We start from the raw sequence: 57,671 nt of genomic DNA on the forward strand, positions 1-57,671 counted from the left end.
CGGGAACGATCTTCGATGGGCGACTGCATAGGCCTTTGGGCCTGCGGGTATGCCCCGAGGCATCCGTTTCCCGCATCGCAACCACTGCCCGTAAGGGTGTAAGAGAGGATAGGTGGCTTTATATGAATATCAAGAAGACGTCGATGGCGGTGACGGCCATGCTTGCGGCGGCCGTGATGGCGCTCGCGGGCTGCGGCTCCAGCTCGAACGCCGGCACTGATTCCGGTGCCACGGAGACCAAGAAGACCGACACCTTCGTGCTCGGTGGTCTGTGGCCCGAAACCGGCTCGCTGGCATACTTGGCCCCGCCCGAGCTTGCGGCCGAGAAGCTGGCCGTCTCCGACATCAATGAGGCTGGCGGCGTGCTCGGCAAGGACATCACCACCGTGGATGCCGACACCTCGGACGCCGACCACGCCGACCAGAACTCCTCCGCCACCCAGTCCGTGATGAGCAAAAACCCGTCCTTCGTGATCGGCCCGGCTTCCAGCTCCGTGGTGAAGAACGTCTATAAGACCATCACTACCGCCAATGTGCCGATGCTGTCCATGGGCGCCACCAGCTCCGACTTCTCCGGCCTGAGCCCGTACTTCTTCCGCACCGTGCCGCCGGACTCCGTGCAGGGCGCGGTGCTGGGCCAGGTGATCGCGCAGGACGGCGTCAAGAACCTCGCCGTCGCAGTGTTCAACGACGAGTACGGCACCGGCCTGCGTGACACCATCGTCAAGACCGCGGAATCCGCCGGCGTGAACGTGGTCTACGGCAAGGACGACGCCTTCGACCCGACCGAGACCAACTTCTCGTCGATCGCCACCGCCATCAAGGCCTCCAACCCGGACGCCATCGCCATCGTGGCCTTCGACCAGACCAAGGCGTTGGTCAAGGAACTCGCCTCTCAGGGCGTGGACACCCACAAGCTCTACTTCGTGGACGGCAACACCGCCGACTACTCCAAGGATCTGGACGCCGGTCTGCTTGAAGGCGCGAAGGGCACCATCCCCGGCGTGATGGCCTCCGACGACTTCCAGTCCAAGCTCGTCAAGGCCTACGGCAAGGACATCTCCACCTTCACCTACGGCGCCGAAACCTACGACGGCATCATCCTCGCGGCCCTCGCGGCGCAGAAGGGCGGTTCTGCCGACGGTGCGACCATCCAGAAGAACATGGCCGCGGTCTCCGGCGCGAACGGCGGCGAGGAGTGCAGCACCTACAAGGATTGCGTGGCCGCGCTGAAGTCCGGCAAGGACATCAAGTACAAGGGCCTGACCGGTATCGGACCGTTCAACAAGAACAACGACCCGAGCTCCGCGAACATCGGCGTGTACGTGTTCGACGGCAAGAACGTGCCGCAGTTCGATCACACCCAGGAAGGCAAGGTCCCCACTGACTGATGCGGTTGACTGATTTGGCTGGCTGATTCGGTCGGTCCGCCCGACTCCCGCTTCTCAAGGCTCCCGTGGCTTCGGCCCGGGAGCCTTTTCATCGGCGGATGCCGGCTTCCGTCCGGTTTCTGTCAGGAGCATGGTTCTTCTGACAGAAACCGGACGCAAATTCGCGTTTTTTCGTCCGGTTTCTTACAGAAGCGAAGGTGTTCTGACAGAAACCGGACGCTACGAGGCGGTTTTGCGTCCGTTGAGTGTCAGGAGAGCCTCGCTTCTGACGGAAACCGGACGGAAACCGAGTGTTGGAGGGCGATTTGCGGCACCATGCCCTGGACCTGGCTGTATGGGCTGCGCGTCCGCCGTCGCGTTCGCCGCCGGAGCGGTGCGAAATTCGCATCGCAAGGCCGACTGCACCACGTATTCCGCAGCGGCCTTAGACCATCGCAAACCCCAGTATTTCCAACAGTTTTCGGAGTCAATCAGGTGGTTACACAGCCACAATCTCACCGACTTTCTGCTCGCCTACAGTGGCAGTCAAGATTCGAGAAGGTAACGCTCGCATCTCACACCATTGCCCGCAAGGGCTAGAGAGGAAGTGGTGGTTTATGACCAGCAACAAGACAATCATGATGACGTGCACCGCCGCCGTGGCGGCTGCCGTGATGGTGCTCGCAGGCTGCGGCAGTTCCGGCGGCTCGTCCACCGGCTCCACGGACAGCAAGTCCGAATCCCAGGCGTTCTATGCCGCCGCGATGTTCCCGCAGACCGGCTCGCTCGCCTACCTCGGCCCGCCGGAGGAGGCCGGCTTCAAGCTGGCCATCGCGGACATCAACGAGGCCGGCGGCGTCAATGGAGCGGACGCCCAGTCGTCCATCGCCGATACGTCCGACGGCGACCATGCCGACCAGAACAGCGCCGCGGCCCAGTCCGCCCTGTCCAAGAATCCGTCCGTGGTGATTGGCCCGCCGTCCAGCTCGGTGGTGAAGAACAGTTACAAGCAGGTGACGTCCGCGGGCGTGCCGATGATTTCCCAGGGCGCCACTTCGACCGCGTTCTCCGGTCTGGACAAGAACTTCTTCCGCGTGATTCCGCCGGACACCGTGCAGGGCGCGGTGCTGGGCCAGGTGATCGCGCAGGACGGCGTCAAGAACCTCGCCATCGCGGTGTTCAACGACGAGTACGGCACCTCGCTGCGTGACGTGGTGGTCAAGACCGTCGAGAGTGCGGGCGTGAACGTGGTGTACGGCGAGAAGGACACCTTCGACCCGGCCGAGACCAACTTCTCGTCCATCGTGACCGCCATCAAGGCCTCCAACCCCGACGCCGTGCTGGTCATCGCGTTCGACCAGTCCAAGTCCATCTTCAAGGAGCTCGCTTCGCAGGGCGTGGACACCCACAAGCTGTACATGACCGACGGCAACACCGCCGACTACTCCAAGGATCTGGACGCCGGCCTGCTTGAGGGCTCCAAGGGCACCATCCCGGGCGCCCACCCGGGCGAGGACTTCCAGGCCCGTCTGAAGACGCAGGTCAAGGACCTCAAGGACTACACCTATGCGGCCGAGACCTACGACGCCGTGATTCTGTCGGCGCTGGCGGCGACCAAGGGCGGCGACAACAAGCCGGCCACCGTCTCCGCCAACCTGATGGCCGTCTCCGGCGCGAACGGCGGCGAGGAGTGCAGCACCTACAAGGACTGCGTGGCCGCGCTGAAGGCCGGCAAGGACATCAAGTACAAGGCCCAGTCCGGCATCGGCTCGTTCAACGACGACCATGACCCGGCGACCGCATCCATCGGCGTCTACAAGTTCGACGGCAGCAACAAGCCGAACTTCGACCACGCCCAGGAGGGTGCCGTGCCGACGAAGTAACGCTGGATTGGCGATTGGTGACACCCCAACACAACAATCGTCCGGCGTCGGAGCCGCCGGATGTTTCCCTCTACGAAAACCCCGCCTTCCTATTCGGGCGGGGTTTTCTTCGGCCCTATATGCCAACGTTGTCATACGGGGAGTCGTGTGGGCTAGTGGTTTGTCTCGCAATTGTTTGAGTGGTGCTGGCCCCTTCTGACGAGGGGCGGGCAGCGACGCTGACTGGGGAAGAGAAAAAAGCTGAAGCCCTCGATTATTTAAGAAACGGACCACTCGGCTCCATTGCCCAAGCGATCAGCCCATTCTGTGTTCAGGTCGATTGGCGCATGTCAATTTCAATGCGTCTGGATCTTTCGCATGCCGCACATCGAACCGGTTCGACACGCCGGGCAATTGGACGGGCAAGGTCTGTCGGCGGTAATATCGAACCGGTTCGACACAGAGCGTCACAGTACAACACAGGAGTTGCCCATGAAGAACAAAGTCCAGCTCATCACCTATGCGGATCGCCTCGGCAACGGCACCATCGCCGGCATGACCGACATCCTGCGCACCCGTTTCCAGGGCGTCTACGAAGGCGTGCATGTACTGCCGTTCTTCACCCCGTTCGACGGTGCGGACGCCGGCTTCGACCCGATCGACCACACCAAGGTGGACTCCCGCCTCGGCTCCTGGGATGATGTCGCCGAGCTCTCCAAGACCCACGACATCATGGTGGACGCCATCGTCAACCATATGAGCTGGGAGTCCGCCCAGTTCCAGGACGTACTGCAGAACGGCGAGGAATCCGAGTACTATCCGATGTTCCTCACCATGAGCTCCGTGTTCCCGAACGGCGCCACCGAGGAGGATCTGGCCGGCATCTACCGCCCGCGTCCCGGCCTGCCGTTCACCCACTACAAGTTCGCGGGCAAGACCCGTCTGGTGTGGGTGAGCTTCACCCCGCAGCAGGTGGACATCGACACCGATTCCGACAAGGGCTGGGAATACCTGATGTCCATCTTCGACCAGATGGCCGCCAGCCATGTGAGCTACATCCGTCTCGACGCCGTCGGCTACGGCGCCAAGGAGGCCGGCACCAGCTGCTTCATGACCCCGAAGACCTTCAAGCTCATCTCCCGTCTGCGCGAGGAGGGCGTCAAGCGCGGTCTTGAGATTCTCATCGAGGTCCACAGCTACTACAAGAAGCAGGTCGAGATCGCCTCCAAGGTGGACCGCGTCTATGACTTCGCGCTGCCGCCGCTGCTCCTGCACTCCCTGTTCACCGGCCATGTGGAGCCGGTGGCCCACTGGACCGAAATCCGCCCGAACAACGCCGTCACCGTGCTCGACACGCACGATGGCATCGGCGTCATCGACATCGGCTCCGATCAGCTCGACCGCTCCCTGAAGGGCCTTGTGCCGGATGAGGACGTGGACAACATGGTCAAGACCATCCATGCCAACACCCACGGCGAGTCCCAGGCCGCCACCGGTGCCGCGGCGAGCAACCTCGACCTCTATCAGGTCAACTCCACGTATTACTCCGCCCTCGGCTGCAACGACCAGCATTACATCGCCGCCCGCGCCGTGCAGTTCTTCCTGCCCGGGGTGCCGCAGGTCTACTACGTCGGCGCGCTCGCCGGACGCAACGACATGGATCTGCTGCGCCGCACTAACAACGGCCGCGACATCAACCGCCACTACTACTCCGTGGCCGAAATCGACGAGGACCTGCAGCGTCCGGTCGTCAAGGCGCTGAACGCCCTGGCCCGGTTCCGCAACGAACTGCCGGCCTTCGACGGCGAGTTCGGCTATGAGGCCGACGGCGACAAGTCCATCACCTTCCACTGGACCGCCGCCGACGGCTCGACCAAGGCCTCCCTCACCTTCGAGCCCGGTCGTGGCCTCGGCGCCGACAACGCCACTCCGGTCGCCAGCCTCGCGTGGACCGACGCCACCGGCGACCACGAGACCCACGACCTGCTCAACAACCCGCCCGCCGTAACCCTTGACTGATCAGTAAGAAAGAAAGCCAGTACAACCACCATGTCAGCAGTACATAACGACGCTGAAATCGCCCCGGCCCAAGCCGACGCCACCATCGGCACTCCGGACCAGCCCCAAACCGACCCGTTGCTCGACAGCTACGGCCGCCGCCCGTCCATCAAGGATGTGGTCAGGCTCGGCGCAGGCTTCACCATCAGCCTGATCATCACCGGCATCGTCTGGGTGTCGCTGTCGTCCATCCTGGTGCCCCAGCTCGTCGACCAGATCGCCCCCGGACAGCGTGAGGCGTTCATCGGTTCGATCAACAGCATCGGTTCGGTGGTGGCGCTGTTCGCCAACATCATCTTCGGCACCTTCTCCGACCTCACCCGCTCGAAGTGGGGCAAGCGCACGCTGTGGATCATCAGCGGCGGTATCCTGTGCGGCGCGTGCGTGGCGGGCCTGCTGGTCACCCGTTCGCTGCCGCTCATCCTGCTGCTGTGGTGCGGCATGCAGCTGTTCTACAACTGGATGAACGCGCCGTTCGTGGCCACCCTGTCCGACCGCGTGCCGGACAAGTTCCGCGGTTCCGTCTCCTCCTTCATGGGTGCGGGTGGCGTGCTGGGCCAGACCGCCGGCTCGCTCGTCGGCTCCCTGCTCATCAGCAACATCGACCTTGGCTTCGCCCTCGGCGCGCTCGGCTTCGCGCTGGTCGGCATCATCGTGGTCGGCATCTGGCCGCGCGAGCCCTCCAACGTGGACGAGGAACGCGAGCCGGTGTCCGTCAAGATGGTGCTCAAGTCCTTCATCCCGCCGCACGGCAAGGGCGCTCGCAACTTCTACTACGCCCTGTTCGGCCGTCTGATGATGGTGGCCGGTTACCAGATGATTAACGGCTACCTGCTGTACGTGGTCAAGTACTACACCTTCTCCGACTCCGGGTACGACGCCGAGCAGCTCAAGACCGCCGCCGCCGGCGTGATCGCGACCATGTCCGTGATCACGATGGTCGTCTCCCTGATCGCCGCTCTGGTCTCCGGCCCGATCTCCGACCGTCTCGGCATGCGCAAGATTCCGGTGGCGCTCGCCAGCGTGCTGTTCGCCATCGGCGCCGCGATGCCGTGGATCTTCCACAACGCATGGGGCATGTACCTGTTCGCCGCCATCGCCGGCTTCGGCTACGGCGTGTACAACGCCATCGACCAGGCGCTGAACGTGTCCATCCTGCCGAACCCGAAGGAGGCCGGCAAGGATCTGGGTGTGCTCAACATGGCCAACACCCTGTCCACTGTGCTCGGCTCGCTGCTCACCTCCGGCGTGGTGATGGCGACCGGCGGCAACTACGGGCTTGTGTTCCCGGTGTGCATCGTCGTGGTGCTCATCGCCGCCTTCCTCATCATGCAGATTCGCGGCATCAAGTAATCAAGGAAACGGGCTCGCTGGGCCGTCGTACGGGGCCGTCGTCGGGCAATCGACGTCACGGCGCCGCCCGGCGCCAGTCCCGTGGTCTGGCGCCAGTTCCGCGGCCCGGCGTAAGCTAGGTTCATGGAAAGCAAACCGTCCGCAGTGCACTGAAGCCAGTGCGCTCGGGCGGTTTTTGCGTGAGAAGCCAAGGAAGAGGAGTGGAGCATCATGCTGCAACCGTATGTGCGTCCGGGCATTGACGATCGTCCTGATCTGGACAAGGCATTGAGCCCCGAAGACAAGGCCGCCGTGGCCCGACTGGCCATCAAGGACCGTCGTCTGCCACCCGAGCCGTCGGCGGACCAGCCCGAGGCGCAGGCCGTGCGACTCGCCTCCGCCGGAACGTCCGCCGCCGCCGCGGCCGCGGCCAGCGTGGATACGCCGGCCCCCGACATGGCCTCCGCGTACCTCGACATGCGCGATCCGATGATCGCATCCAACGGCGAGAAGCCCGACGCGCGCAAGGTCTCGCGCCTCAACTGGGGCTTCTTCATCGCTTCCATGCTTGTCGGTGCGCCGTGGGTGGCGCTCAACGGCATCGCCGTGCCCAACATGGTGGCTCGGCTGTCCCATTACGATACTGCCAGCGCCGTTCCGGTCACCATCAACCCCGCGACCGGCCGTCCGCTGCCCGTGGCCACGGATCTGGCCATGCCGCTCGCAGTGCTGGTGGTGGTGGGCGTGATCGCCGCCATGTTCTCCATGCCGCTGGTCTCCGCCCTGTCCGACCGTACGCGCGTGGTCTTCGGCCGCCGCACCCCGTGGATGGTGGCCGGTGGACTCCTGTGCGCGCTCACCACGCTCATCCTCGGGCAGGATACGAGCATCATCGTGCTGTGCATCTTCTGGGCGTTCATGCAATTCGCGTACGCCATGCTGTCCGTTCCGCTCGCCAGCTCCATCAGCGAGCGTGTACCGGACAAGTTCCGCCCGCGCATCGAGCGCTGGCACGGCATCGGCGTGATGCTGGCCCAGGCCATCGGCATGTGCCTGGGCGCGTTCGGCGTGATGTTCGACGCCGGCACGTCCTTTACCACCATCGCCGCGATTTTCGCGCTGTCGGGCATCCTGTCGGTGCTGATTCTGCCGAAGGAACCGTCCAGCCAGGAGCAGCCGCGCGTCGTCATGGACGGTGACGCCGTGCTCGGCCAGCTGAAATTCCCCGCACACGCGCCCGCCTTCGCCCGCGTGTTCGCCGCCCGTACGCTGATGATGGCCGGTGTGGGCATGACCGGGGTGTTCCTGTGGTACCTCGTGCGCTTCTGGGTGTACGGCAAGGCCGTGGTGCTCACGTCCGCGCCGATGACCATCCCCGCCGGATTCCTCATCATCGCCATGGCCGTGGCCACGCTCATCGGCGCCGCGCTCGCCTCTTGGGCCGCCGGGCCGATCTCCGAGTGGATCGAGGAGAAGGGGGTTCCCACGGCTCAGGTCGTGGCCGCGTCCTGTCTGCTGTATGCGTTCGGTCTGGCTTTGGTCTGGGGATTGGGCGTCTGGTCCACCGGCGCCGCGCGCGAGAACGGTATGATCGCCTTCGCGCTGATCTCCGGCTTCGCCTTCGGCCTGTACGATGCGCTGGGTTTGGAACTGGTGATGGACTCGCTGCCCGATCCACGCACCGCCGGCCATGACCTCGGCGTCTACGCGCTCGCCAATTCGGCGGGTCTGGCGCTCGCCGCCATCGTCGGAGCCTTGCTGGTCAACGGCTTCGAGTCGAGCTTCGGCTACTACCTACTGTTCCCGGCCGGCATCGTGCTGGTGCTGCTTGCCGGCATCACGACCCTGCTGTCCGCCGGCTCCACTGACTGACACTGGATGACGCTGGCGAGCACTGGTTGACGGTGGCGGGCGCCAGTGATCCGTTTCGCAATTGTCTGAGTGGTGATGCTCTCCAGATGAGGAGCCAACACCACTCAGACAATTACGAAACGGAATCCGAAACGGGACGAAACGTAAGTTTCACACGACATAGTGTTACGTTTCGTCCCACTTTGACACTGCAAAACGGGACGAAACGTAACATGGCCTCGTCGCTGACTTACGTTTCGTCCCATATCGAAGGGCGCTGCGGAGGCGCGAGACCGACCGGCCCGCCCGCGGATGCCCCAGATCCGGCATCGCCCTCGGTCGGCTCATCATCTGGCGCCATTTGGCGTTGGTCATCTGGTGTCATTGTCGTCATTCGATATTGGCCGAGGTACGACGACTGTTCGACTGCCCGACTGGAACCTCGCGGCCCTTCTCCGGAAGGGCCGTTTTCGTTGGAGCCGTGTCCCAACCGGTGCGCCGAACCGGTTCGAGTAAACTGGTGATCATGCGGTTCGTCCGCAGCACGAACTCGGACCTCACACAAGGGAGCGAAACATGGTCGGCATGCGCGATGTGGCCAAAAAGGCCGGGGTGTCCCTAAGCACCGTCTCGCTGGTGGTCAACAACACCGGATACGTCTCGGATGTTATGCGCGCCAAAGTCGAGGCGGCCATGCGCGAGCTCGACTACATCCCCAACGAGCTGGCCCGCAACCTCTACCACGACCGCACCAACACCATCGGCGTGATCATGCCGACCATCGTCCACCCCTTCTTCGCCACGCTCACCGCCGCGTTGCAGCGCGAATTCGCGTCGCGCGGGCTCAAGACGCTGCTGTGCTCCACCGCCGACGCGAACACCGGCGAAGGCGAGTACGTGGACATGCTCCAACGGCACATGATGGACGGCATCATCATGGCCGCCCACACCGAGCATCCCGCCGACTACTGGACCTCCATCAGCCGGCCGATCGTGGCTTTCGACCGTTTCCTCGGCGCCGGGGTGCCCACCGTCCGATCGGATCACGAACAGGGCGGGCGGCTGGTCGCACAGCATCTCATCGCTTCCGGCGCCCGCCATGTGATCCTCGCCGGCGGGCCACGGGCCCAATTCTCGGGCGGCACCACCTTCCCGACTGTGAGGTACCACCTCACCGTGGAGCGGATGCTCGCCGCGGCGGGTATCGCCTGTGACTACGTGGAGGTCGGCGCCGTGGCCGACGTCACCGCACATGAGGCCATGGCCCGACGCATCTTCGACCGTTATCAGGGAGTGGACGCCATCGTTGGCGCCGATGTGGTGGCGGCCATGGCACTGCAGGAGGCCGGCCGTCGGGGCCTCGACGTGCCGCGGGACCTGCAGGTGATCGCCTATGACGGCACGCTCATCACCGAGCTCGCAGGCAAGCGGCTGACTTCGGTTCGACAGGATTTCCCGGCCATTGCCGCCGCGCTCGCCGATTGCATGAACGAGCAGATCGCCGCCGGGGATGATTCCGGCCGGCAATCCGGGGCAAAGCGTTCGGGCACCGCTGATGCGGCCGCTGCTGATGCCGCGACTAGTACTGATGCGGCCGGCGGCAATATGTCTGATGGCGATGCGTCCGGCGGCAATGCGGTCGATGCTGTTTCCGCGGGTGTCCCAGCTGCCGCCGGCTCCGATGCCGTTGAGGCCATTGGCGGTGTCACTGTTGGTGCCGGTGAGGCTGGCGGCGGTGCCGAGAACGAGCGGGTGATTCCCGTGTCCTTCATCCCCGGCGAAACCACCCGATAACCCCTGACGAGCCTCATGCGTTGCCGTGCGGCCATGGGGTGGCTCCGCGACGCCGCTGAGCCGTTATTCAGCGGTGCTGCCAGGCCAGTAGGTGGCTTGGCTGCGATGCTGAGTGTCTAATCGTCGCAGTCGGGCCATGCGATGGCTCAGCCGCAACGCTGAGATGCCGTTTTGCGTCGCTGCGGGGCCAGTAGGTGGCTTGTCCGCGACGCTGAGCCGCTCAGCGTCGTCTGCGGGTCAAGCGGTGGCCCCATGACATCGCCGCGCAATGATTCAGCGTCGGTGGCGAGCCAAACCATGGCTCCATGACGACGTGGCACAGCATTCGGAATGCCGGTATTCAGGATTCCGTCCGTGTGCGCCCCTGATGAATGCGGGGCGACGCGTCGGCATCATATTGTGGATCAAGCCGGTGTTCACCGCCCAGCATGCCACCGTTGGGGCACGTATCGGCATCATATTGCGGACCCGTATTAGGCCTGTAGGCGGGCGTACTACAAGCCGCGCGGGAGCCTCGGCAATCAACGGGGAATCGGTTCCTGCTGACGACGTGCGGCAGCCGGATGCGGGCTCAGATCAGACCTGTCCGCGACGCGCGGTCAAGGCTCCTGAGACCACATGTTCACATAGTGAACCCCTGCTGGATTGACCCATATCGCGCGCTTATTGTCTCATTCCAGTTCGGGTCGAACGGACCCGAGGAACACCGAAAGGAGGCCACGCGATGACTGGATTCAATGCTTCTGCGTTTGTATCCGCACGAATTATTAGCCCGTCTTCGCTGGCGGACTAACGGCATGATGCTTGAGGCCCCGTCAACGAAGGCAGGGCCGAGGATACCGACACAATCGGTGATGGCCCTGCAATGTGCGGGGCTTTTTTGTTGCGCTCATAAGGCTTGAACAGCACCCCGCGAACCGAGACGGCAGCGGATGATGCATCACGTAGCAGTACCAACATAAGTAAATACAACCAAGCACAGCAATTCACGTATACCTCGTGAGTCACCCCGGAGCCCGATCGCCCCGATGAGAGAGTGACGAGAGAACTACAGGAGCAACAATGACTACAGCAGTCGAAGAGACTGGCCTGAACAAGACGGCCGGCAAGGCCGCCGCCATGGTGCGCGATTCGGTCAAAACCGTGATCGCCGCCTCGATGGTCGGCACCGCCATTGAGTTCTACGACTTCTACGCCTACGGCACAGCCGCGGCGAACTACTTCCCGCACATCTTCTTCTCGGCGAAGGACAACCCGACCGTCGCCCTGCTGATGAGCCTCTTGACCTTCGCCATCGCGTTCATCGCTCGTCCGCTGGGCTCGCTGGTCTTCGGCCACTTCGGCGACCGCATGGGCCGCAAGACCACGCTGGTCGTCTCGCTGATGACGATGGGCATCGGCACCTTCCTCATCGGCTGCCTGCCCACCTATGATCAGGCCGGCGTCTTCGCGGTCGCCATCCTGTGCCTGTTGCGCTTCATCCAGGGCATCGGTCTGGGCGGCGAGTGGTCCGGCGCCGCTCTGGTGGCCACCGAGAACGCCCCCGAGAACAAGCGCGCCCTGTACGGCTCCTTCCCGGAGCTGGGAGCCCCAATCGGCTTCTTCCTGTCCAACGGCACCTACTTCGTGCTCGAATCCTTCAATGATCAGGACGCGATGCTGGCTTGGGGCTGGCGTGTGCCGTTCCTGTTGTCCGCCATTCTGGTGATCGTCGGCCTTGTGGTTCGTGTCCACATGGAGGAGACCCCGATCTTCCGCATGGCTCAGGAGCAGAAGAAGGTCGTCAAGTCCCCGCTCACCGAGGTCTTCCGCAAGTCGTGGCGTCAGGTGCTGCAGGCCACCTTCCTCGTGGCAGTGACCTACACGCTGTTCTACACGCTCGCCACCTGGTCCCTCGCATGGGGCACCAAGGACACCGCGAACGGCGGCGGCAACCTGGGCTTCACCAACCAGGAATACCTGCTCATGCTCATGATTTCCATCTGCGTGTTCGCCCTGTTCATCGTGCTGTCCTGCCTGTACGCCGATAAGATCGGCCGCCGTCGCGTGCTGACCTTCTCCTCCTGCGCACTGGTGGTCTTCGCCCTGCTCTTCCCGTTCCTGCTGGACGGCCAGCTCGTGGGCCAGAAGAACTTCGCCGCCAACATGGCCTTCCTGTGCATCGGCTTCGCGCTGATGGGCATCGCCTTCGGCCCGATCGGCGCCTTCCTGCCCGAGCTGTTCGACGCCAACGTGCGCTACTCCGGCTCCGGCATCGGCTACAACCTCGCCGCCATCGTCGGCGCTGCCTTCGTGCCGACCATCGCCACCTGGCTGTCCCACAACTGGGGCGTCCACTCCGTGGGCCTGTACCTCGGCGTGATGGCCGTGTGCTGCCTGGTCTCCGTGCTGAGCTGCCGAGAGACTAAGGACGTTGATTTCACCAAGTGAAATCAACGGCTGCTTTTCGGCTTCGCGATTGCCTGTTGGTTGCAATCGCTCACTGGGCCTACGGAAGCCCACTGGGCTTCTGCTGGACGGCCCAGCACGGACGTTGATTTCGCCAGATGGAGTCAACGGCGGGTTTCTGCTTCGCGCAACGATTCCCGCATTCATAACCTACTTTCATAACTAAATATCGATAACTAAAAAATTCATCCCACGTAGTGAACCCCTGTGGCGTGGCTCCGTCCAAGTAGGACTAAACCTATGCCACGGAAAAGCCCACAAGGAAAAACCACGTAGGGTTCTGCTCCACAGCAGAACAGATTGATACTCACCCCATAAATAAACAATAGATATAAAGGAGCGCCAAAATGGCAGCAACTATCTGGTACGAGAAGGACGCCGATCTGTCCGTGTTCGATGGCAAGAAGGTCGCCATCCTGGGCTACGGCTCTCAGGGCCACGCCCACGCGCTGAACCTGCGCGATTCGGGCGTTGACGTGGTCGTCGGCCTGCGTCCGACCTCCAAGTCCGTGGAGTTCGCCAAGGAGCAGGGCCTGGAAGTCAAGTCCGTTCCGGAAGCCGTCGCTGAGGCCGACGTCGTCATGATCCTTCTGCCTGACCAGTACCAGGCCGCCGTCTACAAGAAGGACGTTGAGCCGAACCTGAAGCCGGGCGCCGCTCTGGCCTTCGCCCACGGCTTCAACATTCACTACGGCTACATCAAGCCGACCGAGGATCACCCGGTGTTCATGGTCGCCCCGAAGGGCCCGGGCCACATCGTTCGTCGTGAGTACGCCGCCGGCCGTGGCGTCCCGGTCGTGGTCGCCGTCGAGCAGGACCCGGATGGCAAGACCTGGCCGCTGTGCCTCGCTTACGCCAAGGCTCTCGGTGCTCTGCGCGCCGGCGCCATCAAGACGACCTTCACCGAGGAGACCGAGACCGATTTGTTCGGCGAGCAGGACGTCCTCATGGGCGGCATCAACCACCTGTGCGACATGGGCTTCGATGTGCTGACCGAGGCTGGCTACCAGCCGGAGATCGCCTACTTCGAGGTGTTCCACGAGCTGAAGATGCTGGTCGACCTCGCCAACGAGGGCGGTCTGAACAAGGCTCGTTGGTCCTGCTCCGACACCGCCCAGTACGGCGACTACACCTCCACGGTCATCACCGAGGAGACCAAGAAGCGCATGCAGTACCAGCTCAAGCGCATTCAGGACGGCTCTTTCGCCAAGGAGTTCATGGACGATCAGGCCGCCGGTGCGCCGAAGTTCAAGAAGCTGCAGGAAGAGTACTCTCACCCGCACCTCGAGACCGTCGGCCCGAAGCTGCGCGCCATGTTCTCCTGGAACAACGAGGCCGCCAAGGACCAGGACGAGGCCGAGTCCTTCAACGGCAAGATCGCTCGTACCCAGGTTCAGTGATTTTGGCCGCATAAGCGGTGATTGCGGATTGGCCGCAAGGCTTTCCGTGTAACGTAAGGCCGTTACTTCGATTCTCATCGAGGTGACGGCCTTTGCGTTGCCGTGGTGCTTCTCGGCAATGCGAAGCCCTGCAACGACGCTACTTTAGAAAATCCGCACATATCGACTTTTTCTAAAATAGCGCGAAGGCAGCAGCCGGCTGGCGTGTGCTGCATTCTTCCGTGACAACGGGCCGGCCAAGGGTAAGCCGAGTCAGCGCTGCTGCTGGCGGCGTAGGTATTCACGCAGGAACGGTACGGCAAAATCGACTTCGCCGCGTTCTGTCTCGCGGATGATATAGGCGTCGAGCAAGCGTTTGCGGTATGTCGCGGCATAGTTGTTGGTCTTGCCCATGCGGCGAGCAATATCGCTGGTGGAGGATGGGCCATCGGATGCCGTCATCGCTTCAAGATACGCCCGATCGTTGTGCGAGAGCCCGTGCAGCTCGGGAACGCATACGGCGTTATCGAGATCGATTCGCGCTTCGGCGAGACCGTCGGCGATATCGCCGTCAGTGACAATATCCGAGTCTCGCATGTCGGCTGCGTCCCAGATGTGGTATCCGACCAGCTGAATCATGTATGGGTATCCGCAGGTCGCCTCGGCGGCGGTGCGAAGCTGTTCGCCGTCGATTGTCATGCCGGAGGTTCGGAAGGTTGTGCCGAACGCGTCTTGCACATCGCTAACCGGTACATCGGTCAGCACATTGGTTTTCGCCCGGCGAAGGAATGTGATGACCTCATCGTTGAACAGGTCGGAGATCATCTGGGGGAGTCCTGCGAATGCGATGGCGATGTCACGGCGCTCGCGAATCTGATGCTGGATTGCCGTAGCCAGCGCAATCATATCGGAGCGTTGTGCGGCTTGCGTCTCATCTATGGTGATCAGCAGTCCGGCGTGTTGTTTGGCGAGTGAGTCCAGCCGCGCGGACATGGCTTTACGCAGGGTCTCCGGCATGCGTTTGGGGGACAGCTCCGCTTCGCCCAAGCTTATGCTTGTGCCGGCGAAGCTGACGGCTGGCTTGATGGAGAACCTGTCGAGCATATGGTCCTTGCTTCGTAATTCGTTGACGAGTCGTTCGCACAGGCCTTCCGAAGCGGTTTCTTCGATGACGTCCCATTTTCGGGCTCGGGCTTTGTCTCCGAATACGGTGAGCATAACCGTTTTGCCGGTACCACGGGCCCCGGTGATCAACATGATGCGTCCCGGTGCCCCCACGCCGTTGTCTAGACCTTTCTCGAAGTCACGAATGACTTTGGCGCGCCCGATGAGCAGCGGAGGCTCGCCGCCGGCGGTCGGCTTGAACGGATTTACTGGCGTTCGCACTGGTGCCCCTTCCCCTCAACAAGGCTGGTATAAAGCCAAATCAAAAATATCAAAAATATCAAAAATATCAAAAGAAGCTGGAGGGCTGGTTCTCATAATCGTCAATTTGCCGGAATTGCTTTCTCTATCGGTATGGCGGCCTATATCTCAGCGTCCATTCGCAATGCAGATGCGTGGGCGTGTGGAATGTGTGGGAGTGCCATGGTTTGGGGCAGGGGTGGTGTGCCAATCACGATCCCGGGGATTCGAGGACAAAATTGGCGGGAACTGCACTTCGGTGCACTTCGGTGGGGCGCAACTGCATTATTGGTGATTTTGTATTTGCGTCCCACTTTTTTCGTCTGTGCATCATATGGCGGCAACGTCGATTGGCGGAATGACGCCATTGTGCGCATGCGAGAGACGGGATAAAGCGGGAGGAACGCGGGACGCAACTGCATTTCCCGGGATTCTGCATTTCCGTCCCGCTGAATTCCGCTGAAATCCGCTGAATTCCCGCCCGGGTTTGCCCGCATTGTCCGGACTATAAGACAATGTCCATAAACGCGTAAAAGTCGATTCGTGACCCAGCTCACGTTGTGGGACAGCCGGGGACAGCCGGGGCATTCTCGGTAGGATGGACACCAGTTTTGCGAGTCGCGCCCACAAGGCGCCACCCGCCACGCTTGAGATCGTCCGGGCTTGTCCCGGATGCCCAAACGCGCATCATGCACAACCGCATACGCGCAACCACAACAACACCGCATGCCGGCCAGATCACCGAATCCACGGGACGACCGGTACGCCAGCAGTACAAGGAGTGCTTAATGGCTGCACAAATTTGGTATGACAACGACGCCGATCTGTCCGTGCTCGATGGCAAGAAGGTCGCAATCATCGGTTACGGTTCCCAGGGCCACGCCCACGCGCTGAACTTGCGCGACTCGGGCGTCGATGTGGTCGTCGGCCTGCGTCCGACCTCCAAGTCGGTCGAGTTCGCCAAGGAGCAGGGCCTCGAGGTCAAGTCCGTGCCCGAGGCCGCCGCCGAGGCCGACGTCATCATGATTCTGGCCCCCGACCAGTACCAGCGCACGATTTGGGCCAACGACATCGAGCCCAACATCAAGCCGGGCGCGGCCGTCGCCTTCGCTCACGGCTTCAACATTCACTATGGCTACATCAAGCCGACCGAGGATCACCCGGTGTTCATGGTCGCCCCGAAGGGCCCGGGCCACATCGTGCGTCGTGAGTACGCCGCCGGCCGTGGCGTCCCGGTGGTCGTGGCCGTCGAGCAGGACCCGCGCGGTGACGGCTGGGCGCTGACCCTGGCCTACGCCAAGGCCCTCGGTGCCCTTCGCGCCGGCGCCATCAAGACCACGTTCAAGGAGGAGACCGAGACCGATCTCTTCGGTGAGCAGAACGTGCTCATGGGTGGCGTGAACAAGCTCGTCGAGATGGGCTTCGAGGTCCTCACCGACGCCGGCTACCAGCCGGAGATCGCCTACTTCGAGGTCTGCCACGAGCTCAAGATGCTCGTCGACCTGATGAACGAGGGTGGCCTGAACAAGGCCCGTTGGTCCTGCTCCGACACCGCCCAGTACGGCGACTACACCAACACCGTCATCAACGAGGACTGCCGCAAGCGCATGGAATACCACCTGCAGCGCATCCAGGACGGCTCCTTCGCCAAGGAGTTCATCGACGATCAGGATGCCGGCGCCCCGCACTTCAAGGAGCTGCAGGAGAAGTACTCCAACGAGCGCATCGAGACCGTCGGCCCGAAGCTGCGCGCCATGTTCTCCTGGAACAAGGACGGCGTCAAGGATGCCGACGAGGCCAACTCCTTCACCGGCAAGATCGCCCGCGCGCAGGTGCAGTGAACTGAAGCCGCATAAAAGGCGCCTCATATGAAAAGTTGGGTGGATGGGGTGCATGTTCCGACCGTAGGCTTGGCCGAGCGGCCTTGAGCGTGTCGGAACATGCACCCCATCCACCCAACGTCAATATTCCGCATAGTGGTCGTTCTATGCAATCGTCGCAGTTACCCCACTGTGTAGGGAATTCCCCACTGTGTAGGGAGAGGAATTTTACGATTCGCGGAATAAAGCCGTTTTCGGCCCCTACACGGTGGGCGAATCCCTACACGGTGGGAACTTCCCTACACAGTGGTGGCGGGATGGTTCGTTATCGCAGCACCCACGCGGAGGTGTCGGTCGGCAGCTGGCCGTCGCCGGTCAGCGGGCCGGACGTCAGCACCACGTCACCTTCGGGCAGCGCGATCGCGGCGTCGCCGAAGTTCGTCACCGATGTGAACGTGCGGCCATTCGCGGCAACACGCGTGTACGCCACCACATCATCGCCCATATCCACCTGCTCGGCCGAGGTGTCGCGCGTCGAGGTCAGCGACTCCTGACGAATCGACAACGCCGCACGGTACAGCGCGAACATCGAATCCGGATCGGCCTGCTCCACGTCCACGGCGAAGTCCTTGAACCACAGCGGCTGTGGCAGATGCGGGTCGGCCGCGGGCGTCACGCCATCGGCGCGGACCGCGGGGGAGAAGCCGAATGAGGCCCCAGTGCCGAACTGACCGGCCGCGCACAGCGGCACACGGTTTTCGCCGGTGCCGTCATCGGCGGGGATTGGACGGCTGAAATCAGCCAACGACGGCTCGTCGGCGGCGACCCACGGCAGCGGCACGCGGCATCCGTCGCGGCCCTTGTCCATCGTGGCCTGTGCGGTATGGAAGGCGGTCGGGTCCTCCAGATGATCCCACGGGATGTCCGCCACTTCGAACAGGCCCAGTTCCTCGCCTTGGTAGATGTAGGCGGCGCCGGGCAGGCCGAGCTCCATGAGCGCGGCAGCGCGGGCGCGCTTGGTGCCGAGCTCGCGGTTCTCGGGATAGGTGGTGCCGTTGCGCAGCAGCCAGTCGTGGGGCAGCTGATGGTAGGGCGCGCCGGCGACCTGCGGCAGACCGTAACGCGAGGGGCTGCGCGGCACATCATGATTGTTCATCACCCAAGTGGTGGTCGAGCCGTTGGTCTCCGCAGCGGCCTTGAGACCGGAGTCGATGGCCTTGCGGAAGTCGCCCGCGAACCAGTTGGCCTCGGCGAAATCGAAGTTGAACGACTGGCCCAACTCGTCCATCGAAGCGTACAGATGCTGGTGCTCGGGCACCACCCAGGCCTCGGCGACGGCGAAGCGCGGCGGATTGTACTCGTTGAACACCTGACGCCACTCGCGGTAGATGTCGTGCACCTCGCGGCGGTCGAACAGCGGGTGCGAGAAGTCGTGGCACAGCACGCCCACCACGCTGTATTCTCGGCCCAGCTCCTCGAGCGGCTTGGACTCGAGGTCCTTGGCCAAGCCGTGAGCCACGTCGATGCGGAAGCCGTCGGTGCCGTGGTCGGACCAGAAGCGCAGCGTCTTCTTGAATTCCTCGTGGATGTCCGGGTTCTTCCAGTTCACATCCGGCTGGGCCTTGTCGAACAAGTGCAGGTACCACTGGCCGTCCTCGACGCGCGCCCAGGCAGGGCCGCCAAAGAAGGACTGCCAGTCGTTCGGCGGCAATTCGCCGTGCTCGCCCCGGCCGTCGCGGAAGATGTAGCGGTCGCGCGCAGGGGAACCGGGGGCAGAGGCCAGCGCCTCCTGGAAGAAGACGTGCTTGTCGGACGTGTGGTTCGGCACGATGTCCACGATTACCTTGATGCCGGCGTCGTGCGCGGCCTTGGCCATGGCGTCGAAGTCGTCCATGGTGCCCAGGCGCGGATCCACGTTGCGGTAGTCGATCACGTCGTAGCCGCCGTCCGCGAGGTCGGACGGGTAGAAGGGGGAGAGCCAGATGGCGTCCACGCCGAGATGCTTGAGGTAGTCCATCTTCTCGGTGACGCCGGCGATGTCGCCGAGGCCGTCGCCGTTGACATCCTTGAAGGAGCGGGGATAGATCTGGTAGACGACGGCCTGCTTCCACCAATCGTCATGGAGGTTGTTCGCGGTCATGCGACGCTTCCTTTGCTGCTGTTGGGTTGTTCCGCGCAGGTCGGTCGGGCGTTGGGCCGATGGTTTGCGGCGCTCGCCGGTGATGCGCGGATATGGTGGGTGATTGCTTGATGACAACGATATCATGCAAGGCCAACAACATACAATTACGCTACGGCGTTTCGCTATGGCAACGTAGTCACCAATGTAGGTAATGGTCTGTTGTGCAATTGTTTGAGTGGTGTCGGCCCTCTCTGATGAGGGGGCTGTCAGCGAAGCTGACTGGGGAGAGAAAAAGCTGAAGCTCTCAATTATATAAGAGACGGACTGCTAATGGGATTTGTGGGATTCGTCAGCGATGACGAGCGTCGCGAAGGTATGCGGGTCGTGCGCGAGCTGCGGGGCAAACCGCGCACGGTCCATGAGCGGTCCGGGGCGCCCGCAAACCGCTGCCGACTCCGTTTAGCGTCCGCTCGGCGGTGCCGTGGTCTCGCGCAGCATCAGCGGCGTGGGCGGCTGGCGGAATGCCGGGGCGATCGGCGTGCCGGCGATGGCATCCAATGCCATGCGGCCGGCGTCCTGACCCATCGCGAACGGGTCCTGATGCAGCGTGGTCAGGCCCACTGCCGCGGCCAGATCCACGTCGTCGAAGCCGACGATCGACAGATCCTGGGGTACGTTGCGTCCGTACTGGCGCAGGCGATACAGCACGGGTAGCGCCATGTCGTCGTCCTCGAAGCAGAAGGCGGTGACGTCGGCCGCCGCGTTGAGCACGGCATTGAGCGCCGCGTTGATTTCGGCGGCGCCGCGCGGCACCTGCAACGTCTGCACGGAGACGCCGGGGCGTGAGGTGGCCGCGTCGAGCAGTCCTTGCAGGCGGGCCTCCGCGCTGTAGCGCATGGTGGTGCGCGTGCGCACGCTGCCCACGAAGGCGATATGGCGATGGCCGAGCGCGATGAGGTGCTCGATGGCGGAGCGGGAGGCCGCCCGGTCGTCGATGCTCACGCCCGCGTCGAACCCGTCGGTGGAGGGGATGTTGATGCCGATGATCGGTACGTGCATATGCTTCAGGCGCTGGACCTCGGCCGGTTCGATGTTGAACGAGCTGACGATCACCGCATCCGCGTTCCGTCGCACGGGCAGGTCCTCGAAGAAGCTGCGGCGCTCCTCGGCGTTGCTCATCGGGTACACGACGGTGTCGTAGCCGGCCGGCCTCAGCACCGAGTCGAGGCCCGCGAAGATGTTCGAGTTGAACCAGGTGGTGATGGTTTCGCTGGCCAGCAGCGCGATGCGGAACGACTGACCGGATTTCAGCGCGGCTGCCGACCGCGAGACGGAATAGTCCAGTTTCTCTGCGGCGGCCATCACCTTATCGCGGGTTTCGGGGAGCACAAGGTCCGGCTTGGCGAAGGTGCGGGACACCGTGGATACCGAGACGCCGGCCTCCCGCGCCACCGCCTGAATGCTCGCCTTGGTCATCGTTGCTCCTTGCCCCGGGAACTCCCCGCCGGAAAATCATGGTCATGACAACGATAACATGGCGGCGTACGGGACCTTGCCGCAACGGCTGTCCCGCACGCCGCCATCCCCAATCAGCGACGCTTGCGCTGCATCACCGCGGCCAGCGACCGCACGCGCGGCAGGGCGAACACCTCATCGGTATGGACCACATGACCGTGCTCGTCGGCCAGGGGCACGCGCCAGTTCGAGTATTCGGTGGACGTGCCGGGCTGGTTCTGCGAGCGGGTTTCGCCCACGCCGTCCACAAGCGCCGCCTGCAGCAGCAGCGACGGCGTGTCCGTGAGCATCGCATGCATCGCCTCGACGATCTGTTGGATATGGCCCGGCACGTTCTCGGCCGCGGCCGCCGTGATGTAGCCGCTCTCCACGAGCCGGTCCATCATGGCCGTGCGTTCGGCCAGCGCCGAGGCGGCGAACTGCTCCACCGGCTCGCTCAGCAGGTGCAGCTCCTCACGCAGCTTCACATGCTCGAATCCCAGATATCCCGCGGTCGGCGGCAGGTCGTGCGTGGTCACCGAGGCCAACGCCTGACGCCGGTATTCGCTCGGCTTCTTGTACGGGTCGCCCGCGTTCGGCGAATCGTCCACACGCGCGAACCATTCCACATCCGTGCCCAGCACGCCATGATCGGCCAGGATGCGGCGCACGTAATCGGGCACCGTGCCCAGATCCTCGCCGATCACCATGCCGCCGGCGCGCGTGGCCTCGATGGACAGCACGCCAAGCATGGCCTCGTGGTTGTACATCACATACGCGCCGTTCTTGGCGCCGAGCCCCTGAGGAATCCACCACAGGCGGAACAGTCCCAGCACATGGTCGATGCGCACCGCGCCAGCGTGCTCGTACATGGCGTGGACCATCTCGCGGTACACCTGATAGCCGGTGGCCTCCAGATACCGCGGATTGAACGGCGGCTGACCCCAATCCTGCCCCTGTTGGTTGTAGAAGTCCGGCGGGCAGCCCACGGTCACCGAGCCGGTGGCGAAGCGTTCGGGGTTGGCCCAGGCGTCCGCGCCCAAGCCGTGCACGCCCACGGCCATGTCCTGCATGAGTCCCAGCGCCATGCCGCTTTCCGTGGCGGCGTGCTGCGCCTCGGTCACCTGCTCGGCGGCGATCCACTGCAGCCAGCGGTTGAATTCGAACAGGTCGTGGTGGGTTTCGACCAGCGCCGTGACTTCGGGGGCGTCGATGCGCTTGTCGAAGAACCAGCGGTTCTCGCCCCAGGGTGCGCCCCAGACCTCGAAGCACACGCACCAGGTGGCGAACGAGTCGAGATCCGGGCCGGCCAGGGCCTTGAAACGCTCGAATTCCAGCTCGCGCTTGGCGTTGCGCCCCGCCTCGAAGATGAGTCGCAGGGCCGGGCGCTTGGCCTCCCACGCCGCGTTGATGTCCATCGGCGTGGACTCGTCGTTGCGTGCGGCCACGGAGGCGTGAAGCTCATCCACGCGTGCGCGCACGTCGTCGGGCAGGGTGCCGTACTCGGGGATGTCCTGCGGGCGGATGTACGTCACGTTGAGGAATCGGCGCGATTCGGGCAGGTAGGGAGACGGTTCCAGCGGCGTGATCGGCGCGCCGGCGTGGATCGGGTTGATGAGCATGAAGTCCGCGCCGGATTCGTGCGCCGCGTCGATGAGCAGTCGCTTCAGGTCGCCGTAGTCGCCGACGCCCCAGGAGTCGTGGGAGCGCACGGAATACATCTGCGTCATCCAGCCCCAGCGCTGTTGTTCGGCAACGGCCTCCGGCACGGGGATACGCGCCGGTGCGGCGATGATGGTGGCGTGTCCGGCGCGGCCGTCCGCCGTGACGTCGAGGGTGTGATAGCCCATCGGCAGGTCGGCGCCCAGCGTCAGGACCGGATGACCGGAGTTGAGGTCCGGCAACACCGTGCAGCCGTCGAAGGGGGAGCCGTCTTCGAGTGTGACCGTGACGGTCACGTCTTCGTCGGCCGGGCAGTTCAGCTGGATTGACGTCGATGTGCCGGTGACGGCGACCACCGTGGGGTTAAGCAAACGTTTGCTTTCGGCTTCCTCGAGATCGGCCATGGACCGTGCGATGGCCTCGTCGCTGGAGGCATCCACATCGAGGGCCTTCAGTACGGCGACCAGCGCGGCGTCGCTGATTTCGGTGTAGGTGCCGAGCTGGTCGATGAATGAGGTGGCGAGGCCCGATGCCTTGGCCAGTTTGATGAGCGGTCGCGCGAGCCGCTGTGCGCTTTCCGTACGCTGGTGGTGTTCCAAGGTGCTGGTTGCCGCTTCGTTGCCGTGACCGTCGGTCATGATGACTCCTTGCCTTGATTGTAGGGTGATGCTAGTCGTTTGCATTGCTGTTTGATGGCCGCTCTGCGTTGAGCTTCCGGCAATCTGGCAGGCCAATGTTCGCTCTGTTCTGAATTCAAGGGTAGCTTATTGTGACAACGATTGCAAAATATGGGTGAGTTGGGCTGTCTTCTGGTGCTTGTGGACGTCCGAACGCGCATTCCGTCCTTCCTGCTGCGCCCGAACAGGTCACTCCACTATTGCAAACGACTGCGGTGGCAAACGCAACCGTCCGTCCTCCACGGCCGGTCCTCCCAAGGCAAGCGCGATGGACGGCGAAGTTCCGATTCCGTCCGGCAATTCCACGTATTCCGTCTCTCGCCCGGGATTCATGGCGATAAGCATGACCGCCGGCGCGTCCGCCGGAGCGTCGATAGCGGCCTCGGCGGCGATACCCTGCGCGGGCCATACTGGCGCAACCGTTGCGGCGGTCCGCAGATAGGCGAACGTGCGCCCGTCCTCCGGTGCGGCGACCACTGCAAATCCGGCGTCGGCCGTCAGTGCCGCCCGGCCTGTCCGCAGCGTCAGCAGCGTGTGCGCCCAATTGAGTAGCGAATCCTGGCGCGCCAGTTCGTCGGCGACGGTCGGCGCGTCCGCGTCCGGGTCTACCGGCAGGTACAGCTGGCCTGCTGGCGCGGTCGAGAAGCCGAGATTCGCCATGCCCGAGTCCCATTGCATCGGCGTACGGCTGCCTGTGCGCGTGTAGCCGCCCTCCTGGGTGGGCAGCGGGCGGTATCGCATGCCGATCTCGTCGCCGTAATACAGGAACGGGCATCCCGGCATGGTCAGCAGCATGCCGTACGCCACCTTGCGCTCGCGTTCGGTGAGCCGCGGCGCCGTGCGGAGTGTGTCATGGTTGCAGGTGATGAGATCGAACAGTCCGTCGGCGCGCTCGGTCTCGCGCAGCTGCGGCAGATACTGTTCAAGGAACGGTGCGATCGAGGTGCCCGAATCCGTGTTGAAGTAGCTGGCGTCGCCCTCATGCAGAAGCGGGGTGTCGGTGTTGCGCAGCAGCAGGTTGTACCCGTTCGGATGCCCGCCCCAGCGCCAGTCGAGGTAGAAGTCCATGTCGAACCCGGCCTCCATGGATTCGTGTGGACGCCCCCATTCGGAGACGAACGCGGCCTCGGGGAATTCGGGTCGGATTTTCGAGAACAGATACTGCCAGGTGCGGATGGTGAACGGCTTGCCTTCGTCGTCGTGTTTGACCAGACTGTCTGCCATGTCCACGCGGAATCCGTCCGCCCCGCGGGAGAGCCAGAAGCGCATGACGTCGAGCATCGCCTCGCAGGTGGCCAGGGCGTCCGGGCCGAGCGCCGGTTTCTGCCACGGCTGGCTGGGATGGGCGAACCCGTAGTTCAAGGCCGGCTGGCACTTGAAGAAGTTGAGGATGTAGGTGCCGTCGCGTTCGGTCTCGCCGCCGATGAACGGCAGCCCGTCGCCGCCGGCGATCCACGAATCGGTCCAGATGTACCGTTCGGAGACGTCGATGGGCGAATCCGGGGATTCCGGATGCGGGCCGTCGGGGAGCACGGTCCGATCGGCGGGGTCGGGCTGCGCGCTGGCCCGGAACCATGCGTGCTCTTCGCTGGTGTGACCGGGCACCAGATCAAGCAGCACATGCATTCCACGTTCGTGGGCCGCCTCGAACAGGGCGACGAGGTCGTCGTTGGTGCCGTAGCGCGGGGCAACTCGCGTGTAGTCGCGCACGTCGTAGCCGGCGTCCCTAAACGGTGAATCGAAGCAGGGGTTGAGCCACAGTGCGTTGCATCCGAGCTCCCTGATGTAGTCGAGCCGGTCGAGAACGCCCGGCAGGTCGCCGATGCCGTCGCCGTTCGTGTCGGCGAACGACTGCGGATACACCTCGTAGAACCGTGCGTATGCGAGCCATGCCGGCCGGGGGAATCGACGGCGGGCTGTCTGGCGGATGTTGTGGTGTTTGTCGCGCCGGGGTTCTCGGGAGTGCCGTACAGGGGATTCCCGCGGAGGCTCGCTGCCGTTGGTCTGGGCGTGTCGTGTGTGGTCGGTCATGGGAAACTCCTGTGTTTCGTAGAGCTGAGCGCGTTGAGCTATCGATTGCAATTATACGCAATTCCGGCAAAATGCCAACGTATGCAAATCTTGTGCTAGCCTTACAGCCAACGATGCAATAAAGGACTGCGACACTAGCATTTCCAAGGAGCAACCGCGATGATGCGAGCGTATGCATCCCAGTGTAGGAGAACAATCTGAAAACGTGTGCATCGTGAGCTCGGGCGAACAGACCGAACAGAGAAAGGACAGATCAATGAAGATCAACTGGAAGAAGGCTCTCGGCCTCACCGCCGCTGTGGCCATGCTGATGCCGCTCGCCGCATGCGGTTCCGATTCCGGCGACAAGGGCGGTGCCGCCACCGCCGGCACCGAGGAGGTGACCCTGAGCGTCTGGGCCCCGCAGGAGGATCAGGCCAAGGGCGACGACGGCTCCGAGCCCTGGCTGACCCAGGTCGAGGCCAACTTCGAAAAGGAGCACCCCGAATACAAGATCACATGGAAGAACGATGTGGTCTCCGAGGGTGACGCCGTGACCAAGGTCAAGACCGATCCGTCCGCTGCGGCCGACGTCTACATGTTCGCCTCCGATCAGCTCGGCGGCCTCATGGAGGTGCAGGGCATCGGCGAACTCGGTACCGATGCCGAGCAGCAGCTCAAGGAGCAGAACGGCGATCTGGAAATCGCCTCCATGACCGGCACCGACGGCAAGTACTACGGTGTGCCATACACCGATAACACCTGGTTCATGTACTACGACAAGTCCACCTTCTCAGAGGATGACGTCAAGAGCCTCGACACAATGCTGTCCAAGGCCGCGGTCTCCTTCCCGCTCAACGATTCCTGGTACATCGGCGGCTTCTACGACGGCCTGCAGCTGTTCGGCGCGGACGGTACCGACGAATCCGCCGGCATGGTCTTCCCGAAGGACGCCGGCGACATCTCCAAGTACCTCGTGGACCTCGCCGCCAACCCGAACTTCCACAACAGCGCCGACAACTCCGGTCTGTCCGAGATGACCGAAGGCACCGTCAAGGCGTTCTTCTCCGGCTCCTGGTCGGCCGCCGACATCAAGGCCGCCCTCGGTGACAACATGGGCGTCGCCCAGCTGCCGACGTTCACCGTGAACGGCCAGACCAAGCAGATGAAGTCCTTCGCCGCCACCAAGGCCGCCGCCTACAACCCGAACGCCAAGAACACCAAGGCCGCCGCCCAGTTCGCCGCCTACCTCGGCTCCACCGAGTCGCAGAAGCTGCACTACGAGCTGCGCAACATCATCCCGACCGACAAGTCCCTGGCTAGCCTGACCGCCGATGACCCGGTCGCCATCGGCCAGACCGACACCATGGCCAACACCGCCATCCTGCAGTCCGGTCTGGCCGGCATGTCCTCCTGGTGGGACCCCGCCAAGGCCTTCGGCGACGCCATCCTCAACAAGGAGGTCACCTCCGACAACGCGCAGGCCAAGACCGACGAATGGGTCAAGCAGGTCGGCAAGTACGCCGAGTGACGGCTCCCGGTCCGGTCGTCTCGATCGGACTGTGGCCGACTGCATGGCCGGGGCGTGACCGCGCCGCGGCCGCCGCCATGCCCGTCATAACCGAATGTGAGGGTTCCGTAAGGTACGCCAGTTGCGGGCGGATGATGTGAAGCCGTTGCGTCCGCCCGCAACCCCTCGCCAATCAACGGTTTCAGCTCTTTTCCTCTCTTCCTCCATTGCCCGTAGAGTTCGGGTGCCGAACGCCGCGTCCGGCACCCGAACTCTACGCGGTTCCGACGCGACGATCGGCGGAGGGGATACGGAACGTCAGTCAAGGCGCGCGATCGCCGGCGCAAGGAGGTGCCGGAACCAAGGATCGCGCATCAGGTTTTCACAACAACTCACATCTTGGAACATATTGGAGGCGGTGGGGTTATGACAACGGCAACCCTTTCCCCGCGGGAGATGAAGCGCCGCAAGCGAATGGGCGCGGATTACGTGGCGCCTTCGCGATATTCGGTGAAGGCCGCGTTGACCAAGGGAGACATCTTCACCAAGCTGTCGGCGGTCGTGTTCGGCCTCGGCAACATCGTCCGCAGACAGTTCGTCAAAGGCGTCGCGCTTCTGGCGCTGGAGATCGCGTTCATCGTATTCATGATCACGAGCGGCGCCGGGTATCTGGGCAAGCTTCCCAGCCTAGGCGATCAGGAACAGGGCAAGCAGCTTGTGGATGGCTTCTGGGTGTACGTCCAGGGCGATAACTCGGTGGTGATCCTGCTGTACGGCGTGTGCACCATAGTGGCCTGCCTGCTGTTCGTCTATCTGTGGACGATCTCCCTCAAGTGCGCGTACAAGGCCGAATGTCTGGCCCGTAAGGACGGCAAGGCCCCCGATCTGAAGTCCGATCTGCATGCGCTGACCGACCAGAAGGCCCATCAGCTGCTCATGTTCCTGCCCACGCTCGGCATCCTTGTGTTCACCGTGCTGCCGCTGATTTTCATGATCTCGATGGCGTTCACCAGCTACGACCGCGACCATCTGGTGCTGTTCGACTGGGTGGGATTGGAGAACTTCGGCAAGGTGTTCTCCACCGGCAACGGTACGGTCAGCGCCCGCCTGTTCGTCCAAGTGACCATCTGGACGCTGGTGTGGGCGTTCTTCGCCACCTTCCTCAACTTCTTCCTCGGCATGTTCTTCGCCATGGTCATCAACCGCAGGACCACGCGGTTCAAGGGCTTCTGGCGTGCGTGCTTCTCGATGTCCATCGCCGTGCCGCAGTTCGTCTCCCTGCTGGTCATGCACACCATGCTCCAGCCCACCGGCGCCATCAACCGTCTGCTCATGCAGTGGGGGTGGATCGATCAGGCGCTGCCGTTCTTCACCGACACCACATGGGCGCGCGTCACCGTGATCGTGATCAACCTGTGGGTTGGCATCCCGTATACGATCATGCAGATCACCGGCATCCTGCAGAACATCCCGGCCGACCTGTACGAGGCCGCCCGCATCGACGGCGCGAACTGGTGGCAGATCTTCACCAAGATCACGATGCCGTACATCATCTTCGTGCTCACGCCGTACCTGATCACCACGTTCACCGGCAACGTGAACAACTTCAACGTGATCTACCTGCTGTCGGGCGGCGCCCCGGTGCCGATCGGCGACTCCGCCGGCACCACCGACCTGCTGATCACCTGGCTGTACAAGCTCACGGTGGATAAGAACGACTACAACCTCGGCGCCGTAATCGGCATCATGACGTTCATCGTCCTGGCGGTGGTGTCCCTGGTCACCTACCGCAATTCCGGTTCCTACAAGAACGAGGAGGCATTCCGGTGAGCAAGCACAACATTCAGAAGGCCGAATCGCATAGCCTGATGCACGATACGAGGAAGCGCCGCATTCTGGGCGACGTCTTCGCGCACCTGTTCCTCGCGGTCATGGCCGTGATCTGGCTGATTCCCATCGTGTGGGTGTTCGCGGAAAGCTTCAACGCGAACACTGCGCCGTACACCAAAACGTTCTTCCCCACCGAATTCTCGCTGAAGAACTACGTCGGGTTGTTCACCGACAAGTCGGTGCTCGACTTCCCGAAGATGTTCATGAACACATTCATCGTGGCATGCTTCGTATGCGTCATCTCGATGGCGTTCGTGTTGTCCGTGGCGTACTGCATGAGCCGACTGCGGTTCCGTACGCGTCGCACGTTCATGAACGTGGTGCTGATTCTGGGCATGTTCCCCGGCATCATGGCCGTTTCCGCCATCTACTTCATCCTGAAGGCCGTGGGCCTGACCAGCGAGGGCCTGACCACAATCGCGCTGATCCTGGTCTACTCCGCAGGTTCCGGTGCAGGCTTCTACGTGATGAAGGGCTACATGGACACGATTCCGACCTCGCTTGACGAGGCCGCGATGCTCGACGGCTGCACCCGACTGCAGGTGTTCACCAAGATCATCATCCCGATATGCAAGCCCATGATCGTCTATCAGGCCATCATCGGTTTCCTGACCCCGTGGCTCGACTTCGTGATGGCCAAGGTGATCTGCCGTACGCAGTCCAACTACACGGTGGCGCTCGGCCTGTGGCTCATGCTGCAGAAGGAGTACATCCAGAACTGGTACGCACGCTTCGCCGCCGCGGCCGTGGTCATCTCCATCCCGATCGCCATCCTCTTCATCGTCATGCAACGCTTCTACCAGGAGTCCATGAGTGGATCGGTAAAGGGCTGACGCGTAATGCGAAGCCCAGTGGGCTTCGCATAGCGTCAGCCTGAGTGAGGCGGTAGCCGAGCGAAGGCGATGCTGAGTCTCGCCGGAGGCGAGTCCGTAATTGCAGGGGCCGGAGGCGAGTCGTAATGCGAAGCCCAGTGGGCTTCGCATAGCGTCAGCCTGAGTGAGGCGATGGCCGAGCGAAGGTGATGCTGAGTGAAGGCTCGTATTTATTAGCCCCTCTGATGAGGGGGCTGGCAGCGAAGCTGACTGGGGGAAGACCGAAGCTCATATTGATCCGTGCAGGAGGCGAGCCCACTCGGCAGGGACCGTGAAAGAATAATCCTGTACAAAGAATCCCTCATCGCAGATTCGCCGCGGGATTCCACAGGTCCGTCCGCGCAGCCGACGGGGGAGAGACGGCGGCGAATCCGTATCAGGCAGCCGTTCGTCACCCGTCACAACCAAAGGAGACGTCATGTCGCATACGATTCCCGCACTGGCAGCTGTGGTGGACGGCACACCTGCCGATCCCGCCCTGCCGTGCCCCGAGTACCCGGTCTATTCCGGCGACGATCTCGGCGCGATCCCGGACGCACCGGGCACCTCCTTCCGTGTCTGGGCCCCTACGGCCAGCGGCGTCACGGTGCGGCTCTTCGCAACCGGCGACCCGGACGCCGACGACATCATCGAAACCCACGAGCTCGCCGTCGGTCCGGACGGCACCTGGTCCGTCCGCGCCGACGGCATCGGCCATGGCACGTATTACGACTATCTCGTGCGCTTCCCCGACGGCGCCGAGCATCGCACAGCCGATCCCTGGGCGCGCGCGGCTGGCGTGAACGGACGGCGCAGCATGGTCGTGGACCTGCGCCGCACCAATCCGGACGGTTGGGCCGAGGACCGCCGCCCGCACATCCCCCGCAGAGAACTGGTCATCTGGGAGACTCATATCGGCGACTTCAGCAACGACCCGCACAGCGGCGTCCCGGCCGGGCACCGCGGCACCTACCTCGCCTTCACTCATCCCGACACCAGCGTGGACGGCACCGGCGCATTCCCCACCTGCGTGGCCTACCTCAAGCGGCTCGGCATCACCGCCGTGCAGCTCCTGCCGTTCTACGACTACGGTTCCATCGACGAATCCGTGCCGCACGACGCACCGGACCGCGCCTTCAACTGGGGCTACGACCCGGTCAACTACAACGTGCCGGAAGGGTCCTACAGCACCGATCCGCGCGACGGCGAGGTGCGCATCCGCGAATGCAAGCGGATGATTCAGGCGTTGCACGAAGCCGGCATCGCAGTGATCATGGATGTGGTCTACAACCACATGTTCTCCACCGACAATTGGTTCGAGCGCATGATCCCCGGCTACGCGCTTCGCCGCCGCATCGACGGCGGTTTCTCGAATGGCTCCGGCTGCGGCAACGATGTGGCAACGGAACATCCGATGATGCGCAAGTACATCGTCGATTCGGTCACCTACTGGGCGCGCGAATACCACATCGACGGCTTCCGTTTCGACCTCATGGGCCTGATCGACGTGGACACCATGAACGCCATCCGCACCTCCCTCGACCGTCTGCCCGGCGGCGCCACGATCCTGATGCATGGCGAACCATGGGCCGCGAGTACCACGGCCCTTGTGCCCGGCGCCGGCACGGTGCTCGCGGACAAGCGCGGCATGCCATACCTCAGCCCCCGCATCGGCGCGTTCTGCGATTCCACGCGTGATGCGGTGCGCGGCCACATCTTCTACCAGAAGGTGCCCGGCTATCTGGCCGGTGCCGCCGCTGACTACGCCGATGACATCCGTCACGCCGAGGACGCCTGGCGCGGCACTCTGCGCGAGGTCGCCAGCGTCGGACAGGTGATTCAGTACGTTTCCGCCCATGACGACCTGACCCTATGGGACAAGCTGTGCGCCACCATGCGCCGACTGCCCACCGACGTCGATTACACGGCCGAGGGCGAGTCGTGCGCGGACCTCATGCGCGCGAACCTGTTGGCCTCCGGCATCGTATTCACCGCGGCGGGCGTGCCGTTCCTGCTGTCCGGCGAGGAATTCGCCCGGACCAAGCACGGTGTGTCCGATTCGTTCAGCAGTCCGGCTGAGCTCAATCAGCTTGATTGGCGTCGTGCGCAGCGCTTGGAGGGGCTGGTGGACCATTACGCGGCGCTGATTCAGCTGCGGCGCGGTAATCCGGCGTACTTCGGCGGCGCCCGGATGATCGTGCCCCGCACGGATGAGGTCGTGGTGTTCCGCGTCGGCGGCGATTGCGTGGCGATCAATCCTACCGGGCGCGTGCAGGAACAGCCCACCGTCGATCTGGAGATTCCCGGCCCGTATGACGAGGTCTCGAAGATCGAGCCCGAGGCATGGCAGTGCATCTACTGTTCTGCAAGCGTGATGTCGGCGGGCGATGACGAATCGTCCGGTCGGGCCAATGAGTCCGATGCCGTTGGCGGGCGAGACGATACCGAAGCATGCCCCCGCGTCGAGCGGCGTCGCCTGCAATTGCCTCCCTGGACCTTCACCGTCTGGAGGCACCAGCGGGTGTGACCGGATACCGGCCGCTCGTTGGCGATGACGGCCGGTATCGAGCCGACTTCGAGAGTCGGGCCGAAAATGCCTGAAAGTGCCGGCCAATCCACGCAATACGCGCGATACGACCTTGCGCAAAGGAGACGATGATGCAACGGTACCAACGGTACGATGCCGTGTTCTTTGACCTGTACGGCACGCTGGTGGACATCCGCACTGACGAGTCGTCGGACGCTGCGTGGGAGGCCTTGAGCGAAGCGTTGACCACGCAGTGCGGGGTCTCCTATCCGGATACCGAATCGCTGCGGAGCCGGTTCGACGAACTCGCGGCACCGATCCGTGCCGCTGTCGTCGCGCGACATGGCGAGTGGGCCGAACCTGACCTGCTGCCGGTGTATCGGGGGCTTGCGCATGATTCGGGCGATGGCCAAGTCGCCCGCGTCCTCGCCTGGACGTTCCGCCGCGCGAGCACCAGCCTGCTGCGGTTGTACCCGGGAGCGCAGGCGATGCTGGCGCGGTTGCGGACCGCAGGGCTGCGCATTGTCCTCGTCAGCAATGCGCAATCCTGCTATACGCGGCCGGAATTGGACCTGTTGGGCCTCATCACCGCGTTCGATCGCATCGTCATCTCCAGCGAGGCGGGCGTACGCAAACCGTCGCCCGAGCTGTTCCGCCGCGCTCTGGAGGCCGGACAACTTGACCCTTCCCGCGTCGTCATGGTCGGCAACGACGAACGTGCGGACGTTCTCGGCGCCCGCGCGGCCGGCATGGACGGCGTCTATCTGCGTACGGCGATATCCCCGCCTGACGACCCGGCAGCCAGCGCACATGCCGTGTGTTCGCTCGCCGGCCCCGATTATGCTTCCCTCATGCGGTATCTTGGCATTCCCGCAGGCCTTCGTGCGGGAAGGGCGGCGGAAGGGCGGCCGGCGGGATTGTCCGGAGGATTGACCGATGGAGCGGCCGAGAGACCGACCGTGGAGAGTTCGGAGGAGTGATGAACGAGATCGACATGGCCCGGCAGCGCAAAGCCGTGGAAGGAGCGAGGCGGCGCAAGGGCCTCTCCGTGTTCCGCCTCAAGGTAATCGGCGCGGCGTTCATGGCGCTTTCCGTGGCCTCGACCACGCTGGTGCCGCTGCTGTTCGGCGAGCCGTCCGCAGATAACATGACCGGTCTGACGATTGCGGTCGTGTGCGAGATCGCCTCGTGGTGTGCAGTGCCGATCTATGCCTGGCTGCTATTCGACGGCTGGCGGCATACACGCAACCGTGCGCGTTATGGTATGGAGTTGTTCGTCGTCGCCGCGCTGGCCGGGCCGTCGTACGACAAGATCATGACCGGCCATTGGTTCGATGCGCACACGCATAATCCGGTGTGGGGGCTGTTCTTCGCGTACATCGTGCTCGTCGCGGTCGATTGGGTCGCCCGTACGTATTCGGGCGCGGTGCGATGGGTGATTACGGTCGCGCTGATCGTCGCCGGCGTGCTGTGGAACATGATGCTGCAGATCGGCGTGAGCCAACGAGTCATGTACACGGGCGTGCTTGTGCTCGCATTCGTGATGGCGTTCTACTTCCTGAACCGGCATGAGAACACAATGATGTTCACGGCCGGACTGCTGGGCGCGGTGATGTGCATCACGCCGGGCGTCGGCGTGGCGTTCCTCCACTATCGCAACGGCGAACTGGGCTACAGCCGTCCCTGGACCAAATGGGTGTTCTACGTGCTCTACCCGGTCATGCTGCTGTTGGGCGCGCTGGTATAGCGCGTGATATAGCAGCATGATGGTGTCGCGGCTACTGCGCGCCCCCAAACGGCATGTCGGTGCCGCGCGGCACGAACTGCGCCTCCACCACCTCATGCGCGTTGGTCAGCGGCTCGCCCTCGATGAGCTTCAGGGCCTTGGTCGCGGCGGTGCGGCCCATCGCATACGGGTCCTGACGCATGGTGGTCAGGTTGATCGTATCGGCATTGGGGCTGTCATCGAAGCCCACGATCGAATAGTCGCGAGGCGTGAGATGCCCGTATCGGCCCAGCTTGATGACCAGCGGAATCGCCATCATGTCCATCTGGCAGCAGATGGAGTCCGGGAACTCGTCCAGAGCCAGCAACGCCGATAGCGCCGAATCGGCGAACGCCGGGCCGCGCGGCACGGAAAGTACCTGCCAGTTCAGGTCGTGCTTGCCTTGGGCGTCTTCGCAGGCGCGGATGAAACCGCGTGTGCGGGCGTCAATCGAGGAGTTGAGCAGGGATGCCTCGGAACACGGATAGACGATATGCCGATGCCCCAGATTGATGAGGTGCTGGGTGGCCGTGTACATGCCCTTCTCGTCGTCGATGCTGATGCTGGCGTCGAAGCCGTCCACGGACGGGGTGTTGATGCCGATGATCGGTACGTGGATGCGCCGCAGCTGCTCCACCTCATGCGGGTCGATGGCGAACGATGCCACGAACACGGCGTCCACGTTGCGCTGGATCGGCAGATCGGTGAAGAACTCATCCCTGTTGCGTTCGGTGTCGATGTGCTGGAACAGCGAGATGTCGTATCCGGCCGGGTGCATCACCGACTCGATGCCGGCGAACGTCTGGGTGTTGAACCAACTGGTGATCTCCTCATTCATCAGCATCGCCACGCGGTTGGTGCGTCCCGACTTGAGCGTAGTGGCGGAACGGGAGATGTTGAAGTCGAGCTTGTCGGCGATGTCGAGCACCTTGCGTCTGGTTTTCGCCGACACGAGCTCCGGGCGGGTGAACGCGCGCGACACCGTGGAGATGGAAACGCCGGCGGCCCTTGCCACCTCGTAGATGTCTGCTTTGCCCATGATCCTCCCCTACGTTGCTGTGTTCTGTGGTCGAACGGACGGCCCGACGTGACACCAGACTGTCGTGATGATACGTCGTTGTAAAGTCAACTGTCGTCATCATACATTGCGAACGTTTGCGATACAATCAGCCGATGTGATGTGTCTATCGTGATAACCTAAGATGAAAAGCATATGCGAACGTATGCTTTATAGTGATTTCCGTCGGCAATGCAATCAGCAATGCAAGGTGGCACTGGCTCTCAATGGTGAGTATTGGCTGGGCATCGATCAGATGCCAGTTGGGCGTCGATTGGGCGTCGGATGAGCGGAGGAATATATGAGGATATGGGCAAAAGCGCGAGGATTCGGCGGATTGGCCGGGCTGGCGCGAAAGATGACGGCGGCGTTTGCCTCGCTGGCCGCCGCGCTCGCGTCGGCGTCGATGTTGCCGCCGGCGCCGTCCGCCGTCGCCGCCGAGCAACGTGGCGACGTCATTGTCATCGCCTTCCAAACCAATTGGAACTCGGTGGCCCGTGAATGCGCCGAGACCTATGGGCCTGAAGGCGTGGGATTCGTGCAGGTATCCCCGCCGCAGGAATCCATAACCGGAACGCAATGGTGGACCTCGTACCAGCCGGTCAGCTACCGGCTGGATTCCAAACTCGGCACGGAGTCCGAATTCAAGGACATGGTCGAGGAATGCAGGGCGGCCGGCGTGGGGGTGATTGCGGACGTGGTCATCAATCACATGGCCGGTGCCGATCGTTCCGGCATGGGCGTTGCCGGCAGCTCGTTTGATGGTTCCGGTGATTTCCCGGCGGTGCCGTATACCGCCGCGAATTTCCATGACTGCATTCAGAATGTGAGCAACTACCGCGATGCCGATAATGTGCAGAACTGCCGTCTTACCGGCTTGCAGGACCTCGACACCGGTCAGGAGTATGTGCGGGGCAGGCTTGCGGAATACATGGCCGAGTTGCTGGATCTGGGCGTGGCGGGATTCCGCGTGGATGCGGTCAAACATATCTCCGCCGACGACATGGTCGCCATCAAGTCCGAGCTGGCGCGGAGGACCAACGTGGATTTGGATGATGTCCTGTTCGAACAGGAGGTGATCGGCAGCGCGTCCGAGGCCAAGGAGATTCAGCCGTCCAATTACCTGCGCACCGGTAAGGTTTCTGAATTCAACGTCAATGTGCGGCTGAAGGAGGCGTTCGATGGCGACATCAACTCCTCGAGCTTCGGCCTGGCTCGCATCGGGGCCAGTGCGAGCTGGGTGGAGTCGGACAAGGCGGCCGTGTGGGTCACGAACTGGGACACCGAACGCAACGGCAGCGCGCTGACGTATAAGGACGGCGCGAAGTATCTGCTCGCCAACGCCTTCCTGCTGGCGTACGGGTACGGGCAGCCGCATCTCTACTCCGGCTATTACTTCGGCGACGCGGATGACGGTGCACCCGGCGCCACCGCCACCGCCGTGGTGGATATGGTCTGTCCCGAAAACGGTGACGAGGCTGACGGCACATGGCAGTGCGCGCAACGGTGGACCGCGATTCGGGGCATGATTGGTTTCCATAACGCCGTGTCCGGGACTGAAGTCGTGGACTGGAGGGAATACGGCGAGAACGTGGTCGGTTTCGGACGAGGCGAGATCGGCTATCTGGCGGTGAACAACAGCGACGCTCCGGTCACACGGACGTTCGCCACCTCGATGCCGGCCGGCGTGTACTGCAATGTGTATGCTTCCGGCGATTGTTCCGCCGCGGTTTTCGTCAAGGCCGACGGCACTTTCGAGGCCACGCTGCCCGCTGGTTCGGCCGTCGCCGTATATGCCGGCGCGACGCCCGACGACTGGTCGGGCAAGCGGCGCGTCAACTCGGCGGATCCGGACTGGTTCGTCGCCTCGGCTGTGGAGATGGCCGCCGCGCAGCCGACGGCTCAGGCCGATGCCGTTATGGACGGGGAGACGGCCGAGGCGATTGAGGAGACCAGCCGATCGGCAGGGCTCTCGGTGGTCGTGCTGGCCGCGGCGATGCTGCTTGTGGCTGTTGCCGCCCGTGTGCGTCGGTTCGTTTCGTAAAACCTGAGTGCGACGCGCTCAACTTTTTGTGGCGAATTTGGGAATAGAACTTGCCGTCGGAAAGTTGAGTGGTGTAGGCTCAAGTTTTGGAAGGTCCAAGAGACGACCGGTTCGGAACTTGGGCGAAAGAACGTAAGAACGAATAACAAGAACAAAGGAGCACACATTATGGCACGTGCAGTTGGTATCGATCTGGGTACTACGAATTCCTGCATCGCAACGCTGGAAGGCGGCGAACCCACCGTCATCGTGAACGCCGAGGGCGCCCGCACCACGCCGTCCGTGGTCGCGTTCTCCAAGTCCGGCGAGATTCTCGTCGGCGAGGTGGCCAAGCGCCAGGCCGTGACGAACGTCGAGCGCACCATCTCCTCCGTCAAGCGTCACATGGGCACCGACTGGACCGTCGAGATCGACGGCAAGAAGTGGACCCCGCAGGAGATTTCCGCGCAGATTCTGATGAAGCTCAAGAGGGATGCCGAGGCGTACCTCGGTGAGCCCGTCACGGACGCCGTGATCACCTGCCCGGCATACTTCAACGATGCCCAGCGTCAGGCCACCAAGGACGCCGGCAAGATCGCCGGCCTGAACGTCCTGCGCATCATCAACGAGCCGACCGCCGCCGCTCTGGCCTACGGCCTTGAGAAGGGCAAGGAAGACGAACGCATCCTGGTCTTCGACCTCGGTGGCGGCACCTTCGATGTCTCCCTGCTGGAGATCGGCAAGGACGACGACGGCTTCTCCACCATTCAGGTGCAGGCCACGAACGGCGATAACCACCTCGGTGGCGACGATTGGGACCAGAAGATCATCGATTGGCTGGTCTCCGAGGTCAAGAACAAGTACGGCGTCGACCTGAGCAAGGACAAGATCGCCTTGCAGCGCCTGAAGGAAGCCGCCGAGCAGGCCAAGAAGGAGCTGTCCTCCTCGACCAGCACCAGCATCTCCATGCAGTACCTGGCCATGACCCCTGACGGCACCCCGGTGCATCTGGATGAGACCCTGACCCGCGCGCACTTCGAGGAAATGACCTCCGATCTGCTGGGCCGTTGCCGCACGCCGTTCAACAACGTGCTGCACGACGCTGGCATTTCCGTGAGCGACATCGACCATGTGGTGCTCGTCGGCGGTTCCACCCGTATGCCCGCCGTCAAGGAGCTCGTCAAGGAGCTGACCGGCGGTAAGGAAGCGAACCAGTCCGTGAACCCGGATGAGGTCGTGGCCGTCGGCGCCGCCGTGCAGTCCGGCGTCATCAAGGGCGACCGCAAGGACGTCCTGCTCATCGACGTGACCCCGCTGTCCCTCGGCATCGAGACCAAGGGTGGCATCATGACCAAGCTCATCGACCGCAACACCGCCATCCCGACCAAGCGTTCCGAGGTCTTCTCCACCGCCGAAGACAACCAGCCGTCCGTGCTGATTCAGGTCTATCAGGGTGAGCGTGAGTTCGCCCGCGACAACAAGCCGCTGGGCACCTTCGAGCTGACCGGTATCGCTCCGGCTCCGCGTGGCGTCCCGCAGATCGAGGTCACCTTCGACATCGATGCCAACGGCATCGTGCACGTGTCCGCCAAGGACAAGGGCACTGGCAAGGAGCAGTCGATGACCATCACCGGTGGTTCCGGCCTGCCGAAGGACGAGATCGATCGCATGGTCAAGGAGGCCGAAGCCCACGAGGCCGAGGATAAGAAGCGCAAGGAGGATGCCGAGACCCGCAACCAGGCCGAGGCGTTCGCCTACAGCACCGAGAAGCTCGTCAACGACAACAAGGACAAGCTCTCCGACGACATCGTCAAGGAGGTCACCGACAAGGTGAACGCCCTGAAGGAGTCCCTGAAGGGTGACGACGTCGAGAAGGTCAAGACCGCTCAGACCGAGCTGATGACCGCCGCCCAGAAGATTGGTCAGGTCCTCTACGCCCAGCAGGGTGCCGAGGGTGCTGCCGGTGCCGCTGCTGGCGCTGGCGCGGCCGGCGCGGCTGGTGCCGGTGCTTCCGCCGGTTCCTCCTCGTCCGACGACGACACCGTCGAGGCCGAGGTCGTGGACGACGATGACGACAAGGGCAACAAGTGATGTCCGAGTTCAATAAGGACGACTATCTGAACGACCTGCCGGACGCGGACGACCTGTCCACGGCCGGCACGGCCGCCTCTACGGGTGCCGATCAGTCGGCATCCTCCGCCTCCGCGGCGAATGCTGCGGACCCAGCCAAGCCCGAATCCGCCTCCACCGATTCGGCTTCAACTCCTGACGGAGCCGCCGCTTCCGCGGCCCCCTCTGGTGAGGGAGCTGGCGCGGCGAATGCCGCGACTGAGGGAGAGAAGCCGGCGCAAGCCGAAACCAACGCCTCGACCGACGCTGAGTCCGCTTCCTCCGACGACACCCTGACCCCGCTTGGCAAGGCCAAGAAAGAGGCCGCCGACTACCTCGAGGCCCTGCAGCGCGAGCGTGCGGAGTTCATCAACTACCGCAACCGCGCCACCCGTGAGCAGGAACGCTTCCGTCAGCACGGCATCATCGACGTGCTGACTGCGCTGCTGCCGGCCCTTGACGACATCGACCGCATCCGCGAGCACAGCGAGATGGACGATTCGTTCAAGGCCGTCGCCACGAAGATCGACAAGGCCTTCGCGAAGTTCGGCGTGGAGAAGTTCGGCGAGAAGGGTGAGGCCTTCGACCCGACCAGGCACGACGCCATCCTGCACAAGCCGGACCCGAACGCCGAGAGGGAAACCGTCGACACCGTGGTGGAAGCCGGCTACCGCATCGGCGACCGCGTCATTCGCGCCGCCCGAGTGGTGGTCGCATCCCCGCAGAGCTGATTCCCTTCAGGCGGCTCAAACATCCACAGTGCTTAGTGCTTCCCAAAGCACTAAGCACTTCACTAATACAGACTTTCAAGAAAGGAGACATGCATGGCTGAGAATGAATGGCTGAATAAAGACTTCTACAAAGTCCTTGGTGTCTCCAAGGACGCCACCGAGACCGACATCACCAAGGCCTACCGCAAGTTGGCCCGTAAGTACCACCCTGACCTCAACAAGACCAAGGAGGCGGAGGAGAAGTTCAAGGACATCTCCGAAGCCTACGACGTGCTGAGCAACAAGAGCGAACGCCAGAAGTACGATGCGATTCGCCAGTTCGGCATGGGCGGTGCCCGCTTCGCCGGTGGTTCCGGCGCCGGCGGCTTCGACGCTTCCGGTTTCTCCGACATCTTCGGTTCCATGTTCGGCAATGCCTCGGGCATGGGCGGCAATGGCTCCCGCATCCGTTTCTCCACCTCGGGCGGCGGCAATCCCGACATCAACGGCATCTTCTCGATGTTCGGCGGTGCCGCAGGCCGTGGCGGCAGCCCGTACGGTCAGTCCTACGGCAATGCCGGCGGTTATAGCTATGAGGAGGCGCCGAGCCCGCAGCGCGGCGACGACCGCAATTCCAAGATTAGCCTGACGTTGCGTCAGGCGGTGAAGGGCGCCACCGTGTCCCTGTCCGTGGACGGCAAGAAGTTCAAGGCCCATGTGCCTGCCGGCGTCCACGACGGTCAGAAGATCAAGCTGGCCGGCAAGGGCAAGCCGGGGCTCAACGGCGGTGCGGCCGGTGATCTGTACCTGCACGTCACCGTCAAGCCGGACGAGACCTTCGCGATGCGTGATTCGGACATCATCATGGATTTGCCCGTCACCGTGGGCGAGGCCGTGTCCGGTGGCAAGGTCGAGGCCAAGGACATCGATGGCAACCCGGTCACCTTTAAGGTGCCGGCAGGCTCCAGTTCCGGTACTGAGCTCAGGCTCGCCGGACTGGGCGTCCAGCGCGGCAACCAGCCGGGCGACCTGATTGGCCGCGTGCAGATCATGGTGCCCGCCAAGCCGGGCCTCATGCTCAAGCACGTTGCCAAGGAATTCGACGAGAAGGCCGGCGACTATCTCGCCCGCTGAGCCGGCGGGCTGAAGCGAAGCCGGGCCGCTGAGCCGGCGGACCGTCGGACCGAAGAGCGTTGAGCTGGTTGAACCGCCAGGGCCGTAGCCGTCAGCCGGCTCCCTCCGATGAGGGAGCCGGCTCGCACGACAAGTCTGGCAAGACCGGGGCGGCGTGAGTGTCCCACCCGGATGCTGCCGTTGCACAAGGCCTGCAAGACCGAGGTGGGACACTCATCAGCGTCCCACCCTCGCCTAACGTAAACACATCAAAGGAGGTGCATCATGGCACGAGCCAATCAGATACGGCAGCTCTACGCCATGTGCGCCACCGCGCTGGTCATGGGTCGCGCCGATCTGGACGGTGCGGATGACGTGGGCTTCGACATCGAGCTCCCCATCTTCACCGTCGGTCAGGCGGCCGAACTGGCCGGCATCCACCCGCAGACCCTTCGCCAATACGACCGTCTTAATCTGGTGCGTCCGCAGCGTACCGATGGCGGTGCCCGACGGTATTGTCTGCGGGATATCGCCCGTCTGGCCCGCGCCCAACGGCTGAGTCAGGACGAGGGCATCAACCTTTCCGGCATCGCGCGCATCCTGTCCCTCGAAGAGGAGAACCGGCAGCTGCGACGCGAAATCAAACGCATGCAGTCCTCCGGCGGGGAAAGCGTCTTCGCCGCCGGCCGTGACGGCAACATCGTGGAAGTCCAGCGTTCCAATCGCGCCAGACTGTGGCGTAACGCCATCCGTCGTGAGACCCGCGAACTTCCTGGTCGCCCCGCATCCCCGTCGAGCCGTGCCGACAAAGGGGCCCGTGCCGCCGAGGAATCCCCCTACAACGACGACTCCAAGTCGATGGTGCTGTGGGGCTGGTGACAGACCGGTGGCCTGTCACGTAATTGTCTGAATGGTGTTGGCCCCCTTCTGGGGTGAGGGGCTGTCACCGAAGCTGACTGGGGGAGAGGCAGAGGCTGAAGTCTTCGACTATTAAAGAGACAGGCCACTATATGCCGCATCAAAAATTCATTGACTACCCCTCGGTCCGCTTTGAGGGTCAGCTCATCCTGCAATTATCGACGTGCTTCGCGCGTATTCTGCTGGCTCGCCTGTCAGCTCGCACGTTGCCGGTAAACAGCTCCGCTGTTTGTTTCACTGCAACGACCCCGCAATTCCGGACGCACTCCGCGCGTGTTCCGCTGGCTCGCCTGTCGGCTCGCACGTTGCCTACAAACAGCTCTGCTGTTTGCTTCACGGCAACGTCCGACAAGGGGAGCCAACGATATAATCAACGAACTTCTGACGCAGGACACCAATGCGCGGCGTCATTGCCACGGGCTGTCTTGCGGAGTTGGTGAGATAGAAGCAGCAAACAACCGGCGTTCAACCATGTACGGAGGCAATATGCTGCTCAAGGCTGTGTTCTGGGATCTGGACGGCACGCTTATCGATTCCGAGCCGCTCTGGCATGACGGCGAAATCGAGATTGCACATGCCAATGGCGGTGAATGGACCGAAGAACTCGGATGGTCCGTCTCCGGTACGCCTGTGCCCAATGTGGCGAAGCACATGATCGAGCGTGGTTGCACGCTCAGCGTCGAGGAGATCGATGTGCAACTCAAGGACTACGTGTTCCAGGCCGAGGTCAGGCGTCTGCCGTGGATTCCCGGCGTGCTGGACGTGTTGCGCTCGCTCAAAGAGGCCGGTATCCCCTCCATGCTGGTAACCACCTCGCCGCGGCGCATGGCGGAGAACATCATGAAACAGTCCGACGGTCTGTTCGCCGGATATGTATGCGGTGACGACCCGTACGAGCACAAGCCGAACCCCGCCCCCTATCTGGCTGCGGCCGCCAAGCTCGGCATCGCCCCGGAGGATATGGGCGAATGCGTGGTGTTGGAGGACTCAGCCGTAGGCCTGAAGGCAGGTGCCGCCTCCGGTGCCACGCTCATTGCGCAGACCGGCTGGATTCGCACCGACACCTCCGGTCTCGGCCAATTCGCCTCCATCGATTCCTATGACGGCATCGATGCCGCCGCGTTGGACGAGTTCGTCCGCAGGCGTCTGGAGGCCTGATCGTTGTGTTGATACCGGCTGACATGCCAGTGCCACGCCGGTATCAACACCAGACTGCCGGGTCCTAGTGGTCTGTCTCGTAATTGTTTGAGTGGTGTTGCCCCCCCCCTCTGATGGGACGTTGCCGTGAAGCAAACAGCGGAGCTGTTTGTAGGCGGCGTGCGAGCCGACAGGCGAGCCAGCATGCCGCGCACGCAGTGCGTCCTTAATGGCAGGACGGGCTGTCAGCGAAGCTGACTGGGGAAGAGACAGAAGTTGAAGCCCTTAATTATTTAAGAGACAGACCACTAAAACTGTGCAGATTTCAGTGGAGTCGTCGGCTGTATCGGCCCCGCTGGTAGGGTAGGGGATGGTTTGCCCCTTGGTTGTCGGCCGCCGGACGCCGTTGCGCGCCGTTATGCCGGTATGACCATAAGGCGTGAGTACATTACGGAATTCAACTCTTTAGGAATCGCATGGGCTTTGTCAATTTCATCCTCGAGCTGCTGAAGGACCCGCGTGCCGCCATCGCCGGCTGGATTGCCATGGGCGTGGCTCCCACGTTGGGCTTCATCTTCCTCATCGTCTTCATCGAGACCGGTGTGGTGTTCTTCCCGTTCCTGCCCGGCGACTCGCTGCTGTTCGCGGCCGGCGTGTTCGCCGCACCCGATGCGGCGACCGGCAAGGCCGCTCTGCCGTTGTTCTGGCTGCTACCGGTGGTGTGGTGCGCGCCGATCATCGGCGACCAGTGCAACTACTTCATCGGCCACTTCTTCGGCCGCCGCATCATCCAGTCCGGCAAGGTGAAGGCCATGACGCCGGAGCGCATCGCCAAAACCGAGCACATGATCGAGAAGTGGGGCCCGTTGGCCGTGTTCCTCGGTCGTTTCTTCCCGTTCATCCGCACGTTCATGCCGTTCATTTCCGGTATCTCGGGCATGCGCTGGAGCCGCTTCACCCCATTCTCGGTGCTGGGCGGTCTGTGCTGGTCCACGCTGTTCACGCTGCTGGGCTACTTCTTCGGCAACATTCCAGCCGTGCAGGATCATTTCGAATTGGTGATCGTGCTCATCCTGCTGGTCTCGCTCGCGCCGACCATCATCGGTCTGTTCAAAGCCAAGTTCGGCAAGAAACAGCCGGTGACCGATTCCCAGCTCGACGTTATGGAATCCGGCATCGAACATCTCGACAAGTGACGATTCGACAGGTGACGTCGCCAACCGTCTGACGGTCGGTTGACGGTTGTGTGGCTGGCGGTCGTATGGCCCGGTCCCTCAGCGGGAGGGGTCGGGGCTTTTTGCATAATGACTGGGCGCCCGCGTACATTGCCTGTGTACTTACCGTCCCCGAGAGGTTCGGAACCCACTGAAACTCACTGTAAGTATGCGGGATGACGAGGCAGTCACGTACATACAGTCCCTGGGAGGCCTCAAACGGACGGTAAGTACGCGTGACCTTCGTCAGTTCGCGTACTTACCGTCCCAAGACTCGTACATACCGTTCCGGGCCGCGTGTATTTACTGTCCGTTTCGCGGGCCGAATGCCGGCGATGAGCTGAGATACCCGTTCCACTGGCCTCTGTTGCTCGTATCCACCCTGCTGCCGCTATTATCGCCGACCGGTCCGGCATGGCGTGCGTTCACGAGCCGGCGAACCTATCCACATGCGCTGTGGACGACATGCTGGGCTGTGGATAACCCGGCAAGCTGGAACCACATTGCCCGTTCCGGATTGAACCGGCTAGGGACGACACGGTTCAATCGGCCCATGACCAGCAACACCACACCCCATGTGGCACGTCGGATGAGTGCGCCGGCGTTGGCCCCTCCAGGCGTCCCATTGCCTGCGGACGAAGTGCCATCTCCCTCACTTCGCTATTACACGCCGCCTCCCAAACCGTTGGCCTCCTGCGAACGCAAACGTTCCAAGGATGCCCCTGCCGGAGCGCTCGCCGTAGACACAACATTCCAGAACATCGTGACGATGACCGCCGGCCACAGCGGCATAGGTCTGAGCGTCATGTCTGCCATGCTGGCTTGGACACTGACGGAACGCGGCCGCAGTTGCGCGTTGGTGGATGCCGATTTCGTAGGCGGATGTCTCGATCTGCTGCTCGGTGTGGAACGCGAGTCGGGTCTTCGCTTCAGCCAGGTCGAAGCTCCGCTCGGCTACATCGAGGGCACCGCGCTCAACCATGACCTGTTGGTGTGGGAAGGCGTTCGTGTGCTGCCGTACGATCCCTGGAACGCCCGCCAGCCTGACTGGTGGGAGGTGCAGGCGGCGGTTCGAGCCCTGGCTCAGGCCAACGATGTGGTCATCGTGGACGCCGGACAGGGCGGTCTGGTCGAAACGGTCAATGATTTGCGGTCCTCCATGCACATCGTGGCGGCGGAGCTTTCCGTCATAGGACTGGCCAGAGCCAAGACCCATAGGATGCGGTTGGACTCGTGGGGATGCCCGACGCCTCGTATCGTGGGGGTCCTGCCTCGCGGCAAGCCCCGCGGCCGGGGAGAGGTGGGCGTCCCCGAAGCGGAGGATTACCTGACCGCCACGGTTCTCGGTCCCGTTCGTCCCTTTGCGGGATTGTGCGGCGATGTTTTGGAAGGATTAGGCATCCGATCGATTCCCAAGGGAAGCCGCAAAGCCATAAATCTGTTGGCCGATGCGATCGAGCAGACCATTCGGCCCATGCATGCGGCCACGGAACCGGATTGGTGACCTTATGAATGGCCCGGTTCACGGCACCCTGTTTTTCGGTCTTCTGGAAGGATTGGCCGCAGACGCGCGTGTCACGGACGTGGCGGTCACCTGTGATGGCCGGGTTTGGGCCGACCGAGGGGACGGTATGCATGAGCATCGGCTGCCGGTGCCGTTCCGGTCATCTCAGGTGGTGCGGGAATATGCCGTCCAGCTGTGCGCGCAACTCGGGCGAAGGCTGGATGACGCCTGCCCAATCGCGGACGCCGCCAGTGTGGACGGCATCCGCGTCCACGCGGTGATTGCACCGCTGGTGCCGCAGGGAGCGGCGATCTCCATACGATTTCCGGACAGGTCCGGAACGTCATTGTGGACGCTGGGGCAGTCCGGCATGTTCCCGGCGCCTTGGTTCACGCTGCTGACGGGATTGGTGCGCAACAGGGCCACCCTGCTGATCACTGGCGGCACCGGCGTGGGGAAGACCACGCTGGCCAAGGCCTTACTGGCCGAATGCGACGCCGACGAGCGCATCGTCACCGTCGAGGAGGTTCGCGAGCTGGGTGATGTAGGCCATGCCAATCATGTGTCGCTGGTGGCGCGCGAGGCGAATGTCGAAGGCGTGGGCGCCGTCGGATTGCCGGAACTGACCAAAGCGACATTGCGCATGCGGCCGGATCGTGTGGTTTTGGGCGAGTGCCGTGGTGAGGAGATCGTGGACTTGCTGCGGGCCTTCAACTCCGGGCATCGTGGCGGGCTGACCACGCTGCATGCCGACGGCGTGGAGCGGGTCCCGGCGCGTATGGTCTCCTTGGGACTGCTTGCCGGCGTGGCGCCGGAGGCCATGGCCATGCTGGCCGCTGGAGCCTTCGATGCGGTGCTGCATTTGGAGCGGGTCAACGGTCGTCGTCGCATCGCTCAGATTGGTGGATTGCAGGCATCGCGAGCCGGTCTTGCCGGAGTGCCGTTGGCTGTATGGGACGGCTCGGGAGCTCCATGGCGCGCTCCGGAATGGGATCGTTTCCTTGCCCGATGGAGCGGTTGACCGATGTGGTGTGCATTGATGGTGGCATTGGCGGTTGTGTTGTGGCCGGTCGGAGGATCGCGTGCGGCGGCAAGATTGGAACACTGCCTTCCGCCCGGTCATGGCGCCGAGGTCAGTGCTCGTCGTGCTGTCGCCGGTCCTCTAGGCGGGCGGAGTCCCGGCGCCCACAGTAAAGGCCGGTACGGCGCGTCGGCTCGCGTCGGCATCGCACAGGTCATCGCTTCGGCCATCGCTCGCATGAAGGGCGGCGGCACCATGTTGGAAGCGTTCGAGGAACAGTCCGGCGGAAGATTCGCCATTCGGAAGCTCACCATGCGTCAGCTGGAAGCAGTGTTCGCCGATTGCCGTCTGAACGATGAGTCGCGGGACCAGTCGGGGCATGCCGCAGCTGGCGTCGCCGCGGCGGCACGGCTCAGTGACGAGCTGGGATGCCGGATCGTGCCGTGTCTGGAAGCGGTGCTTGACGCCTATCGTCAGATGCGTTTGATGCAGCAGCTCACCGCGCAGGCGTTCGCCGTGCCCAAGGCGACTGTCGGTCTGCTGAGCGTGCTTCCTGCGGCGACGGTGCTGCTGGGTGAATTGATGGGTTCACATCCGATGGGCTTCCTGCTGACGGACGGTCGGGGACTGGTTTGCCTGATGCTGGGAGGCTGCTGCTATATAGCCGGGCTGGCATGGATGCGGGCGTTGATGAAAGGGGATTCGGGATGAGTGCCGCATGGCCCGTCGCTGCGGCATGCTGTGCGGCCATTGCGGTCTGGATGCACAGCATGCGTGGCGGTGCTGCCGGGCGTCTGGATGTGTCCGCATATGGGCGCACGAACATTGATGCCGGATCATCCTGGACCATGCTTGTCCTGCGCATGGTCCAGGTCGCGTTATGTGAGGGTGCCTCCATCCCCGGAACGTTGCAATCCGTCGGACGCGCCATAGGGGGTGAATGCGGCGACGGCATGGAGCGAGTCGGCGCCGCGCTCAATCGTGGAGCCTCCTGGGCGGACGCATGGGGCGCCGTGACGATTGAGACAATTGGCGAATCGAATGGCCGACATCATGTGATGCGTCGTGAGACGGATGAAGGCCGCAAGGCGTGCGAGACGCTGTCGCTGGTACGGGCCGCACTGGAATCCTCGTGGAACCATGGCGATGCTCCCGGCATACGTCTTGATGCCGCCATCGAACAATGGGACCGGGATGAGCGCGCGGCCATAGAACGTCATGCGGCGAGCCTGTCCGTAAAGCTGTTGATGCCCACAGGTCTGTGCTTTCTGCCGGCCTTCGTGCTGATCGGCATCATCCCCGCCATAGTCTCGTTCGTAATGTGACGACTGCGTCTAGGCCTCGCCGGTCCATTTTTTAGCTCCCCTTGTCGGACATTGCCGTGAAGCAAACAGCAGAGCTGTTTGTAGGCAACATGCGAGCCGACAGGCGAGCCAGCGGAACACGCGCGGAGTGCGTCCGGAATTGCGGGGTCGTTGCCGTGAAGCAAACAGCGAAGCTGTTGGTGGGCAACGTGCGAGCCGGCAGGCTGCGCGCAGTGCGCTCCATATTTGCAGGACGAGCTGGTCCACGAAGTGGGCCTGAGAGGTAGTGAATTCACAACGAGTTTCTGGCGCAGGCCACTAGCGTCCTCTTTGGTTATCCACATTGTCGGTGGATGACATGCCGGGGTGTGGATAACTCGGCAAGCTGGAACCACATACCCGATTTCCTTGCAAAAGACGCGACTCAATCACACACAGTGGAAGCACCCCGTGCCGTTTCCGGTGCGGGGGCCACATCATCCACCCGAGCGGTCATGCAGGCGCCGGCACGGCTGCTCCGCAACGAAAGGAACGAACGCCATGACCTCCCCAGCTCCCCTCATCGTCGATGAACACGCCGGTCCATTCGCCCGTGGAAGGGCCGGATTGGCGGCACTCCGAGCCAAAGCCTATGAGCGCATCTGTGTGCTGGATGCACGTATGCGCACATTGACCGCGGAACCCGAGGAAGGCGCGGCCACTGCCGAATACGCGGTGGTGCTGATCGCCGCCACGGGTTTTGCCGCCCTGCTGGTCACCGTACTGAAGTCGGACGCCATCAAGACGCTGCTGACGAACATCGTCAAGAAGGCGTTGAACGTGGGATGACCCTCATGATTACGGAAGAAGCATGCCGGCGGCGTGCGCGATGGCCGCCGAAAAACCGAAACGAGTCGTCCGATGTCATGCCGCTGAAGCGACCAGGATGGATGGGGCACGATTCCGTGTCTGCCGTCTCCGCCAGAGCATCCTCATGGTGGGAGCGTGGGTCGGCCACCGCCGAGTTCTCCATGGTGCTGCCGAGCGTCATTGTCATAGCCTCCTTATTGCTGGCCTTGGGCCGTGTGGTTTCGGTATCCATGGACTGTCATAGCGCCGCTGCGGCTGCCGCACGCGAATTCGTCGTATTCGAAGATGCGGCGGCGGCCCGCACGGTGGCTGCGGACATAGCAGGAGACGGTGTCGCTACGTCCGTGCAGCGCGAGAGCCGGTCGGCGCGCGTTCTGGTCGAGTGCTCGGTATTGCCGGGGCCGCTGAATCTGACACCTACCAGAATCAAGCGGGAGGCGGTCGCCGTTTTGCAATGACGAAAGTGGTGTACCGCTGCCGCAATGGCTGCTACGTCATGGTCACTGCCGTCGCGGTGACCATATTGTTACCGGTCGTGGTCGCATATCCATCCTGCATGGCATGCGACCACATGATATGAGCGAAGGAACGGGATGATGATGAGGCGATTGGACAGTCTTGAAGAGGGGTCGGGCACCATGGCCGGCGTCATAGTGGTGCTGATGGCCGGAGTGGCGTTGGCGGTCGTCGCATCCGTGAGCAATCTTCTCATCTGCCAACAGCAGGCGCGTGCCTTGGCGGATTTGACGGCGTTCTCGGCCGCCTATGCGGCTTGGCATGGGAACGCCGCCGACCCATGTGCACTCGCCCTTGATACGGCTATGGCGAACGACGCCATGCTTGCTGATTGCGTTACCGAGGAAGACGATGTATGGGTCGCCGTCGCGGTGGCTACCAAGGTACCGATTGCTCCCAGCGTGGAGTACCGGGCCCGCGCAGGGCCAGTGGACTGCCGGGAAGGAGAGGTCTGATGAACCGGTATGTGAGATAAGGCGCAGTGGATGAGGAGCGTCGCTCTGGCGGGCCAGGACCGGTATTGGTTAAGGTGATGATATGAATGAATGCAACGAACGCTGCCGCGTCGTGGCCATGGTTGGCAACCCCACTTCGGATAAAGGGCGTGGCGCCAAAGTGGACGCGCAGGTGCTCGCATTGCTGGAGCAGGCGGGTGCAATGCACGGTTTTTCGGTCATCGACATCACCGGAGACAGTTTCGACGATTCTCTGAGACAGGCGCGGGAACGTGCGCATGAGTACGACTATCTGGTGGTGGTCGGTGGCGACGGCATGATCGCGTTGGGAGCCAACGCCGTGGGGTGCAGCGGCAAACCGTTGGGCGTGGTAGCCATGGGATCGGGCAATGATTTCGCACGCGGGCTCAAACTGCCGGTCAACCGTATCGAGACCGCGGTGGAGGGCATCGTCGGCGCGATCGTATGTGGTTCGACCATTGACGTGGACATGGGACGTGTGGTCTCGCTGGACGGCGGACGCGCGGTCGACCCGACCACAGGCGACGAATACGAATCCGAGGAGGAGGGCGGAGCCCCTGCACATCCCATAGATCGCTACTATGCCGGCATGCTCTCCTGCGGGATTGATGCCAGCATCAACAATCGCGCCAATCATTCGCATCTGCCGAATGGTTCATTACGGTATTTCGCTGCGGTATTGGTGGAACTCACCCGTATGAAGCGCTATGGATACCACGTCAAAGCCACGTTGGCGGACGGGTCCACGGATGAGCGGGACATCATCTCGCCGTTGCTGACCGTGGCGAATTCGCGGCACATCGGAGGCGGCATCGAGGTATCGCCGTATTCGTGCTTCTCGGACGGTCTGCTGGATCTGGTGTGGATGGACCATGTGCCGAATGTCGGTGAGTGCACGGTGGCGGTGTCCAACGCCTACAACGGGCGGTTGCTCGCCTCCCGCGTGTTCGGCTGGCATCGCGTGCGAGAGATTGAAATCACCCGTGCCCAGGATGGCGATGAGCCACCGCTGCTGATGGCGGATGGCGAGTATGTCGGACATCTGCCGGTTCGTGTCATGGCGGAGGACCGCGCCTTGCGTGTGCTGGTGCCGCCGGCCGTGGCCGCGCAAGGCATCGACGATCGGCGGCAGGTGAACGACGCCATCGTCCGGGATGGTCGTGACCCGCTCACAGGACGATTCGTATAGGTGCCGGTTGGGGCGCCCGGCTCAGGCGATGTAGTTTTCGATATGCAGCGTTTGGGCTATGACCTGCTTGATGGTCTGATCGTTGACATCAGGATGCGAACGGACCAGTGAGATGAGCCCCACGATCAGGGCGAAGAAGGTCTCGTGAATGTTGGCGATGGGCAGTCCGTGCTTCTGCGCGAAGTCACGAACGGTGGTTTGCGCGATGTAGTCGGCGATGCGGTCGGCGGCCCTGTCGATGAACTTGATGTACAGTTCGGCGTTGCCGTCTTGGATCATCCGGTTCGAGAACGGGCTTTCGTCCGCGATGAGCGCGCGTAGCAGGCGGACGATGTCATCGAGCGCCTTGTTGATATTGCCGGTTTCGCGGGACTGGTTCCAGCGCTCCAGCTTGGTGAGTATCTCATCGATGACGTCATCGAGCACCGCGTCCGCGACGGCGTCCTTGCCCTTGAAGTAGTGGTAGAACAGCGATCGCGTCATGCCGACCTCGCTGGCTATGTCGGAGACGGTGATGCGGGAGAAGCCCTTCTCCAGGCAGATGGCTCGGGCGGCCTGCACGATGGCTTCGCGGCGGGCGTCGCCGCGGGTGTTTTGACGCTCCTCGAGGATCTCGCTCATGATTGCTCCTACCTTCCGGACGGTATTGACACTATGTTAATACTTGTCGTGCTTGGCGGGGGCGGCGGTTCTTCCGCGGTTCTGGGACGGGCGGTTCTGGGGAATAGAGGTTTCGTGAGCGGCCGGTTCCATGAACAGTCGTTCCATGAACGGATGATCTCAGCGACGGCCGGTTCCGGTGGCCCGGCTGGTGTGGCGGATATCCGTCCGGGCCATGTCGTCGTGGCCGTAACGTCGTGACGGGGCGTCGGGTCCGGGCTTGGAGCGGCTCGGGGGAATGTCAATGTAGGGGACAAGGTAGGTTAGTAGGTATGGCACTTGCACTATATCGTCGCTATCGTCCGGACACCTTCGCGGGTGTGATTGGTCAGGACCAGGTCACGGTTCCGCTGATGCGCGCCCTGGATGAGGGCAAGCTCACGCATGCCTATCTGTTCTCCGGCCCCCGCGGCTGCGGCAAGACCAGTTCGGCCCGTATTCTGGCGCGTTGCGTCAACTGTGCCAAGGGCCCGACGTCGCATCCGTGCGGCGAGTGTGAGAGCTGCAAGGATTTGGCCACTGGAGGGCCGGGGTCCATTGACGTGGTCGAAATCGACGCGGCGTCGCACAATGGCGTCGATGATGCCCGTGAGCTGCGTGAACGTGCAGGGTTCGCCCCCGCCCGTGACCGCTATAAGATCTTCATCCTCGATGAGGCGCACATGGTGACACAGCAGGGCTTCAACGCGCTGCTCAAGATCGTCGAGGAGCCGCCCGAGCATGTGATGTTCATTTTCGCCACCACTGAGCCCGACAAGGTGATCGGCACCATCCGTTCGCGCACCCATCACTATCCGTTCCGCCTTGTGCCGCAGGAGGTCATGGGCCCGTATCTGGAGACGATCTGCGGCAAGGAGGGGATCGCGCCGGAACCCGGTGTGCTCAAACTTGCCATGCGCGCCGGCGGCGGCTCCGTGCGAGACACGCTGTCGGTACTGGATCAGCTCATGGTGGGCTCCGTCGAGGGGGTCATCACCCATGATGCGGCGGTGGCGCTGCTGGGCTTCACCCCGGAGGCGTTGATCGGAGAGGCCGTCGATGCGGTCATCGGACATAATGGCGAGGCGCTGTACGGCGTGATTCAGAAGGTCGTGGTCGGCGGTTTCGACCCGCGACGATTCGTGGAGGATCTGCTGGCGCGGGTGCGCGATTTGCTGGTGCTGACGCTGGCCGGAGACCGCGCGGAATCCGTACTGTCCGACACCGCCGAGGCTGAAGACATGGATGATCTGCACCGTCAGGCCAAGGCGTTGGGCTTGGGGGCGCTCACCGCGATGGCGGACATCATCAATGCCACGCTGGGTTCGATGACCGGTGCCATTTCTCCGCGCATGAGGCTGGAACTGCTGGCCGCCCGGTTGTTGGCGGGAAGCGAGTCGGGATTCACCGTCGCCGTGCCGGGCGCGCCAGCCAGTACTTTGGCCGGCGGCGCGGCATCGGCCGGGGCGGCTGGGGCAGGAGCGCAGGGATCGGGCGCTAATACCTCCGGTGGGTTCGTCGGGACATCCCGCGGCGGTTTCGCGGGAGCCAATCATGGCGGATTCTCGGGTGCCGAGCGTAACCGGAATTCCGGTGGTTCGCCGACCAGCCATTTCGTCGGGAACGCAGCGACCGCGCCGAATGCCGGCGGTGGCCAAGGTACCGGGGCGCCGGGTGCGGCAGGACAAAGCGCTGTGCAGCCGTCACCGATGCAGGCTGCCGCGACGAACGCGGGTCAGGTCCAGATGCCGGGGCAGGCTCAGGAACCTGCCGGATGGTCCACCGGCGCGCAGACAATTCCTGCGCCGGGTATGACTGGCGCGGCTGCTCCGTCACAGCCGGTTCAGCCGGTTGCCGGAGGGACTGCGGGGCGGCCGGATACCGAGCCTGTCGCCGGTTCCGCAGCGGACAACCGCACGCCGGACGAAAAGTGGCATGCCGCGGTGACTGCGTTGCCGGAGGGCATCCGCGAATATGTGTCCCGGGACAAGGTGCCGACCGTGAAGTTCGGTCCCAATCGCAAGGGTCTTCCGTGCCTGTCCTTGACCTTCGACAAGCCGCTCAGCCAGCATGCGTTTGCGCTCGCCGTCGATACGGACAGCGGCAAGAAGGCCGCGGTCGTGGTCATGGACGCGGTACGCAAGGAATTCGGTCCCACCACGGTCATCGCCCCCACTACGGTCGCGGCGAACGGTGAACGGGTTGAATCGGTGAAACGGATGAGCCCCGATCAGCTCGCCAAGGTCAAGCAGCAAATCGCCTTGGCCAAGGCGGGGCTCGCCGCATCGAGCTTGGGCGTCGGTCTGGGACTGCATTCCGGCAGTGAGCCGAAGACGGGCAAGCAGGCCGCCGAAGGGCAGGCCGAGGACGCCGACGACAGTCATCGAGCCGGTTCCGGTCACGCAAGTCCGGTGAACGGCGGTGCGGGAGCGGTGGCCGACGGCGGGGCCCCATTCGCCGTCCGGCAGACCGAACCGTTCAGCACACCTTCCACATCCAGTTATGCCGCAACTGGATTGCCGGATTCGGCAGATTCCGCCGCCTCGCCTGTGGTGGGAAGCGGTGGCTGGGACAGGCCGGTCCCCGCTGCGGATTCAGCCGATGACCCATGGGCCAAACCGGTGACGAGCGCCAAGCCGAATTCACACGCCGTCCCAGTCGCCCATCAGCATCAGGCTCGGCACGAGAAGAAGCATGTGGCGGTGCCGGATGTCAGCGATGGCATCGATCCGTGGGCGGTTCCTCCGCAACAGGCTTCCCCTGACGAACGGAATGCGTCGGACGGACAGGTCCGACCTGCTGGGCGGAACGGTTCGTTTGAACAGGCCGAACCTGTACGACAAGCCGTGACGGGCGATCGGGCGGGCGCGGCGGACGGGTTCGTGTCGGGAGCGGTGCCGGAGCAGAAGATGACTGCCGCGAGCGATGTGCTCCCACGGCCCGATAATCCCGGGGCAGATCACCGGAACGGTTCGGCGGCCGCTGGCGCGTCCGCGGCTGCGTCCACCGAGCGGGCCGGAGACCCTTGGTCGGACGTGCCACCGGCTGATGAGCCGCCGCACGACGATGACATGGCCGTCGATGCGTGGCATCGGCCTCCGAGCCAGGTCCCGGAAGCCGACCCATGGAACACGCCGCAGAACATGGCGCCCGCCGGCGACCCGTGGAACAGCCCGCAACAGGTGTCGCCGGCGGCCGACCCGTGGAATCATCCGCAATCGGGCGCGTCTGACGCAAGTCCGCGAGCCGAGACGGCTTCCGATGCGACGCCTGTACAGGGTGATGACCCGTGGAATCAGTCGCAGCCTGAGGTGCGGATGCGGTCGGATGCCGGTCCGGCGCAATGGGACCGTTCCGGACGTCCCCAGCCGCAATCGCAGTCATGGGCGGGCGCGGATGGCGTCAACGACTCGTGGAACCGCAATGGTTCGGCGGACTCTCCGCAGCCGGTTCGCCCGCAGGTCGCGGCGGACGAGGACGAATACTCGATGAACGACCAGTCGCTTGGCGATGCGACGGCCATGAGTCTGGAGGATCTGAAGAAGATGTTCGAGGTCAAGAAGGTCGAGGAGTTCGCCTCCGACGACCCCCGGAACCCGCGCAATATGCAGGCCGCGAAGAAGCCTGAGGAATAAAGAAGCTCGAGGAATAAGGCGTGCGCGTAATGCAAAGGGCCCACCGCCGCATGCACGTTTCCGTTTCTGGTTCCTTTGGCACAGGAGCCGGAAACGGGACCGTGGATGAATCGACGTGCCCCGGCAATGAGACGCACGCGTCATGAGCAATACGAGATATAAGCAAGGAGCATCACCATGGCATTGGCCTATGACGGCGCCGTGCAACGGCTGATTGACGCATTCGGCAAGCTGCCCGGCATCGGGCCGAAGGGAGCGCAGCGCATCGCCTTCTACATCCTGTCGGAGCCGGAGGATGAGGCGCGCGAGCTTGCGGAGGCCATTGAAGAGGTCAAGGAGAAGGTGCGGTTCTGCGATATCTGCGGCAACGTATGTGAGACCAGCCCCTGCCCGGTATGCGCCGACCCGCGTCGCGACCACACGGTCATCTGCGTCGTAGAGGAGCCCAAGGACGTGATGAGTATCGAGCGTACGCGGGAATACCACGGCCTGTACCACGTGCTTGGCGGTGCCATCAATCCCATGGCCAACGTGGGGCCGGCCGATCTGAAGATTCCCGGGCTCATCAAACGGCTGGAAAGCGGTGAGGTCGCCGAGGTGATCATGGCACTCGACCCGAACATCGAGGGCGAGGCCACCACCAGCTACCTCACCCAGCTACTGAGACCGGCCGGAGTCAAGGTCACACGACTGGCGAGCGGTCTGCCGGTGGGGTCCGATTTGGAGTACGCCGACGAGATCACCCTCGGACGTGCGCTTGCCGGTCGTCGCGAAGCCTGACAGGATATGTGCTAGTGGTCCGTCTCTTAAATAATTGAGGGCTTCAGGTTTTTCTCTCCCCCCAGTCAGCTTCGCTTGCCCTTAAGGACGCACTGCGTGCGCGGCATGCTGGCTCGCCTGTCAGCTCGCACGCCGCCTACAAACAGCTCTGCTGTTTGCTTCACGGCAACGTCCCATCAGAGAGGGCCGACACCACTCAAACAATTGTGAGACAGACCACTAGGGGCATACGGTGCCATACCGTACGGTACGGATACGGATTACGGGCGGTGTGGACGGAAGCGATGTGACGGATGCGTCAGGGATACTGCGCATGGCCAACATTCCGGAAGCATCGGACAGGTTCGGCATAACGAACCTGCCGAATTCACCGGTTTTGCCGAACTTGCCGGTTACAGGTTCGCGTCGTCCGCGCGGCTCACACTGTCCAGGCGGCGGTGTGCCGGATGATGTTGGTGATTTGGCGTCGTCGGCTGATTCGGACGGCGGCCAATCCGACTATCAACACACCTGCGGTCACGCCGATGGCGATGTTGCGCGCGTCCCAGATGTCTTTCGGCTCCGGCGCCGGCACCGGGATGGCCACGCGATGCCCGGAGATGAGCAGACGATGCGTGTTCACGCCGTACGGGGTGCAGGTCATCAAGGTGACGCGGTCCTCGCCGGGCACGATGCGAAGTTGTGAGGTATCGTCCGGCAGAATCACGGAAATCCGGTCCACCTTGTAACCCAGCGTCTCGCCCATGACCTCGATGTAGAAGAAGTCGCCCTTCCGCACCTCGTCCAGACGGGTGAACATCATCGCCTCCACCAGACCACGGTGCCCGGTGATCACCGCGTGGGTGGATTTGCCGCCGACCGGCAGGCTGGTGCCATACAGGTGACCGGCGCCGGAGGCCAACGCCTCCTCGGAGGTACCGTGGTAGATCGGCAGATCGATGGACTGCTTCGGCACCTTGATGGTTCCCATCACCTCGTTGCCGGAATCGAGCAACGACTGGTATTCCTTGTCTTTCTTCGATGCGGAATCCTCGCCGCTGGCGCGGGAGCCGCCCTGCGAGGACGCGAATGGGTCCACGGCCTCGCCCAGCACCGGCTGTCCCGAATCGGCGAGCGTCCGATTGTATGCGCGGGCGGCCTTGAGCTCGTTCTCGGCCTTCGGATACGGCCAATTCGCCACGTCCCTGGCACTGGTAGCGGCCGTCGCGGCCAACTCGAGGCCGGACTGGTATTGCAGGACCAGTGGGAAGCAGGCCACGGCCACCGCAGCCACCAACAGCACCACGGTGAGTATGCGCATCGCCAGCAGGTTGCGTTGCAGTCGACGTCGTTCCGCCAGAAGGTCGGTGATATCGACGGCTTCGGCGAACGACGGGGCGTTGAAGCCGTGTGAGGCCGCATCGTCATGCAGAGACGCACCATGCCGGGTCGTATCGCGCGGAACGTGCCGCTGCGAACCAATGACGTTGGCTGTGCGTTGTCCGGCACGGTGCGAGGCGACATGGGCGCCTGCGCGGCGCTTGCGAGACCAACTCATAATCCTTCGTCCTTCCGGTAGCCGTGCCGTCGATGCGAGACAATCCGGAGCGCGCATGGGAATCATCGCACGAACGTCACTGTGCGAAACGTTACTCCGTTTCGAGGCGCCCGC

Annotated in this window: 40 protein-coding genes; 32 read left to right on the forward strand and 8 right to left on the reverse strand. The window is 63.2% G+C overall.

The genetic code is table 11. The features are described 5' to 3' along the window. Positions 1-122 precede the first annotated feature (122 nt). The 8 genes from BMYO_RS07855 (at position 123) to ilvC (BMYO_RS07895) (ending at position 14,115) form a co-directional block, all read left to right on the forward strand. Complete coding sequence (locus tag BMYO_RS07855; protein ID WP_233428216.1) at positions 123-1,391, forward strand: ABC transporter substrate-binding protein; 1,269 nt, start codon at positions 123-125, stop codon at positions 1,389-1,391. A gap of 596 nt (positions 1,392-1,987) precedes the next feature. Further along, positions 1,988-3,253, forward strand: coding sequence for an ABC transporter substrate-binding protein (locus tag BMYO_RS07860; protein ID WP_094667937.1), 1,266 nt, complete (start codon positions 1,988-1,990; stop codon positions 3,251-3,253). Positions 3,254-3,724: 471 nt separating this feature from the next. After that, a complete protein-coding gene (gene gtfA, locus BMYO_RS07865; protein ID WP_094667938.1) occupies positions 3,725-5,251 on the forward strand; it encodes a sucrose phosphorylase in 1,527 nt (508 codons plus the stop codon). A 30-nt stretch (positions 5,252-5,281) separates the two neighbouring features. After that, positions 5,282-6,643, forward strand: a complete 1,362-nt coding sequence (locus tag BMYO_RS07870) for an MFS transporter (protein WP_094667939.1) — start codon at positions 5,282-5,284, stop codon at positions 6,641-6,643. 210 nt (positions 6,644-6,853) lie between these two features. Continuing rightward, on the forward strand, positions 6,854-8,494 hold the full coding sequence (locus tag BMYO_RS07875) for an MFS transporter (RefSeq protein ID WP_094667940.1): 1,641 nt from the start codon (positions 6,854-6,856) through the stop codon (positions 8,492-8,494). Between the two features lie 555 nt (positions 8,495-9,049). Beyond that, a complete protein-coding gene (locus BMYO_RS07880) occupies positions 9,050-10,267 on the forward strand; it encodes a LacI family DNA-binding transcriptional regulator (RefSeq protein ID WP_233428217.1) in 1,218 nt (405 codons plus the stop codon). Positions 10,268-11,329: 1,062 nt separating this feature from the next. After that, entirely contained in the window at positions 11,330-12,697 is a 1,368-nt protein-coding gene (locus BMYO_RS07890) for an MFS transporter (protein WP_094667941.1), read from the forward strand. Between the two features lie 365 nt (positions 12,698-13,062). Further along, positions 13,063-14,115 carry a ketol-acid reductoisomerase gene (gene ilvC / locus BMYO_RS07895; RefSeq protein ID WP_094667942.1) on the forward strand — a complete coding sequence of 351 codons (1,053 nt, stop codon included), beginning with the start codon at positions 13,063-13,065 and terminating at the stop codon, positions 14,113-14,115. Positions 14,116-14,367: 252 nt separating this feature from the next. Here the strand turns inward: ilvC (BMYO_RS07895) and BMYO_RS07900 are convergent, their stop codons facing one another. Then, positions 14,368-15,480 (reverse strand): ATP-binding protein, encoded by a 1,113-nt coding sequence (locus BMYO_RS07900; protein ID WP_094667943.1) that lies wholly within the window; start codon positions 15,478-15,480, stop codon positions 14,368-14,370. A gap of 806 nt (positions 15,481-16,286) precedes the next feature. Here BMYO_RS07900 and ilvC (BMYO_RS07905) point away from each other — a divergent pair. Further along, positions 16,287-17,339, forward strand: coding sequence for a ketol-acid reductoisomerase (gene ilvC / locus BMYO_RS07905; RefSeq protein ID WP_094667944.1), 1,053 nt, complete (start codon positions 16,287-16,289; stop codon positions 17,337-17,339). Positions 17,340-17,643: 304 nt separating this feature from the next. On the opposite strand, the gene BMYO_RS07910 is transcribed toward ilvC (BMYO_RS07905), so the two are convergent. From BMYO_RS07910 to BMYO_RS07925, 4 genes are all read right to left on the reverse strand, one after another. Beyond that, complete coding sequence (locus BMYO_RS07910; protein ID WP_094667945.1) at positions 17,644-19,458, reverse strand: glycoside hydrolase family 13 protein; 1,815 nt, start codon at positions 19,456-19,458, stop codon at positions 17,644-17,646. Between the two features lie 441 nt (positions 19,459-19,899). Further along, positions 19,900-20,916, reverse strand: a complete 1,017-nt coding sequence (locus BMYO_RS07915; RefSeq protein ID WP_094667946.1) for a LacI family DNA-binding transcriptional regulator — start codon at positions 20,914-20,916, stop codon at positions 19,900-19,902. 113 nt (positions 20,917-21,029) lie between these two features. Continuing rightward, on the reverse strand, positions 21,030-23,234 hold the full coding sequence (gene malQ / locus BMYO_RS07920) for a 4-alpha-glucanotransferase (protein WP_094667947.1): 2,205 nt from the start codon (positions 23,232-23,234) through the stop codon (positions 21,030-21,032). Positions 23,235-23,462: 228 nt separating this feature from the next. After that, complete coding sequence (locus tag BMYO_RS07925) at positions 23,463-25,304, reverse strand: alpha-amylase family glycosyl hydrolase (protein ID WP_094667948.1); 1,842 nt, start codon at positions 25,302-25,304, stop codon at positions 23,463-23,465. A 256-nt stretch (positions 25,305-25,560) separates the two neighbouring features. On the opposite strand from BMYO_RS07925, the gene BMYO_RS07930 reads away from it, so the two are divergent. The 6 genes from BMYO_RS07930 (at position 25,561) to BMYO_RS07955 (ending at position 33,808) form a co-directional block, all read left to right on the forward strand. Then, a complete protein-coding gene (locus BMYO_RS07930; protein WP_094667949.1) occupies positions 25,561-26,814 on the forward strand; it encodes an extracellular solute-binding protein in 1,254 nt (417 codons plus the stop codon). 435 nt (positions 26,815-27,249) lie between these two features. Next, positions 27,250-28,623, forward strand: a complete 1,374-nt coding sequence (locus BMYO_RS07935; RefSeq protein ID WP_094667950.1) for a carbohydrate ABC transporter permease — start codon at positions 27,250-27,252, stop codon at positions 28,621-28,623. 38 nt (positions 28,624-28,661) lie between these two features. Beyond that, positions 28,662-29,516: a sugar ABC transporter permease gene (locus BMYO_RS07940; protein ID WP_094667992.1), complete on the forward strand. Its 855-nt coding sequence runs from the start codon at positions 28,662-28,664 to the stop codon at positions 29,514-29,516. 457 nt (positions 29,517-29,973) lie between these two features. Continuing rightward, on the forward strand, positions 29,974-32,061 hold the full coding sequence (pulA, locus tag BMYO_RS07945) for a type I pullulanase (RefSeq protein WP_094667951.1): 2,088 nt from the start codon (positions 29,974-29,976) through the stop codon (positions 32,059-32,061). Between the two features lie 131 nt (positions 32,062-32,192). Next, positions 32,193-33,041 (forward strand): HAD family hydrolase, encoded by an 849-nt coding sequence (locus tag BMYO_RS07950; protein ID WP_233428218.1) that lies wholly within the window; start codon positions 32,193-32,195, stop codon positions 33,039-33,041. Further along, positions 33,041-33,808, forward strand: a complete 768-nt coding sequence (locus BMYO_RS07955; protein ID WP_094667953.1) for a TraX family protein — start codon at positions 33,041-33,043, stop codon at positions 33,806-33,808. The genes BMYO_RS07950 and BMYO_RS07955 overlap by 1 nt, the downstream gene beginning before the upstream one ends. A 31-nt stretch (positions 33,809-33,839) precedes the next feature. Here BMYO_RS07955 and BMYO_RS07960 read toward each other — a convergent pair whose 3' ends face one another. Next, entirely contained in the window at positions 33,840-34,865 is a 1,026-nt protein-coding gene (locus tag BMYO_RS07960) for a LacI family DNA-binding transcriptional regulator (protein ID WP_094667954.1), read from the reverse strand. Positions 34,866-35,184: 319 nt separating this feature from the next. Between BMYO_RS07960 and BMYO_RS07965 the strand changes: the two genes are divergently transcribed. The 15 genes from BMYO_RS07965 to BMYO_RS08035 all read left to right on the forward strand — a co-directional run bounded on the left by BMYO_RS07965 (position 35,185) and on the right by BMYO_RS08035 (position 50,966). Beyond that, entirely contained in the window at positions 35,185-36,927 is a 1,743-nt protein-coding gene (locus BMYO_RS07965; RefSeq protein ID WP_094667955.1) for an alpha-amylase, read from the forward strand. A gap of 168 nt (positions 36,928-37,095) precedes the next feature. Beyond that, complete coding sequence (gene dnaK, locus BMYO_RS07970) at positions 37,096-38,997, forward strand: molecular chaperone DnaK (protein WP_094667956.1); 1,902 nt, start codon at positions 37,096-37,098, stop codon at positions 38,995-38,997. Next, positions 38,997-39,746 (forward strand): nucleotide exchange factor GrpE, encoded by a 750-nt coding sequence (gene grpE / locus BMYO_RS07975; protein WP_169834097.1) that lies wholly within the window; start codon positions 38,997-38,999, stop codon positions 39,744-39,746. The genes dnaK and grpE overlap by 1 nt, the downstream gene beginning before the upstream one ends. A 93-nt stretch (positions 39,747-39,839) precedes the next feature. Further along, a complete protein-coding gene (locus BMYO_RS07980) occupies positions 39,840-40,859 on the forward strand; it encodes a DnaJ C-terminal domain-containing protein (RefSeq protein ID WP_094667958.1) in 1,020 nt (339 codons plus the stop codon). 264 nt (positions 40,860-41,123) lie between these two features. Then, positions 41,124-41,717, forward strand: a complete 594-nt coding sequence (locus tag BMYO_RS07985; protein ID WP_094667959.1) for a heat shock protein transcriptional repressor HspR — start codon at positions 41,124-41,126, stop codon at positions 41,715-41,717. A gap of 525 nt (positions 41,718-42,242) precedes the next feature. Next, entirely contained in the window at positions 42,243-42,914 is a 672-nt protein-coding gene (locus BMYO_RS07990; protein WP_094667960.1) for an HAD family hydrolase, read from the forward strand. 455 nt (positions 42,915-43,369) lie between these two features. After that, positions 43,370-44,089 (forward strand): DedA family protein, encoded by a 720-nt coding sequence (locus tag BMYO_RS07995; RefSeq protein ID WP_094667961.1) that lies wholly within the window; start codon positions 43,370-43,372, stop codon positions 44,087-44,089. A 703-nt stretch (positions 44,090-44,792) separates the two neighbouring features. Beyond that, positions 44,793-45,611: a P-loop NTPase gene (locus tag BMYO_RS08000; RefSeq protein WP_338024383.1), complete on the forward strand. Its 819-nt coding sequence runs from the start codon at positions 44,793-44,795 to the stop codon at positions 45,609-45,611. 4 nt (positions 45,612-45,615) lie between these two features. After that, positions 45,616-46,632: a TadA family conjugal transfer-associated ATPase gene (locus tag BMYO_RS08005; protein ID WP_094667962.1), complete on the forward strand. Its 1,017-nt coding sequence runs from the start codon at positions 45,616-45,618 to the stop codon at positions 46,630-46,632. A 3-nt stretch (positions 46,633-46,635) separates the two neighbouring features. After that, positions 46,636-47,343 carry a pilus assembly protein gene (locus BMYO_RS08010; RefSeq protein WP_169834098.1) on the forward strand — a complete coding sequence of 236 codons (708 nt, stop codon included), beginning with the start codon at positions 46,636-46,638 and terminating at the stop codon, positions 47,341-47,343. Beyond that, a complete protein-coding gene (locus BMYO_RS08015) occupies positions 47,340-47,957 on the forward strand; it encodes a hypothetical protein (protein ID WP_094667963.1) in 618 nt (205 codons plus the stop codon). The genes BMYO_RS08010 and BMYO_RS08015 overlap by 4 nt, the downstream gene beginning before the upstream one ends. A 519-nt stretch (positions 47,958-48,476) precedes the next feature. Then, positions 48,477-48,764 carry a DUF4244 domain-containing protein gene (locus tag BMYO_RS08020; protein WP_094667964.1) on the forward strand — a complete coding sequence of 96 codons (288 nt, stop codon included), beginning with the start codon at positions 48,477-48,479 and terminating at the stop codon, positions 48,762-48,764. After that, entirely contained in the window at positions 48,761-49,243 is a 483-nt protein-coding gene (locus BMYO_RS08025; RefSeq protein ID WP_233428219.1) for a TadE/TadG family type IV pilus assembly protein, read from the forward strand. Before BMYO_RS08020 ends, BMYO_RS08025 begins: the two co-directional genes overlap by 4 nt. 135 nt (positions 49,244-49,378) lie before the next feature. Next, positions 49,379-49,756, forward strand: coding sequence for an Rv3654c family TadE-like protein (locus tag BMYO_RS08030; RefSeq protein WP_233428220.1), 378 nt, complete (start codon positions 49,379-49,381; stop codon positions 49,754-49,756). Between the two features lie 82 nt (positions 49,757-49,838). Then, positions 49,839-50,966, forward strand: a complete 1,128-nt coding sequence (locus BMYO_RS08035; RefSeq protein WP_094667965.1) for a diacylglycerol/lipid kinase family protein — start codon at positions 49,839-49,841, stop codon at positions 50,964-50,966. A 21-nt stretch (positions 50,967-50,987) separates the two neighbouring features. Here the strand turns inward: BMYO_RS08035 and BMYO_RS08040 are convergent, their stop codons facing one another. Beyond that, on the reverse strand, positions 50,988-51,587 hold the full coding sequence (locus BMYO_RS08040) for a TetR/AcrR family transcriptional regulator (RefSeq protein ID WP_094667966.1): 600 nt from the start codon (positions 51,585-51,587) through the stop codon (positions 50,988-50,990). Positions 51,588-51,898: 311 nt separating this feature from the next. Here BMYO_RS08040 and BMYO_RS12665 point away from each other — a divergent pair, with 311 nt between their 5' ends. Together BMYO_RS12665 and recR are read left to right on the forward strand one after the other, a co-directional pair. Further along, positions 51,899-55,240: a DNA polymerase III subunit gamma and tau gene (locus BMYO_RS12665; protein ID WP_094667967.1), complete on the forward strand. Its 3,342-nt coding sequence runs from the start codon at positions 51,899-51,901 to the stop codon at positions 55,238-55,240. 177 nt (positions 55,241-55,417) lie between these two features. Beyond that, a complete protein-coding gene (recR, locus tag BMYO_RS08050) occupies positions 55,418-56,020 on the forward strand; it encodes a recombination mediator RecR (protein WP_094667968.1) in 603 nt (200 codons plus the stop codon). A gap of 418 nt (positions 56,021-56,438) precedes the next feature. Here the strand turns inward: recR and BMYO_RS08055 are convergent, their stop codons facing one another. Continuing rightward, on the reverse strand, positions 56,439-57,557 hold the full coding sequence (locus BMYO_RS08055; protein WP_094667969.1) for a class C sortase: 1,119 nt from the start codon (positions 57,555-57,557) through the stop codon (positions 56,439-56,441). Positions 57,558-57,671: the final 114 nt, after the last annotated feature.

Origin of the sequence: Bifidobacterium myosotis (assembly GCF_002259745.1) — a bacterium.
Taxonomy (GTDB): domain Bacteria; phylum Actinomycetota; class Actinomycetes; order Actinomycetales; family Bifidobacteriaceae; genus Bifidobacterium; species Bifidobacterium myosotis.

Coding starts and splice junctions, on each gene's coding strand:
- BMYO_RS08030 (WP_233428220.1), top strand. CDS start 49,379: ATGATGATGAGGCGATTGGACAGTCTTGAAGAGGGGTCGGGCACCATG.
- BMYO_RS07925 (WP_094667948.1), bottom strand. CDS start 25,304: ATGACCGACCACACACGACACGCCCAGACCAACGGCAGCGAGCCTCCG.
- BMYO_RS08035 (WP_094667965.1), top strand. CDS start 49,839: ATGAATGAATGCAACGAACGCTGCCGCGTCGTGGCCATGGTTGGCAAC.
- BMYO_RS07875 (WP_094667940.1), top strand. CDS start 6,854: ATGCTGCAACCGTATGTGCGTCCGGGCATTGACGATCGTCCTGATCTG.
- grpE (WP_169834097.1), top strand. CDS start 38,997: ATGTCCGAGTTCAATAAGGACGACTATCTGAACGACCTGCCGGACGCG.
- BMYO_RS12665 (WP_094667967.1), top strand. CDS start 51,899: ATGGCACTTGCACTATATCGTCGCTATCGTCCGGACACCTTCGCGGGT.
- BMYO_RS08015 (WP_094667963.1), top strand. CDS start 47,340: ATGAGTGCCGCATGGCCCGTCGCTGCGGCATGCTGTGCGGCCATTGCG.
- ilvC (WP_094667942.1), top strand. CDS start 13,063: ATGGCAGCAACTATCTGGTACGAGAAGGACGCCGATCTGTCCGTGTTC.
- BMYO_RS08040 (WP_094667966.1), bottom strand. CDS start 51,587: ATGAGCGAGATCCTCGAGGAGCGTCAAAACACCCGCGGCGACGCCCGC.
- gtfA (WP_094667938.1), top strand. CDS start 3,725: ATGAAGAACAAAGTCCAGCTCATCACCTATGCGGATCGCCTCGGCAAC.
- BMYO_RS07960 (WP_094667954.1), bottom strand. CDS start 34,865: ATGGGCAAAGCAGACATCTACGAGGTGGCAAGGGCCGCCGGCGTTTCC.
- BMYO_RS07965 (WP_094667955.1), top strand. CDS start 35,185: ATGAGGATATGGGCAAAAGCGCGAGGATTCGGCGGATTGGCCGGGCTG.
- BMYO_RS07860 (WP_094667937.1), top strand. CDS start 1,988: ATGACCAGCAACAAGACAATCATGATGACGTGCACCGCCGCCGTGGCG.
- BMYO_RS07855 (WP_233428216.1), top strand. CDS start 123: ATGAATATCAAGAAGACGTCGATGGCGGTGACGGCCATGCTTGCGGCG.
- BMYO_RS07985 (WP_094667959.1), top strand. CDS start 41,124: ATGGCACGAGCCAATCAGATACGGCAGCTCTACGCCATGTGCGCCACC.
- BMYO_RS07995 (WP_094667961.1), top strand. CDS start 43,370: ATGGGCTTTGTCAATTTCATCCTCGAGCTGCTGAAGGACCCGCGTGCC.
- BMYO_RS08010 (WP_169834098.1), top strand. CDS start 46,636: ATGTGGTGTGCATTGATGGTGGCATTGGCGGTTGTGTTGTGGCCGGTC.
- BMYO_RS08055 (WP_094667969.1), bottom strand. CDS start 57,557: ATGAGTTGGTCTCGCAAGCGCCGCGCAGGCGCCCATGTCGCCTCGCAC.
- recR (WP_094667968.1), top strand. CDS start 55,418: ATGGCATTGGCCTATGACGGCGCCGTGCAACGGCTGATTGACGCATTC.
- BMYO_RS07880 (WP_233428217.1), top strand. CDS start 9,050: ATGGTCGGCATGCGCGATGTGGCCAAAAAGGCCGGGGTGTCCCTAAGC.
- malQ (WP_094667947.1), bottom strand. CDS start 23,234: ATGACCGACGGTCACGGCAACGAAGCGGCAACCAGCACCTTGGAACAC.
- pulA (WP_094667951.1), top strand. CDS start 29,974: ATGTCGCATACGATTCCCGCACTGGCAGCTGTGGTGGACGGCACACCT.
- BMYO_RS07950 (WP_233428218.1), top strand. CDS start 32,193: ATGCAACGGTACCAACGGTACGATGCCGTGTTCTTTGACCTGTACGGC.
- BMYO_RS07955 (WP_094667953.1), top strand. CDS start 33,041: ATGAACGAGATCGACATGGCCCGGCAGCGCAAAGCCGTGGAAGGAGCG.
- dnaK (WP_094667956.1), top strand. CDS start 37,096: ATGGCACGTGCAGTTGGTATCGATCTGGGTACTACGAATTCCTGCATC.
- BMYO_RS08025 (WP_233428219.1), top strand. CDS start 48,761: ATGACCCTCATGATTACGGAAGAAGCATGCCGGCGGCGTGCGCGATGG.
- BMYO_RS07870 (WP_094667939.1), top strand. CDS start 5,282: ATGTCAGCAGTACATAACGACGCTGAAATCGCCCCGGCCCAAGCCGAC.
- BMYO_RS07980 (WP_094667958.1), top strand. CDS start 39,840: ATGGCTGAGAATGAATGGCTGAATAAAGACTTCTACAAAGTCCTTGGT.
- BMYO_RS08005 (WP_094667962.1), top strand. CDS start 45,616: ATGAATGGCCCGGTTCACGGCACCCTGTTTTTCGGTCTTCTGGAAGGA.
- BMYO_RS07940 (WP_094667992.1), top strand. CDS start 28,662: ATGCACGATACGAGGAAGCGCCGCATTCTGGGCGACGTCTTCGCGCAC.
- BMYO_RS08020 (WP_094667964.1), top strand. CDS start 48,477: ATGACCTCCCCAGCTCCCCTCATCGTCGATGAACACGCCGGTCCATTC.
- BMYO_RS07890 (WP_094667941.1), top strand. CDS start 11,330: ATGACTACAGCAGTCGAAGAGACTGGCCTGAACAAGACGGCCGGCAAG.
- ilvC (WP_094667944.1), top strand. CDS start 16,287: ATGGCTGCACAAATTTGGTATGACAACGACGCCGATCTGTCCGTGCTC.
- BMYO_RS07930 (WP_094667949.1), top strand. CDS start 25,561: ATGAAGATCAACTGGAAGAAGGCTCTCGGCCTCACCGCCGCTGTGGCC.
- BMYO_RS07935 (WP_094667950.1), top strand. CDS start 27,250: ATGAAGCGCCGCAAGCGAATGGGCGCGGATTACGTGGCGCCTTCGCGA.
- BMYO_RS07990 (WP_094667960.1), top strand. CDS start 42,243: ATGCTGCTCAAGGCTGTGTTCTGGGATCTGGACGGCACGCTTATCGAT.
- BMYO_RS07910 (WP_094667945.1), bottom strand. CDS start 19,458: ATGACCGCGAACAACCTCCATGACGATTGGTGGAAGCAGGCCGTCGTC.
- BMYO_RS07915 (WP_094667946.1), bottom strand. CDS start 20,916: ATGACCAAGGCGAGCATTCAGGCGGTGGCGCGGGAGGCCGGCGTCTCG.